Below are 49,134 nucleotides of genomic sequence, written 5' to 3' on the forward strand. Positions count from 1 at the left end.
GCTGGCGCGCGGCCCCGGAGCTGGCAGAGGCCGGCGTGGAGCTGCAGACGGTCCGCCAGGACGTGGCGCTCGTGGCAAGCACGCCGCTGACGGATGAGCTCTGGCAGCCCTTGGGCGAAGGCGATCTGATCGCCCTTGCCGGCGGCGTCTGCTTCGACGCGAAGGGCCGGCTGGCGGCACCGGAGCAGGTCTCCGGGGTGGCGCCCACGCCGCTGCCGGCGGCAGCCTTCGGCCCCTTGTGCTAGCCCCCGGGTGTCGAGTCCGCGACGGCCGCCGTCGCGATCAGGTCGGCAACGGCGGCGAGCAAGCGCTTGGGGTCCACCGGCTTGGTCAGCACCGCGGCGCCGCCCGCGGCCCGGCAGAGGGTCGTGACCTTGTCGTCGGCGCTGCCGGTGACGAAGAGCACGGGCGTGTGCTCCAGGCCCGGCTGCGACTTGATGCGCCGGCACACATCGGGGCCGTCCAGGTCCGGCATCATCACGTCCAGCAGCACCGCCTTCGGCTGATCCCGCACCGCGATCTCGACGGCCCGCAGGCCGCTGCGGGTGGCCTTGACGTGGTAGTGCGGCCGGAGGATGTTGTTCAGCACGTGTAGGTTGGTGATGCTGTCATCGGCGATCAGGACCACCGGTTGCTCTTCCGTCATTGCTCGTCTCCTGGACTGCCGGGGTCGAGTCGTGGAGCCCGCGTTCTGCGCGCATGCGCGCCTTGAGCGCCACGAGGGCCGCCTGAGCCGCAGTGTAGTCGAACTCATCGACCGATTGTGCCAGCCGCTGCGCCAGCCCGTGTAGGTGCCGGTTGTGCCCCAAGACCGCGGCGAGCTGTGCGGCCGTCTCCACCGCGTCGGCGTCGTCCGCGTCGAGCAGCGCGTGCAGCCGCTCCACCAAGGCCTCGGCGCCGACCGTTGGGGTTGCGTCGCCGCCCGTGCCCAGGCGGCCGAGTGGCGCTGCCAATTCCGCCAGCGCCGCTGCCGCGGCGGTGAGCTCGAACATCTGCACCCGGCGACTCAGCGCCGCCGTGCGGCGGCCGAGGTCGCTGTCGTCCCCGACCGCGGCGGCGAGCGCAGCGGCGACGGACAGGGCCTCGGCATCGCCGTTGCGCAGCAATTCGCCCAACTGCGCGGCTAGGTTGCGGCAGCGGTCGGCCTGTTCCGGCGTCAGCCGCGGCAGGTCGCGACAAGGGGCAGGCGGCTCGATGGTCGCTGGCGCGAGCCGGCGCAACGACTCGGCGAGACGCTCGACCCCTTGCTCGATGACGCGGGCATGGGCGTCGAGCGCCTCGCCCTCCGCGCCGGACCGGATGGCGTCTTCCAACCGCGCGGCGTCCGCGGCGAGCTCGGCGAGCCGCAGGTTGCCGGCCACCCCCTTCAGCGTGTGCACGAGCCGCCGAGCGGCGTCTTGGCGCGGTGCCGCGCAGGCGGCCGCGAGCTTGCTGCCAAAGTCCCGGTACTCTTCGCACAAGCGCCCGAGCATCGAACGGCGCAGCGGCGTCGGCGCGGCGGCTCGTCCGGCCTCCGTCGCCGCTGCCGACGCGGCGGCCGACGGCATCGGCAGGGCCGGTTTGCGCGCCCACTGGGCGAGCGTTGCGAACAGCTCATGCACGTCCACAGGTTTGGTCAGGTGATCGTCCATGCCCGCGGCGAGCGCCCGGCTGCGATCCGCCGGTCGCGCGTCGGCGCTCATCGCGATGATCGGGAGCCGGGCACGGCCGGGCTCGGCGCGGATCAGGCGCGTCGCCGCATAGCCGTCCAGCTCGGGCATCTCGATATCCATCAGCACCGCGGCATACTCGCCCGTGAGCGCCTTGTCGACGGCTTCCCGGCCATTGGTCGCGATGTCCACCTGGAGTCCGGCCGCGGTCAGGATCTCCACCGCGAGCTCGCGGTTGATGGCATGGTCCTCGGCGAGCAGCACACGCGCGTTCCGGAGCTGCTCCAGGTCCCGAGGGTCGCCGAGCCGTCGCCGCTGCGGCACCGGCAAGGCGGACCCGTCGGCGGGCTCCAGCATGGCCACCTCGTAGATGGCGGCGGCGCTCACCGGCTTGGCGAGGCAGGCGAGGACGTCGACGTCGCGGACGGCGGCGGCGAGGTCCTGCTCGCCGTAGGCGGTGACGAAGACCAGGCGCGGTTTCGGCAGCAACTGCTGCTCCGCGGCGATGGCCCGCGCGACGTCCGGCCCGTCGCGGCCCGGCATGCGCCAGTCGAGGAAGACGAGGTCGTAGGGGTCGGCTTTGGTACAGGCCTCGCGCAATGCCTCAAGGGCGGTGTCGCCGTCCACGGCAGTGCCGACGCGAAGCCCAAAGGACTCCACCATCATCGCCAGGATGCCGCGCGCCGTGGCGTTGTCGTCCACGACGAGCACGCGCCGGTCCCGTGGCAGCGCGCGGCGCTCAGGCCCGGCCTGCTGCTGGCGGCCGAAGCGCGCGGTGCAATGGAAGGTGCTGCCGACGCCGGGCTCGCTCTCCACCCAGATGCGCCCGCCCATCATATCGGTGAGCCGTTTGCAGATGGCGAGCCCGAGGCCGGTGCCGCCGAAGCGGCGGGACTTGGAGCTGTCCGCCTGATAGAAGGCATCGAACAACTGTGCCTGCTCTGCCGCTGATAGCCCGATGCCGGTGTCGCTGACGGAGAAGCGCAGCATTAATTGATCGGTGCCGTGCTCGGCGGTACGCACGCGCAGGATCACCTCCCCCTGCTCCGTAAACTTGACCGCGTTGTTGCCGAGGTTGATTAGGATCTGGGAAAGCCGGAGCGCGTCCCCCACCAGCGCCATCGGCAGGTCCGCCGGCGCGTCCAGCAGCAGCTCCAGGCCCTTGCGCTGGGCCTGCGGCGCGATGCTGCCGACCACGGCCTGGAGCACGTCCTCCAGCCGAAAGGGCGCGCTGTCGAGCTCCAGCTCCCCGGACTCCAGGCGCGCGTAGTTCAGGATGTCGTTGATGCTGCCGAGCAGCTCGTGGGCGGCCGCGTGCGCGCGGTCGACGTAGTCGCGCTCGCGCTTGGGCAGCTCGCCCGCGAGCGCGAGATGGGTCATGCCGAGGATGGCGTTGATGGGCGTGCGGATCTCATGGCCCATGTTGGCAAGAAACGCCGTCTTCGCTCGACTCGCCGCCTGCGCGCGGTCGCGGGCGCGCCGCAGCGCCGCCTCACTCTGCTTGCGGTCGGTGACGTCGTGGGCGATGCCGCACAGCCCGTAGGGCCGGCCCTGCGCGTCCAGCAGCGGGAACTTGTAGGTGTCGAGCACGATTTCGTGGCCGTGCACGATGCGGGCATCCTCGTAGTGGCGCGGCTCGTTCTGGTCGAGCACGACCTCATCCTCGCGCGCCATCTCGGCGGCCACCTCGGGCGCAAACAGCGCATCGTCGCCGAAGCCCAGGACATCGGCCTCGGACAGGCGCGCGAGCTCGCACCAGCGGTCGTTCACCAGCTTGTAGCGACCCTGGCGGTCCTTGACGTGGATCAGCATGGGCGAGTTGTCGAGGATCGCCTTGAGCTCCTCGCGCGAGCGCCGCAGCGCCTCGGTGCGCTCACGGACCTGCTGCTCCAGGTGCAGCCCGTGCTGTTCCATCTCGGCGCGGGCGTGGGCCAGATCCTCGGCGAGGCTCAGCGCCGCGGCCCGGCCCGCGTGCAGTTGCTCTGCGCGCGCCTGGCTCGCCGCCCGCGCGGCGCTCGCGCGATGGTGCTCCAGCGCCTGCGCGGCGAGCCCCTCGACGAGCCCACCGAGGAACCGCAGCAGCGTGCCGAGGCGCTCGTGGGTCAAGCAGGTGCCGAGGGCCGCGGCCCGCCCGGCGGGGTCCGCTGCGGCGAGCCGGAAACCGGCGATGCAGAGACTGGCGACGTGCTGTTGATGCACGCGCAGCGCCATGGCGGCGGTGGAGCGGCCGTCGTTGCAGGGCAGCAGCGCATAGTCGCCGGTGGCGCCGCCGGCGCAGAGCCGCTCCAGCACCGCGGGCACGCAATCGCGCGCGTCGGGGTCGCGGCGCTTGGCGGCGGCGCGCGCGAGCTCGCGGCCGTGCGCGTCCAGCACCAGCGCCGTGAGGCCGGTGCCGGCGCAAAAGTCCCGCAGCAGGGGCTCCAGTGCGGCGGCGCGCAGGAGCTCGCCCGGCGCCGGGTCCGTCGTGCCGGCAGCGTCGTGGTCGGCGGCGAGGGCCGACGGCGGCTCCGGCGCTGCGTCCGCCGCAGGGTGGGGCGGCGGCATGCCCGCCGCTGCGGCGAGGCGGTTCGCCTCCTGCTTGAGCTCCACGATGCGCTGCTCGCGGTCCACCGCGAGCCGCTCCAGCCGCTCCGCCTCTTCGATGCGCCGTTGCAGCAGCGCGCGCTCGCGGATGGCCTGCTCGGCCCGTTCGCGCTCGCGCAGGTCGCGCATGACGGCGATGGCGTAGGCGCGGCCATGGCGCTCGAAGCGGCCGAGCCGGATCTCCACCGGGATCGACTCGCCGGTCTTGGTCAGCGCGTGCAGGTAGCGCCCGGCGGCGGCCATGTTGCGCGGGTGCTGGGCCGTCATGAAGCCACGGCGCTGATGCTGGTGGGGGGCGTGCAGCACCGCCGGCAGCAGCACCTCCACGGGCTGGCGCAGCAGCTCGCGGCGGGCGTAGCCGAGCAGGGTGCACGCCTCCTGGTTGATCAGGACGATGCGCCCGGCCATGTTGACGAGCAGGATCGCGTCCGGAGCGGCGTCGAAGATCGCGCGCAACTGCGCGTCTTGCGTGCGTTGGGGCGGGGTCAGCGGCATGGCCACGGGGCGGCGCGGCGGCCGGCTCCTACGGGGGCGGCGCGGGTGGTTGAGATCAGGCGCCGCATGTGGGGGCCTGTCTGGGCTTGAGGTGGATTGTCATCGTGGGCGGCTACCCGATCGGGCTTGCCCAGGGAGGCTCGCAGCCCGCGAGCGGCGCGCTGTCGAGCCTTCCGTGGCTATGCACCGTGCGGTGTGCCGGATCAGTGCAGGCCTTCTTCCTCGACATAAACGAGCTCGGGGTAAAAGGTCTTGTCCGGCTCCTGCGCGGCGAGCGCCTCGGCCTTCGCGAGCGCCTCGCCATAGGTCATCTCGCCATCGAAATGACCCTTCTCGAACTTGGCCTTGCTGCGCCAGCCGACCCGGTAGCCCGGATCTGCGGCGCGCTTGGACAGGGAATCACCTTTACTTTTCAACAACGTCGCCATTGGCGTCTTGCTCCAAGTCGATACTTCGTGTCGTCTTCGTGGTGCCGGACGCGGGCGTCCGGCACTGTCTTGGGGGTGCGGCACAGGATCGCTGCGCGCGCGCCCCGAAAGTCTCCCGGGCGGGCAGCCGGCAAAAAGACGCCGCCCGCGCATGCACTCATACGCAGCCCGTCGGCTTCGGCAGGCCGCCCCATTTGCAGATGAGCTTCATCGGGCCCTTCTTGAAGATGCCGTAGAGGTCCTTGGTGCTGACGCCCTGTTTCTTGGCGAAGATCCGAATCGGCGGTACGACACCGTCATTGTCGTACATGCTGCGGGCCTCGCGGATGAAATCCATGACCTGCGAGGTCATCTCGAACTCGTCCTCGCGCGCGAGCTCCGCGGCCAATTCTTCGCTCCAGTCGTCGCGGTTGACGAGGAAGCCCTCGCCGTCTACGGGTACGCTCACTGCCATGTCGTGTCCTCTCTTGTCAGGTTGTCTGCCCGGGATTTTCCCGGTTATGAATTGCCTGACCGTGAATATGGTTGCTGCGCGCGGATTCCACCCTTTGGTCGGTGTGGGATCAGGCGGGCTCGGCGCCGAAAGGTCGCCGCCCTGCGCCCTCAATGCAGTGTCGCAGCGACGCCGCGTCGGCAATCGGCGCGTCTGCATCGATCCGCCGCAGCCGCTCGCCGCAGCGCAGCGTGATGCCGAGGCGGTCGATGCCGGCAGGTACGACGGCCGCGCAATCCGCTCCAGCCAAAGCGGCAAGCCGGTCTGCATGGGCGTCCTCCAGCAGGCGGGTGAGCGCCTGCTCGGTGGCCGCAGCATGCGCGATGCCGGCGCGCAGCCGGTCCGTGCCAAGCCAGCGTGCCTGCGCAAAGCCGCCATTGTAGTGGCAGCGCAGCGGCTCGAAGCGATGTAGCTGAAAATTGAGCTGCTCGGCATAGACGCGCCCGCTCGGGTAGTGCCGACACCAGCGCGCGAGCGCCTCGGCGTCGGCGCTCGGCAGACAGCGGCCGACGCAGGTGAGCCGTCGCCCCTGCTGAATGTCGCCGTCCACGGCATCGAAGAGCGTCAGCGCCGCGCGCGGGTCGACCGCGAGGTTTCGGCTGTGCTGCGCCAGATGGCTCAGCAGCAGCAGCGGCTCACCAGCGTTGGACAGGCACAGCGGCACGACGGAGCCGAACGGATAGCCCGGCTCCGCCGCGGACTGCGTCGACAGCACGCCGTGGAAGCTGCCGCACCAGAGCGCACGCGCACCGGCGATGGCGTCCGGCGGGGCGGCGGCGGGTTCTTCTGCGGCGGCCATGCGGGCAGGCCCAGGCGCGCTCAGCCGCGGGCGGCGCGGATGGCGTCGCGCACGCCGTCCCAGAAGCGGATGCGCGCACAGATGGCCTCTTCGGCGGCGGTGGCGGCCTCCTCCAGGCGCTTGGGGTCGTCGCCGCACAGCGCGTCGAGCAGGCGCATGGACAGCGGACCATGGAAGTCCTCATCCAGGTGCACGTGGCGGTTCAGGTAGTGGTGAAAGGTCGGCGCCTGCGCCGGGTCGACGCCGGCCGCGGCGAGTAGGCGGCGGAACATGTCCGGGATGATGCGCTCGCGGCCCACCGCCAGCGCCGCGGCGGCGGCGTGGGGCTTGTCCTCGCGAATGAAGCAGAAGGTCGTCTCGCTGAAGTAGCGCGCGGGCAGCGGCGTGCTGTCGGCGTAGAGGGCCGCGTCGAGGCCGTCCTGCCGGACTCGGTCGAGAAAGCGTCGCGGCGCCTGCGCGTCGGCGCCGATCTCGGCCATGGCCTTGAGGTACAGCGCGAAATGGCTGCCGTATTCGACGCCGGCGGCGGTCTCGATGCTGTCCGACTCCTCTTCGAGCACCAACTGGTTGATGAAGTAGACCACGGCCGGGTCCGCCTGCGGCATCCAGGGCGTCGTGGTGGGCGCGACGGCCCGCTGCAGGTGCTTGATCAGCGACATGAAATCCCACACCGCGTAGACGTGGTGGGACATGAATACCCGCAGGTCCGCGAGGTCCGCGACCTCAGCGTAGACCGGATGCGCGTAAAGCTCGCGTTGCAGGTCTTCGATGGGGGTGAGGTCGGGGGTGGCCATACTGCTGTCCTCTCGTGATGCTGATGCGCGGGCCGTCGTCGGGGCCGGGCGGATGATGGTCAAGTCTCGTCATGGGCGTCGCCCATGGTGCGTCCCGACCGCGGGTCAATTCAAGCGAAAGACGATGGGCACGCGCACCGTCCACTGGCTGCGTGCGAGCACCGCGGGGATCGGCTCGAAGCGGCCGAGGCGGCGCACCCTGTGCTCGGCCGCGGCGTCGAGGGCGGCGACGCCGGTGCTTTGGCTCAGCCGGATGCCGCTGAACACACCGTTGGCGGCGATGGTGAACTGCACCCGCGCGGTGCCCTCCAGCCGGCGCTGCCGGGCGGCGGGTGGGTAGCTGCGCTGACGCTCCAACGCGCTGCGCAGCGCCGCGAGATAGCTGCGCTCGGCGCCATCGCGCGCGGCGGGGCCCGCCGCCTGCTGCCGCGCCGGTGCGACCGCGGGGGAGGCGTTGCTGCTGCGCCCCGGCTTGCGGTCGGGCATCGCCTTGGCGCCGGGCGCGTCGGCGCGCCGGCTTGCGGCGATGTCGGCGTCCAGCGCCGCGAGCCCGGAACGGTCTTTGCCTGCGCGCGGAGCAGGTTGGCGCTCGGCTTGGGGCGGCGGCTGCGGCGCCGGCGCGTCGGCGCGCGCCGGCTGGGTGCTGCCCGCGCGCTGCCGGCTCGCGGCGATCTCGGCGTCCAATGCCGCGAGGCCCGACCTGTCCTCATCGCGGCCGGGGGCGGCGGGCTCGGGTTTCGGGCGGGCGCTCTGCTCGGCCCGGCGGCGCATGGCGGCGATCTCGGCATCCAGGGCTGCGATGCCGGCTAGCTGGTCGGTGCGCGCCGGTGCTTCCGCTGCCGGCTCAATGGCGGCGCGCGGGGCCTCGGTTGGATGCTGCGTCGCGACCCGGCGCGGGGCACGGGGCACGGGCATTGGCGCTTGCTCCGCATCGGCTACGCGGCTCGGTTTTGGGCTCGGCTCCGGCGTCGGCTCGGGCGCGGGCGCGGGCAACCTGGCTGCGGGTTGCGGCGCGGTGGCGGCCTGCGGCGGCGGCTCTGCGGAGTGGTCCGTCGCGGTTGTGGTACCGGGGCTGTCGATGGGCTGCCGTGCTGCCGTGTTAGCGGGCGTCGGGGGCGCATCCGCGGGGACGTCCTGCGTTATCTGCCCCGGTTGCGCCCCCGGTGCCGGAGCGAGCTCGACCGGGGCGAGCTCGACCGGGGCGAGCTCGACTGGGGCTAGCTCGAATAGCGTGAAGCGCTGCGGCTCCGCAAGCCGGGCGGCAGGCGTCGGGGCGGCGCGCTGCACCGCGAGCATCATCAGGCCATGCAGGAGCACCGACGCCGCCAAGGCCAGCGCGAGCGCAGTGTCGCCGGCTCGGCGCGCAGGCCGGGCGCCGTCGGCGGCGGGGCTCTGCTTGGGGGCGTGCACGGAGTGGATCGGGCTGGGCTTGCGGTGGGTGCGGCGAGTGGGCGCTCGGCGCGCGGCACGAGGACCGCGTCCGGGCCGCGCGTCGGGTCGGATCGATTGGGGCGGCCAGTCTACAGCGGGCGCGGTCGGCTTGCGCGGCCCGCGGAGGAAGGGCGGAGGGGCAAGGGCCGAGGGGCAAGGGCCAAGGAAGGCCTGCTCGGCACTTAGCCCTTAGCCCTTAGCCCTTAGCCTTTAGCCCTTAGCCTTTAGCCCTCGGCCCTTCGGTTCGCTGCCGAAGCCTCTGGCACCGTGTTGGGCACGTCGGCCGGGGAAGGTGGCGAAGCAGCGCTCGGCATTTCCGAAGCGCGAAGAACCCGCGGCCAGCAGTGCCAGGACGCTGAACCCATTGAGCGCCAGCCCGACCAGCAGGAGCGGTGTGCGCAGCAGATAATCCCCGGCGAGCCAGTGCATGACGGAGGCGTGATATTCCAGCGTCGCCCAGATCGACGCGAACAAGAGCGCGACGGCGAGCAGCGAAAAGAGATCGGCGATGATCTCGTTGGCGCGCGTGAAGCGCTGCATGTCTCGACAGATACCCATGGGCTGTCTCCGGTTATTGGGGTGCCCGCTGATGTGAAGCTAGACAGGTGCAGCTAGACAGGTGCAGCTAGACAGCCGAACGCCGGCCGTCGGCGGGCGCTCCGATGGGCTTGGCGTGGCTGGAGTCGGTGGATCTCCATGAAAACCCCAGCCTCGATGGAGGGTATGCCGAATTCCGTTTCGGGTAAAGCGGTATTCTGCAGGCGCGGCCGCCGGCGGCTGATGGGACGCCGGCGTTCGGCTCGCGCGCGCGCGTTGCGGGGCGCACGAAGACCGCGTGTATAGTACGGCGCCGTAGGTCGCCATCGGGTTTGGCCGGGCGGCCTGTGGCGCCGACGCCCGCCTGGTCTCGCGGTGCCTTATCGCGGGTCCGTGCGGGTATCGGTGATTCAAAAGCAGGTCGCCGGTCTCGGCCGGCGGCCGCGATCTTCGTCAGCAGTTCGGGGGAGCAGGGTGTGGAGCAGATCTCTGAGGTAATAGGGTTAGTCAACGGCGCCGTCTGGGGACCGCCGATGCTGGTGCTGATTCTCGGCACCGGGCTTTTTCTCACCATCGGGCTCGGGGTCATGCCGCTGCGCAGAATCGGCTATGGCTTCCGTATGCTTTGGTCCGGGCGGCGCGGGCAGGGGGAGGGTGATATCACCCCCTTCAATGCGCTGATGACGTCGCTGTCGGCCACCATCGGCACCGGCAACATCGCCGGTGTCGCGACGGCCATCGCCATCGGCGGGCCCGGTGCGCTGTTCTGGATGTGGATGACGGCGCTCGTCGGCATGGCCACCAAGTACGCGGAGGCCGTGCTCGCGATGCGCTATCGCGAGGTCGACGAGAAGGGCAATCACGTCGGCGGGCCGATGTATTACATCAAGAACGGGCTCGGTAAGAACTGGGTCTGGCTCGCGACGCTGTTCGCGATCTTCGGCGCGCTCGCGGGATTCGGCATCGGCAACTCGGTGCAGGCCAACTCGGTGGCCGATGCGCTGTCGAGCCGGTTCGGCGTGCCGGAGTTCTGGACCGGCATCGTCATGGCCGTGCTGGTGGCGCTGGTGCTGATCGGCGGGATTCGATGGATCGCGCAAGTGTCGGGCAAGCTGGTGCCCTTCATGGCCGTCGCCTATGTGCTCGGCGGCCTCGTGATCCTGGTGCTGAACTACGCCGAGGTACCGGGGGCCTTCGCGTTGATCATCGGCGAGGCGTTCACGCCGTCGGCGGGCGTCGGCGGCTTTGCCGGTGCCGGCATCATGCTCGCGATTCAGATGGGCGTCGCCCGCGGCGTCTTCTCGAACGAGGCGGGCTTGGGCAGCGCGCCGATCGCGCACGCCGCCGCGGAGAGCGACAGCCCGGTGCAACAGGGCACCGTCGCGATGCTGGGCACCTTCATCGACACCATCATCGTCTGCACCATCACGGGGCTCGTCATCGTGGTGTCGGGCCAGTGGCAGGCGGTCAGCCCGGACTTCAGCGCCTGCGAGGCCCGCGGCGGCGTCATCGAGGAGCGTGTCGGCTCGGCCTGGGGCATCGAGCGGCCGAGCACGGTCTGCATCGACCCCGGCCAGGACGGCGCGACCCACGCCAAGCTTGTCTCCGGTGCGACGCTGTCGACGCAGGCCTTCGGCCATGAGCTGCCCGGCAGCGGCAAGTACATCGTGGCCCTCGGGCTCGTGCTGTTCGCGTTCACGACCATCCTCGGTTGGGCCGTTTATGGCGAGCGCTGCGTCGAGTACCTGTTCGGTGTGCACGCGATACTGCCGTTCCGGGTGCTGTGGGTCGCGGCGGTGCCCATCGGCGCGGTGGCGCATCTGGACTTCGCCTGGCTCGTCGCCGACACGCTGAACGCGATGATGGCCATCCCGAATCTTATTGCGCTCTTGTTGCTGAGCCCGGTGGTGTTCAAGCTGACGAAGGACTTTTTCGCCGCGGAGAAGGCGAGGCGCGAAGTCGGGCGCTGAGTGAAGCCCCGCGCCCGCCGGGCAGGCAGCTCGGCGGGCTCAATGCCGTGGTTTAACTTTCAGTTTTTTGGTTTTTAGGCGATTGCCGGAAAAAACGTACCGAATGGCGCAGGATTTTCGTCCGCCTTCAAGGAGCGGCAGCGGGTGCATAGTCGAACGATGCACCCGCTGCCGCGACGCAGAAGGCGGGCGAAAAGACAAGCCAGGCGGTATTTTTTTGAAAGAAATCGCCTTAGTGGCTTACCACGAAAGTCGCGCGCAGCGCGCGCCTTAGTCCCCCACTCCTCCTGGGAGAGGGCCGGGGTGAGGGAAGCGGCCATGGCGAGCAGCGCGTCTCATCCTCCGGGGTGGCGCTGGTCGCCATGGCCGTTAGCCTGCGGCTTACGAAAAGACGATATCAGGCCGACACCTTGGACCCACCCATGCATTGCGGCGATTGCGGTGCCGGGCCGCCGCCCTGCTCGAACCACTCCTCCGGCGTCCAGGCATGGATCGACAGCGCGTGCAGGCCGGCGTCGAGCTCGCCGCGCAGCAGCGCGTTGACGCGCCGATGGCGTCCGATCGGCTTGTCCTCGGTAAAGGCGTCGCTGACCACCAGCACCTTGAAGTGCGATTCCGCGCCCTCGGGGACGCTGTGCATGTAGCTCTCGTCCGTCACCTCTAGGTGCAGCGGCGCCAGGGCGACGGACAAGGTCTCTTCGATGCGGGCTTTTCTGGTCATGACGGGGCTCGTTGGCGCTAGCAGGCGGTTCAAATGCGGACAGGTGTGTGTTTGCGGTGTCGGCGTCAAGGGCGGCGTGCGCAGTGCGTTGAAAATGCGCAGTGCGTTGAACGTGCGTACTGCGAAGTGCGTTGACCCACCGCGCAGTGCACACCCCGCACCCGCACTGCGCACTGCGCACTGCGCACTGCGCACTGCGCACTACCCACTTCCCACTTCCCACTTCCCACTTCCCAGCTCGCTTCCCGCCCCCACCTTTCCGCGATAACAAGTCGCCCGCTCCGAGCCCGCTATGCCCCCGATGACCCTGTTCCCCTGCGTTTGCTGTGGCCATCTGGTGCATGACCAAGTGCCGGGCTCGCATCAGGTCTGCCCCATTTGCGGCTGGGAGGATGATCTCTCGCAGTTGCGCTTTCCGGAGATGCCTGGCAGCGCCAACACCGTGAGCCTCACCGAGGCCCAGCGCAACTTCGAGGCCTACGGGGCGTCCGAGCGTCGCAATCGCGGCCGGACTAGGTCGCCGGTGGACGGCGAGCCGCGGGAGCCCGCGTGGCGCCCCGTGGACGCGGCCCGGGACAACATTGAGCACCCCCAGCGTGGCATCGGCTACGCCGATTCCTACCCCTGGCCCGACACCACGGTGCTTTACTACTGGCGGAGCAGCTTCTGGCGCCGCTTCGCAAGTTGAAGTCAGGGCCCCATGCCTGATGCCCGCCTGACTCACCTGCCGAACCGATCGTGGGTTCGCGTTCCCCTTGATCCACGCCGCCGGCATCCGGTGATCCCCTGCTCGTGCCGCCGAACTTTGCTGCGGTTGCGAAATATCAATACCGAAGATTTACCTGATTGGCTTCTCAAATACTCCAACGGGCCTTAGTGTTCAGCACCAAGACCGAGCCCCTCGGTCAAGAAACGGCCGCTGCCACGCGTTCGCGCGGGCAGCAGGGCTCACGGCGTCGCGGAGGGCGAGCCGATGCTCGGCTCTCCTGGCCAGCATCGGCAAACCCGGCGGGAAGGCCCGCGGACTTCGGTGTCGCCGTACCCCATGGCAAAACCGCTATCACTGAGGATTCCGTCATGCAAAACACTCCGTCCCGACAAGAGCAGATCCGGGCCATTGAGCAGGACTGGGCCGAGAGCCCCCGCTGGACCGACGTCAAGCGCGGCTACAGCGCCGCCGACGTGGTGCGCCTGCGCGGCTCCGTGCAGCCCGAGCACACCTATGCGAAGTACGGTGCCGAGAAGCTCTGGAAACTGGTGCACGGTAGCGCCAAAAAGGGTTACGTCAACTGCATGGGCGCCATCACTGGCGGCCAGGCCATGCAGCAAGCAAAAGCCGGCGTCGAGGCGATTTACCTCTCCGGCTGGCAGGTGGCGGCCGACGGCAACACCTCCGAGACCATGTACCCAGACCAGTCGCTGTACGCCTACGACTCGGTGCCGACCATGGTTCGGCGCATCAACAACGCCTTCAAGCGTGCCGACGAGATCCAGTGGTCGAAGGAGATCGGCCCCGGCGACGACGGCTACATCGACTACTTCCTACCCATCGTCGCGGATGCGGAGGCCGGCTTCGGTGGCGTGCTGAACGCCTTCGAGCTGATGAAGAACATGATCAATGCCGGTGCCGCCGGCGTGCACTTCGAGGACCAGCTCGCTGCCGTGAAGAAGTGCGGCCACATGGGCGGCAAGGTGCTGGTGCCGAGCACCGAGGCGGTGCAGAAGCTCGTCGCCGCGCGCCTCGCGGCCGATGTGATGGGCGTGCCGACGCTGCTGCTCGCACGCACCGACGCCGAGGCCGCGAACCTGCTGACCTCCGACGTGGACCCCAACGACCAGCCGTTCCTGACCGGCGAGCGCACCGGCGAGGGCTTCTACCGGGTCAAGAACGGCTTGGAGCAGGCCATCAGCCGCGGCCTGGCCTACGCGCCTTATGCGGACTTGGTGTGGTGCGAGACGGCGACGCCGGATTTGGGCTTCGCGCGGGAGTTCGCGCAGGCGGTGCTGGCGCAGAACCCGAACAAGCTCTTGGCCTACAACTGCTCCCCGTCGTTCAACTGGAAGAAGAACCTGGACGACGTCACCATCGCGCGTTTCCAGGACGAGCTGTCGGACATGGGCTACAAGTACCAGTTCATCACGCTCGCCGGCATCCACAATATGTGGTTCAACATGTTCGACCTCGCCTACGACTACGCCCGCGGCGAGGGCATGCGCCACTACGTCGAGAAGGTGCAGCAGCCGGAGTTCGACGCCCGTGACAAGGGCTACACCTTCGTCAGCCATCAGCAGGAGGTGGGCGCCGGCTACTTCGATGACGTGACCACCACCATCCAGGGCGGCGCGTCGTCGGTCACGGCGCTGAGCGGCTCCACGGAGGAAGCGCAGTTCTGAGGATGCGTGCGGGGCGGACGCGCCGCCTCGCGCGCGGGCCGGTGCCGGCGCGCCATGGCGCCTTGGCGCGGTGGCAATCTGTCGTTGTGGATTGCCGACATGGACCGAAGCTGCCACAGTCCAAGGCCTCGCTGCGCCAAAACGGGGCGCTGCGCCGGTGGGCTGTTCGGCATCGGCACGGCGCCGGCCGCAACGCCGCCAATCCGCTTGTGCGGCGCAGTCCGAGTCGCAAATTGCGATGCAGGCCCGTTTTTCAGTTCGGATATATGCGTTTTCGGTGTCGTCGCGGTCGCGCATGAGGCCGCTCGCCGCCGCCGACGCGGAGCTTTGGGGCAGTTATGGTCCATTTCTTGCATCGCACAACGGGTCCTGCGGTGTCGTGCGGCCCCCGTCCGCGCCTGATCCGCGCTGCCGAAATGAACAAGATGATGCTGCCTCCTACTTCCGCCGACATGTACGACCGCTTCGGCGATGATCTGCGCGTCTGCGCACCGCTGTTTCGCGACTTCGGCGGTCGCACCGCGTTTGCCGGCGCCGCCGTGACCGTTAAGTGCTTCGAGGACAACTCGCGCATCAAAGAGGCTCTGGACGAGCCCGGCCACGGCCGCGTTCTGGTCGCCGACTGCGGCAGCTCGCTGCGCTGCGCGATGCTCGGGGACATGATTGCCGAGCGTGCGGTCGAGCAGGGCTGGGCCGGCGTCATCATCGACGGTTGCGTGCGCGACGTGCTGCGGCTTGCCGAGCTCGACCTGGGTATCAAGGCCATCGCGCCAACCCCGCGCAAGAGTACCCGCCGCGGCGAGGGCCAGCGCGACATCCCGGTGCAGATCGGCGGCGTGCCGATCCATCCGGGGGATGCCGTGCTGTGCGATCGCGACGGCATCCTGATTGCGTCGCCGACGCTGCTGCCGGCGCTGCTCGGGCAGGCCCCGACCAGCGATTTGGCCGGGCGCTGAGTCCGCGCGAAACCCCACCGAGATCACAGCCGAGGAGCTTTATGAGCACGCTCCGTGATGACCGCCATCCGCTGCGTTTGTGCATGCCGAACGGCAGTCCCTTGTCGTCGAGCCTAGCGCGTTGGCGGCGCGCCCTTCGCCCCGCGAGCTTAGGTCCTGCGCAGGCGTCGGGCGCGGACCGGTCCGGTGGCGATGAGCTGCCGGCAAGCGACTCGCCCAACCGGCCCTCCGCGGCAAGACGCAGTTAAATGGCCTGGCTCGAGGCCAAGCAGATCGCCGAGGCCATCCTCGACGGCTTCGATCGCCATTACCGGTTGTTCCGCGCCGTCACCGCGGACGCGCGGCTGCACTTCGAGCAGGCCGACTGGTCCGCCCTGCAACGTTGCGCGCGCGAGCGCATCGGCTTCTACGACTGTCGCGTCGGCGAGACCGTCGCCGTGCTGCGCCGAGAGTTTCGCCTGCGCAGCGCCGACGACAACCTGTGGCGGCGGGTCAAGGTGGAGTATTCGCGGCTGCTGCCGCAGCACCGCCAGCCGGAGCTGGCCGAGACCTTCTACAACTCCGTGTTCTGCCGGCTGTTCGACCGGCATTACTATAACAACGCCTACATCTTCGTCTGGCCGATGCTCTCCACCGAGCACCTGGAGGCGGAGGTGCCCATCTTCAGGCCCTACTACCCGGACCGGCACGGCTTCGAGTCGGTGATCGCGGACATCCTGAGCGATATGGACTTTGCGCTGCCGTTCCGGCACCGCCGCCGGGACGTGCGCAACCTCATGCACGCGATCCGGGCGCGCTTCCCGCGCAACCGCGCGCGCGCCCAGAACTTCCAGCTTGCGGTGCTGGTGACGCCGTTCTTCCGCAACAAGGCCGCCTACATCATCGGCAAGGCCATCAACGGCGCGCAGCAGATCCCGTTCGCGCTGCCGGTGCTGAACGACGAGCATGGCGGTCTGTATGTAGACGCCCTGCTGACGGGCGCGGACGAGCTCGCCGACGTGTTCAGCTTCTCGCGTGCCTACTTCATGGTCGACACGGCGGTGCCGGCAGCCATCGTGGACTTCCTGCGCCCGCTGATGCCGCACAAGACAAAGGCGGAGCTGTACACGTCGATCGGGCTGCAGAAGTTCGGCAAGGCGGAGTTCTACCGGGACTTCTTGAAGCACCTGCGCTACTCGTCGGACCAGTTCGTCGTCGCACCGGGCATCCGCGGCATGGTGATGTGCGTGTTCACGCTGCCGTCCTTCCCGTTCGTGTTCAAGGTCATCAAGGACCGCTTCACGCCGCCGAAGGAAATGACCCGGGCGCAGGTCATGGCCAAGTACCGGCTGGTGAAGCTGCACGACCGCGTCGGGCGCATGGCGGACTCTTGGGAGTATTCGCACGTCGCCTTCCCGCGGGTGCGCTTCTCAGATGAGCTGATCACGATGCTGCGGCAGGACTGCACCGGCAGCGTCACGATGGACGGCGACCAGGTGGTCGTGTCGCACCTGTACATCGAGCGCCGGCTCTCGCCGCTCAACCTGTACCTGGCGAGTGCGGACGACGACGACATCGTGCATGCAGCGCAGGAGTACGGCGATGCCATCAAGCAGCTCGCGGCGGCGAACATCTTTCCGGGGGACTTCCTGTTCAAGAACTTCGGCGTCACCCGCCAGGGCCGCGTCGTGTTCTACGACTACGACGAGCTCTGCTATCTCAGCGAATGCCGTTTCCGCGACATCCCGGAGCCGCCGTTCCCGGAAATGGAGATGGCGTCGGAGCCCTGGTACACGGCTGGGCCGGCCGATGTCTTTCCGGAGGAGTTTGAGACCTTCCTGCTCACCGAGTCGCGCTTCCGCAAGGCGTTTCGCGCCCGGCATGCAGACATCTTCGATCCGGCCTGGTGGCGGGCACGCCAGGCCGCGATCGAGGCCGGCCGGGTGGAGGACGTGTTTCCGTATCCGGAAGAGCGACGCTTCGGCCGGCCGGCTGCACCGAGCGCAGCGCCGTCGCTGATGGCTCGTGCTCCGGCCGAGCCCCTAGCCCCTAGCCCCTAGCCCCTTCTTCCAGCTCATTCGCAGGGCATGTCGAGCGCGATCAGCCCTTCCTCCAGGTGATCAGACCCCATTGGATGGGCCAGCACGTATTCCGCGGCGCGGATGCTGTAGTCGCCAAGGGCCTCGTCCACGGCATCTTCCCACTCATCCACGGTGTAATCGCCGCGGCCCAGCCACATCAGGGCCACCAGCTCCGCGCGCTGACGCTCGGAGAGCTCGTGGACGATGCTGCGGAACTCGCCGACGTTGTAGTCGTTGCCGTGGTGGGCGAGTATCTGGAGCGCCCAGTCCTCCGACGGGCTGTTTTCGTCCTGCGGGATGCAGACCTCTTCCTTCGCTTGGAACTCACGCGCGAGCGCGATGAGTCCGCAGAGTGTTTCGTGCCTAATGTGCATGCGCACGAGCGCCTCCTCAGAAGTTGTTATGCTGCGGCGCGGCCACGACCGGCGCTGGCATGTCGGCCGCGCACGAGGCCGCCGACGCGGATATTGACCCCTTCTGCGCCCGAGTCTACTACGAGGCTCGCGCGCCTCTGGCTGATCAAGAACAAGTCGCGCAGGAATCGCCGAGCCTCGGCGCTGTCCGATGTCCATTCTGCCAACCGACAGAGCCCCTGTTCAGCCCATGCTGCAAGCCGTGCTTTCCGTTGAACCCGGCGCTGACGAGGTGCTGTTCCTGCCGCTCGGCGGCACCGGCGAGATCGGCATGAACCTGAACCTGTACGGGCACGACGGCCGCTGGCTGATCGTCGACATCGGCATCACCTTCGGCGGCGACGACTTCCCGGAGCATGACGTGCTGATGGCGGACCCGGCGTTCATCGTCAGCCGCCGGCAGCGCCTCGCCGGCATCGTGCTGACGCACGCGCACGAGGACCACGTCGGCGCCGTCGCCTACCTGTGGAAGCGGCTCAAGTGCCCCGTCTACGCGACGCCCTTCACGGCCGCCGTCGCGCGCTGGAAGCTCGCCCGCGCCGGGCTCGACGCCGTGCCGGTGCACGAGGTGCCGCTCGGTGCCCGCTTCGAGGTCGGCCCCTTCGGCGTCGAGTACGTCGGCATGACCCACAGCATCCCGGAGCCGAACGCGCTCCTGCTCACCACGCCGGCCGGCGCCGTGTTCCACACCGGCGACTGGAAGCTCGATGAGCGCCCCGTGGTCGGCCGGAGCTACGACGCCGAGCGCCTGCGCGGGCTGCGCAGCGAGCCGCTGCTGGCTATGGTCTGCGATTCCACCAACGCCGTGGTGCCCGGCAGCACGGGCTCCGAGGGCTCGCTGTTCGCGCCGCTGCTGGAGCTGGTGCAGGCGGCCGGCGGGCGCGTGGTGGTGACGTCCTTTGCCAGCAACGTCGCGCGGCTGGTCACGCTGGCGCGGGTGGCGGAGGCGAGCGGCCGACGCTTCGGCGTCATCGGCCAGGCCATGGAACGCATGGTGGCCGTCGCCCGCGCCACCGGCTATTGGCCGGCGGACCTGCCGGCGCTGGTGGATGCCCGTCACCTGGGCTATCTGCCGCCCGTGGAGGTGCTCGCCGCCTGCACCGGCAGCCAGGGCGAGCCCAGCGCGGCGCTGACGCGCATGGCCGCCGACAGCCACCGCGACATCCTGCTGGACCCGACCGACACGGTAATCTTCTCGTCCAAGCTGATCCCCGGCAACGAGCGCCCGGTCGCGGCGGTGCACAGCCGGCTGCGGGCGCTCGGCGTCGAGGTCGTCACCGATGCGGACGCGCACGTGCACGTCTCGGGCCATCCGGCCGTCGAGGATTTGAAGCGCTTGTATGATTGGGTGCAGCCGCCGGCGGTGGTGCCCACCCACGGCACGCCGCGGCACCTGCGCGCCAATGCCGAGATCGCGCTCGGCTGCCATGTGCCGCGGGTCGCCGTCATCGGCAACGGCGACGTCTGTCGGCTTTCAGCGGCGGGGCCGGAGGTGCTCGGCCGTGTGCCCACCGGGCGGCTCGCGCTGGCACCGAGCGGGCAGCTCGCGCCGGTGTCGGCGCCGGTGCTCGCCGCGATGCGCGCCGCCGTCGGCTGAGCGGCGCCCTGGCGCATTGATTGCCCGAGGGCGCGTTGAGTGCCGGAGACGCGCCCTGTTACACGCGCCCTGTTGCAATTGCAGCGTATTGATTGCTTTCGGCGCATCGATTGCACTGTGACGCATTGATTGCACGCGTCAGCCCCGCATTTCCGAGCCGGCTGTGGGCATGGGGCCCGCGTCGGCGAACACCTGGAGGGACCAAGCATGTTCAAGCTCTTCACCGGCCGTGCCGCCCGCCTGGGTGCTGCCGCATTCGTCGCGCTGTTTGCACTGGCGAGCTGCGCGACGGCGCCCGAGACCGGCCGCCAGCAGTTCATCATGATCGACCCCGCGCAGGAGGCGCAGATGGGCTTCCAGGCCTTCAGCCAGCTAAAGCAGAAGAAGCCATTCATCACCACCGGCAAGGATGCGGAGACCGTCCGTCGCGTCGGCCAGCGCATCGCCCGGGTGGCGCCGGTGCCGCACGCCAAGTGGGAGTTCGTGCTGTTCAAGGACGATTCGCCCAACGCCTTCGCACTCCCCGGCGGCAAGGTCGGCATCAACTCCGGCATCCTCAAGATCGCAAAGAACGAGGCGGGGCTTGCCACCATCATGGGCCACGAGGTTGCGCACGTGGTGGCGCGCCACGGCGCCGAGCGTGCCTCGCAGACCATGGGGCTCCAGGTGCTCGGCGTCATCGCCGACGCGGCGCTGGCGCAAAAGGCCCCAGGCGCCCGCCAAGGCGTGATGCAGGCCTACGGGCTCGGCGCCCAGGTGGGCGTGCTGCTGCCGTACTCCCGCATCCATGAGCTGGAGGCGGATGAGCTCGGTATCCTCTACATGGCCCGGGCCGGCTATGACCCGGCAGAGGCCGTCGACTTCTGGCAGCGCTTTGCGGATTACAACCGCCAGCGCGGCGGCAAGCCGCCCGAGTTCTTGAGCACGCACCCGCTGGACGAGCGCCGCATCGCGCAGTTGCGGGCGATGCTGCCGCGGGCGCAGGCCGAATACGCGAAGGCGAGCAGGAGCTGACGCATGGACCTGTGCGGATGAGCGTAGGCGGTGCTGTTGTTCTTGCGGTTCCCCTGATGCGTCGCCTGCTGCCCTGGCTCGCCCTCGCGCTGCTCGCGCTCTCGGCCTGGTGGCTCTGGCCCAGCGGTGGCGGCGTGCCGCGCAGCGCGCTGGACCCGGTCGCCGTCGCCGCAGCGCTGCCGGCGCTCGACGCTGCCGACGGCTTTGCGGTGCTCGCCCCGGCCGGCCCGGACTGGTTGCCGCTGCCGGAGGATCTGGGGCCGCATCCCGACCAGCGCACCGAGCTGTGGGATCTGAGCGGGCAGTTGCGCGATGCCGCCGGCGAGCCGGTCGGCTTCCGGCTCACGCTGGTGCGGGTTGGGCTCCGGGCGGCGGTGGAGCGGCCCGCGACGCTCGCCGCCGATGCCGTCCTGTTCGGCCGCTTCGCGCTGGTGCCGAAGCGCGCCCCGCCCATCCAAAGCGAGCGCGCGAGCCGCATGGCCGCCGGGCTCGCCGGGGCCGGCGCTGCGCCGCCCGCGGTCTGGCTGGAGGACTGGCGGCTCGCGCTGCCTGCTCGCGGCACCGACGGCCGGCTGCGCGTCGCCGCTGGCGGCGTCGAGCTCGACCTGACCCTTCGCGCCGTCAAAGACCCCATCGCCCCGGCGGCGGCGCTGCTCGGGGCCGCCCCGCGCGCTGCTGGCGGCGAGGACGACGGCCCCGGTTTCCGCTGGTTCGCTGCACCACGACTAGCGGCCTCGGGGCAGTTGTTGCGCGGCGGGCAGGCGCTTCCGGTGAGCGGCACCGCCTGGCTCGACCGCGCCTGGGGCGGTGTTGCCGCGCTTGGCGCCGGCGGATTCGGCGCCAGCCGGGGCCAGCTCGCCCTGAATCGATTTTTGCTGCAACTGGACGACGGCAGCGAGCTTTTGTGCATCCAGTTCCGCCGGCGGCGCGGCGGTGGCACGCCGGTGCCGACCTGCGTCGCCGGCGCCCCGGACGGCGGCACGCGAGTGCTCCGCCGCCGCGAGCTGACGCTGGAGCCGACCGCGGGCGCCTGGCGCAGCCCGGCCAGCGGCGCCGTGTATCCGCTCAACTGGCGGCTCGCGGCGCCCGCGCTGGGGCTGGACCTGACCCTGGCGGCGCTGACACCGGCGCAGGAGCTTACGCTGGGCGAGCCCGTTTGGAGCGGTGCCGTGACGGCACAGGGCGAGCGCGACGGGCAGGCCGTGCGCGGCGGCGGGCGTATGGAGCTCGGCGGCTATGCGGCGCCGACCGGCGGTTGAGCGGCCGCCGGCCTTGGCCCGATGCCGGAACCTCCGTTGCTGGCGGCCTGTCTCCCCTGTATCGCATCGCCCCGGCACGCCCGGTCAACGGCCCAGCAAGCATCACCGCTGAGAGAATGCCATGCCTATCTCCACATCAGGTCGCGGCCGGCGCATCGTGCCGGCTTCGGCGGCCCTCGCCATCGGCCTCGCGCTGCTGCTCGGCGGCTGCGGCGAGGAGCCCGCGGTGATCATCGCCGAGCCCGGCGAGATCCCGCCCGCGAAGCAGCGCGTGGGCGACCCGCAGGTGGGGCGCCAAGCCCTGCTGAACCGCGCCGTCGTCACCTGCGGGCTGCCCTACAGCGCCTACGTCGCGACCACCGGCGCCCCTGCGCCCGAGTACGACCTGCCGGGCCGCGAGGGTCGCAACGCCGAGCTGCCCTACCAGCTCACCGTGTTCACCGCCGACAGCGGGGTCGAGCTGGTCACCAGCAACTGCCTGGGCTGCCACGCGGCGCCGCTGAACGGCGAGCTCGTCATCGGGCTCGGCAACGAGTTTCTGGACTTCACGCGCGACCCCGTGATGGCGGTGGAGGGCGCCGGCGCCTTCGTCGAGGGCGACGCGGAGGCGGCGGAGTGGCAAAAGTGGGCGGATCGCCTCGCCGCCATCGCCCCCTGGGCCATGACCGACACCGTCGGCGCCAATCCCGCCCAGGCCATCACGCTCGCGCTGATGGCGCACCGCGACCCGAAAACGCTGGCCTGGTCCGACATGCCGCTGATGGACCTGCCGCCGGCGGAGGTGCTGCCCGTCAGCGTGCCGCCTTGGTGGAATCTCGGCAAGAAGCACGCGGTGTTCTACAACGGCCAGGGCCGCGGCGACCATGTCGGCACCATGATCCTCGCCTCCACCACCTGCACCGACAGCGTCGCCGAGGCGCGCGAGATCGACCGCTGGTTCACCGATGTCGCCGCCTATCTCGCGACGCTGACGCCGCCGGCCTACCCATGGCCCATCGACCAGGCACTCGCCGCGGACGGCGAGCAGGTGTTCAACCGCGAATGCAAGGAATGCCACGGCCGCTACGGCCGCTACGGCCGCGACACGCGCCGTGAGACGCGCTATCCGAACCAGCTCGTCGCGCTGGACGAGGTGGGCACGGACCCGGCCATGGCAGAGCTTGCAGTGGATGGCGCCGAGGACTACATCCGCTGGTTCGAGCGCTCCTTTTACGGCCGCCGCGGCGATGCGGTGCCGGGCTTGGGCTACGTCGCCCCGCCGCTGGAGGGCGTCTGGGCCACGGCGCCCTACCTGCACAACGGCAGCGTGCCGAGCATCGCGGCGCTGCTCGACAGCAGCGCCCGGCCCACCTATTGGCGCCACGACGGCGCCGAGCCCGACTACGACCAGGCTGCGCTCGGCTGGCGCCATCGCGCGCTCACCGAGGGGCGCGAGCAGTTCGCGAGCCTGGAGGCGCAGAAATGGGTCTACGACACCACCCGCCGCGGCTACGGCAACCAGGGGCACGATTTCGGCGACGAGTTGACGGACGCGGAACGAACCGCACTGCTCGAATACCTGAAGACGCTCTAGTGAGGCTGCGCCTAAGACCGACAAGGGCAGGGCACGCCGCGTTAGTTCACTCGACCGTTGGCGCAGATGAACCGAGGGCCGAGGAGGGCGCCTTACCACGAAAGCCGCGCGCGGCGCGCTCCTGCAAAGCGGCAACGCCGGCGCTGCGCCGCGGTCGGCGCGATGTCCAGTCGCACGCCCGTTTCGATTCAACCCACCGCACCAGAGGAATCAGTCCATGCTCAAGCGACCTGCCGCGACACTCACCTTGCTCGCAGTCCTCGCCCTGGCCCTGCCGGCGACCGCCGGTGCAGGCGAGAGCGGCGAAGACCATGACTCGCCCTTCGCGGGCATGCATCTGCTGCTGCTCATGCACAACATGCAGTACTACACCCACAAGCTCGGGCTTGCCATCGACGCCCACAACGCCGCGCTGGAAGCCTTCTACATCCACGAGGTGGAAGCGGTCATCGAGGCCGTCGGCGAGATCGAGGACTACGAGGGCATACCCATCGCGGACAACCTCAAGAAGACCCTGCTGCCGAACTTCCAGACCTTGGAGGCTGCCATCGACAAGGGTGAGCGCGAGGCCGTCGATGCCGCCTACAAGGAGCTTCTCGTAGGCTGCAACGCCTGCCACGCGGCCTCCGAGCACGGCTACATCCACATCCGTCGCAGCTACGACAACCCCTATCCGCAGGACTTCTCGCCGCACGATTGACCCGCGGCCGGGGCGCATCGTCTGCCGGTCGCGCAGCCCGCGCCGGCGCCGGGCTGCGCGTGCGGAACGCAGCCCGGCTTGGCCGCGGTGGCACCCGTCGCGGCCGGGCGCGGATGCGAGCGCAAAAAAACTTCGCAATGGGGGTTGCCAGACCGGCGAAGCAGCGCTAGTATGAGCGGCTCAGTTGCGGGGTGGAGCAGTCAGGCAGCTCGTCGGGCTCATAACCCGAAGGTCGTAGGTTCAAATCCTGCCCCCGCTACCAACACAAGCAAGGGCTTGACGGTTTTCGTCAAGCCCTTTTTTGTTTGCGTCCGCGTTTGTTCATAAAGCGCTCTTGTAAGCAGGTTTCCGCAACAGTGCTGTCACCCCGTCGCGAACCTCCGACGGTCCGGCGTAGCACGCGCGCGCCGCGCAATCCAGGCCGGGCCCCGGTGCCGGCCCCAACCCGCTCAGTCCGCCGACCAGCCCAAGCCGGCAGTGCATCACCCGCGAGCCGATCGATGAACGAGTCACAGCTTATGGAGCTGATTCGCAACGGCGAAAGCTCCGGCGTTGAGTTCAAGCGCGACGATGTGCGTCCCGAGCGTTCGAGGGCATGCGATCCGCTCGCGAGGCCGGCCAGGACATTTTCACGTGGAATGGCCAGTCTGGAATGGCCAGTCTGTGCCCACTGACGAGGACACCCAAAGGGCCTGCGAAGGTATTGCACAGCCCGCCCGTCGCGTCCGACGGCGACCTGGCCGGGCTGGCGGCGGATACGCTTGGAAGCTGAGCGTCTGGAGCGAGCGGAAACCCATTCTTGCCATCGAGTCTGCCAAGCCGGCGGACATCTAAAGTCGATCTACGCTGGGCGGGCCAGCAGACGAATCGCGCGCGTCAAGCGAGTCCGCGGAGGACATGGTCAGCGGGCTCGGGTTGGCCTCCGCGAGGCCGAATCGACGCCCGCGTGATGGCGAGCCGCCGGCCGATGGCCCAACAACCGCGACGAATTGGCCAGGATGCCGACGGTGTGCACGATGTGGATCAGGCCGCCGACGGCGGGGCCGAGTAGGCCAGTGGCGCCGCCGACGATGCCGATGGCGTCGGTGCCGATGGCGAGCCAGTAGTTCTGATCCGCCGTGCGCAGCGTCGCGCGGCTGAGCGCCTTGAGCGCTGCGAGCTTGCGGATGTCGCTGTCGGCGATGGCGATGTCGGCGACCTCGACGGCGACCTCGGAGCCGCCGGCGCCCATGGCGATGCCGATGTCGGCCCCGGACAGGGCCAATGCGTCGTTGACGCCGTCGCCGACCATGACGACCTCGCCGTGCTCGGCCTGGAGCGCCGCCACCCTGTGCGCCTTCTCCTCAGGCAGCAGCTCGGCGTAGCAGGCATCGAGGTCCAGCTCCGCGGCCAGCGCCAGCGCGGGCGCCTCGGCATCGCCGGAGATCAGCACGATCTGCTCGACCCCATCGGCGCGCAGCCGGGCGAGCATCTCGCGCACGCCGGGGCGCAGTTGGTGGCGGATGCCGAGCAGGCCCTTGAGCCGCCCGTCCACCGCGACGTAGACCAGCGTCAGCCCGCGCGCGTGCAGGCGCTTTGCGTCGGCGCGGAAACGGCGCGTGCCGATGCCCTCGGCGTCCAGCAGACGGGCGTTGCCGAGCAGCACCGCGTGGCTGTCCACGGTCGCCTTCACGCCGTGGCCGAGGATGTGCTCGCTGGTGCAGTGCTGGCGCGGCGCGACGCCGAGCGCGGCGGCGTGGGCGACGATGGCATGGGCCAGCGCATGCGGGTTGTGCAACTCCGCCGACGCCGCCCAGCCGATGACGCCGGCCACGTCGTCGGCGATGACCTCGGCCACCTCCGGCTGCTCGGTGGTGAGCGTGCCGGTCTTGTCGAAGCACCAGACGCGCGCGCCGGCCAGGTGCTCCAGCGCGGTGCCGCCCTTGACCAGCATCTGCCGGCGGGCGGCGTTGTGGATGGCGGCGCTGACCGCGGTGGCGGCGGCGAGGATGGTGGAGCAGGGGCAGGACATGACCAGCATCACCGTAAACGCACGGGTGATGCTCTGGGTCAGCACCAGCGTCGCGACGGTCATCACCGTGCCGAGCTTGAGCAGCCGCGCGGCGAGCACGTCGGCGCGCTGCTCCAGCGGCGCCTTCTGATCCAGGGAGGCGTCCACCAGTGCGGCGACGCGGGCCAGATAGGTCGCGTCGCCGACGGATTCGGCGCGGATGACGAGCCGGCCCTGCTCCAGGTAGCTGCCGGCGAAGACATGCTCGCCGGGGGTCTTGTAGATGGGCTCGGCGCGACCGCTGATGACCGCCTCGCTGACCTCGCCCTCGCCGTCCTCGACCCGCCCGTCCACCGGGATCTTCTCGCCGGTGCGCACCACCACCCGTGCGCCGCGGGTCAGGTCCGCCACCGGCACCGCGACCTCGGCGCCGTCCACCAGCACCCAGGCGTCCTTGACCGCGAGCGCCAGCATGTCGCGGATGGCCCGGCGCGAGCGCTCGCTCACGTACTGCTCCAAGAGCCGCCCACCGCGCAGCACGTAGACGATCTCAAACGCCGTCATCGCCTCGCCGAAGCCGATGGCGAGCAGCAGTGAGAAGGCGAGGAACTGGTGGAGCGTGAAGCGCCGCTCGACGACGGTCTCGTGCCAGGCGTCGCGCAGCAGCGGCACGGCCGCCACCAGCGCGATGAGGCCGGTGGGGCCGAGCGCGCCGCTCGCCAGCGGGCGCTTGAGCACAAACTCGCGCACCAGTGCGAAGCCGAGCCAGCCGGTGAGCAGCACAAAGCTCAAGACCCGCACGGGCCAGGGGTTGCGCGGCGCGGCGTCGGCGGGCGTACCGGGCTCGGTGCGGCAGGCGCGGCAGGCGACTGTCGCGTCGTCCGCTGCGGGGGCTGCTCGCCGCCGCCGCGCGCCCTGCGTGTGCCTGCGCGGCAGCGGCTGCGCCAGCAGGGCCTCCAGCACCTGAGCGACGCGTTCATCGCCATCGGCATCCGCCTGTCGCCAGCCCACCAGCAGCGAGCCGCAGGCCGGGTTGATCCTGACCAGCACGACGCCGTCCATGCCCCCCAGCGCGGTGCGGATCGCGTCCGCGAGCTGTCGGTCCTGGCGCAATGCCGGTACGCCGAGGCGCAACCGCCCGGGGATGCTGTGTCGGACCTCGATCATGGCTGGCTGCACTCGGCTCCGCGGAACGCGAACGCGAATGATTGCCGATAAAGCGCGCCGCACGCATTGCGCGAGCGCAACCCCAGGCTTTCGCCGGGCACCGGCGCGGGCTCAGCCCTCGGCGCTGTCGGCGCTGCCTGCGCCGGCAGCGGGTGGCGGCAGCGGCGTGCCGAGGATGGCGCGGAGCCCTTCGCGATAGGTCGGATAGCGCAGTTGCACGCCAAGCGCCTGCTTGATCCGGTCGTTGCGGATGCGCCGGTTCTCCAGGTAGAAGTGGCGCGCGAAGTCCGATAGCGGGGCGCTGGCAAAGGGCCGTGGCGGCGGTGGCTGCATGCCGATCAAGCCGGCGGCATAGACCAGGACCTCGTCGGCGGCTGCGGGCTCGTCATCGCAGACGTTATAGAGGTGCGGACCGCGGCTCTGCGCCGGATCATCCCGTTGCATGGCGGCGAGCAGGGTCGCCACCAGATCGTCCACATGCACCCGATTGAACACCTGTCCGGGCTTGACGATGTGATGTGCGCGCCCGGTCCAGAGCGCATCGATGGGGTTGCGCCCATGCGGGCCGTAGATGCCCGGCAGCCGGAACACCGAGACGGGTCGCTTGAGCTGCACGCCGAGCGCGAGCCAGGCGCGCTCGACCGCGAGCCGCCGGCGGTTGTCGTCGGTGCCGGGGTTCGGCGGCCGGGTCTCGTCGATCCAGGCCCCGTCGCAGTCGCCGTAGACGCCGGTGCTGGACAAGAGCCCGAGCCAGTGCGGCGGCGGCGCCAGCGCGGCGATGTCGGCGATGTGCAGCCGCAGCACGGGGTCGGCGTCCAGATCCGCGTCCGGCGGCACGGAGCAGAGCAGATGCGTGGTGCCCGCCAGCGCGGCGGCGGGGTCCGCCAGGGGCTTGTCGCTGTCGAAGACGTAGGTGTCGATGCCTTCTGCGGAGAGCGCCGCCGCCTTGGACGCATCGCGGCAGGTGCCGGCGACGCGCCAGCCCTGCGTCTGTGCACTACGGGCCAGGCGCAGGCCGGTGTAGCCGAGGCCGAAGCAGAACAGGCGCGGTGTGTGCGGCACAGCGGTGCCCGGGCGATCGATGGCGTCGTCCATGTGCCTCAGACCGCGTGCTCGGTGGCGACGGCGGCTCCGCGCGGCACGGGGCGGTCGCCGCCGGGGAGCAGATCGCCCAGGATCGATGCGATCCACGCGTCGAGCCGATGCGGCGTCAGCTCCGCCTGGTTGTCTTGGTCGAGCACCAGGCCGCAGAAGGAGCCGTCGCCCAAGTCCGCCTGTGACGCCGAGTAGCTGTAGCCGGCCGTGGGCCAGGCGCCGACGATGCGGGCACCGCGCCGGAGCAGCTCCACGTAGAGCAGGCCCAAGGCGTCGGCGAGCTCGTCCGGATAACCGTACTGATCGCCGAGGCCGAACAGCGCCACCGTCTTGTGCGTGAAATCGACGTCGTCGAGCTCCGGCAGAAAGGCCTCCAGCACGCTCGGGTAGCCGTAGCCCATGGTCGAGGTGCCAAAGATCAGGCTGTCGTAGGCGGCAACCTGCGTCGCCTCGGCGACCTCGAGATCGTGCAGATCGGCCGCGCCGACGGGCAGGCAGCGCTGTTGGATCAGGCGCGCGATCTCGGCGGTGGCGCCGTTCTCGGAGGAGAAGAAGATACCGATGCTGGCCATTGGGCGCTCCGTGGGCAGGGCGGCGGGCACGTGCGGGCGTGCCGACGGGGTGGGTGAGGCAACGAAGCGTGGCCATTCTGCTGCGAGCAATTCGCATTAAGCAACTCGCTTCGTCCGGGTGCGGCCCCAGCAGGCCGGCAAGTGCCGCCGCATGCGCGCCCGCGCACACACCGAGCGCCGTCGCGGGAGCGGCCGGCTGCGGGTTGCCCGGCCCGACCGGGCTTCCCGCATCCGCTTGCACCGCGACATGCTGGATGCTGATGCGGGTGTTGCGCAAGCGCCCTGTTGGCCGGCGCTCGCGCGGGGCCTCAGAACGCGTAGCGTACACCCGCCTTGAGGTTTCGCCCGGGCGCCATGAGCACCGTCTGGTAGGGCGTGTAAGTGGCGTCGAAGAGGTTGTCTACGCCCAGATCCAGGTTCAGGCCCGCCAGACGCCCGCCGGGGCTCCAGGTGAGCCAGATGTCCTGCACATCGAAGCTCCTCGATGGCTCGATGCCCGCGGGCACGCGGTTCTGGGCGGCGACGAAGCGGCCGCGCCAGCCGAGGTCCACGCCCTGAGCGGGAAAGCGTAGTCCGGCCTGCGCGATCCACTCGTCCGGGGATACGCTCGCCAGCGGTGCGCCGGTGTTCTCGTCGTCGCCGCGGGTCTGGGCGTAGGCGAAGCCGGCGAACCAGCGCGGGGCGTCGTAGGCGGCCTCGATCTCGTAGCCTTCGAGGCGCGCATCGCGCACGTTGTCCGAGGTCGTGGTACCGCCGCGTCCGCGGTTGCCCGGCACCGGTCTAAACACGAAATCCACCCGTCGCTCGATGAAATCGCGCACATCGTTGCGGAAGAAGGTGGCGCGCAGGCGCCCGGCATCCCCCGACATCAGCAGGTCCTGCTTGAACAGGCGAAACCCGAGCTCCTTGTTGTGCGCCTTCTCGGGCTCGAGGTCGGGGTTGGGCACGAACAGGTTTTGACAGCCCCGGCCGCAGGTGAAGTGGACGCCGGACACGAAGAGCTCCGTGACGCTCGGGGCGCGGAAGGCCTCGTTGTAGCTCGCCTGCAACGACAGCCAGTCCGTGACGGCGAGGTTGGCGCCGATCTTGGCGGACCAGGCGCTATCCTCGTTGGTGTCGGTGCCGGGCTGGTTGGTGCTGGTCTTGAACTCGTCCCAGCGCACGCCGGGGATCAGGGTCAGGCGCTTCGCGATCAGGATCTCGTCCTGGAGGTAGACGCTGGTGACCTCGGTGCTGCCGTCCGGGAAGCTCTCGCGCGGGGCGCCGTCGCGCTTGGACTCGGCCTCGTCCTCGTAGTATTCGACGCCGTAGGTCAGGGTCTGCGCCAGGTTGTCGCCGAGCGCAAAGCGCATGCTGTTGCGCAGGTCGAAGCCGGTGGTGGTCAGCTTGGTGTCGTCCCGGCGTGGGTTCGCAACCAGCTTCTCGGTGATGTCCGTTGCGTTGCGGTACAGCACCAGGGACGGCGCGAAGAGGTTGTTGTCCGGGTTGTCGTAGCGGTAGCGCAGCACGAGGTTGTCCTGCCGGGTGCCGCGGTCCACCAGGTTCGAGCCATCGGCGGCGGCCCGCGTCTGCGGGTTGGACGGCACCTCGCCGTCCTCGTCGAAGCCCAGATAGCTGAGCCCCAGGCTGTTTGACCCGTCGATGTTCCAGGTGCCCTTGACCAGGCCGGAGACGCGCTCGAAGCCGGAGTTGTCCAGCCGCTCGCCGTCGCCCTGGCGGATGTCGCCGGCCTCGCGATAGGCGATGTCGAGCAGCCAGTCGAAGCGCTCGTCCACGCGACCGTATGCTGCTGCGGCGCCCATCCATTGGTCGTTCACGTCCTGGTAGCCGGTCTTGATCCGGCCGCCGATGTCCCGTCCGGGTGCCAGCAGGTCCGCGGCGTCCACCGTCTCCAACGCGACGACGCCGCCGATGGCGCCGCTGCCCCAGAGCGCCGAGGCCGGCCCGCGGATGACCTCCACCCGGCGCAGCAGCTCCGGCTCGACGAACAGGCGGGCGTTGTGGCCGCGGCTGAGGTTCTGCCTGGCCCCATCGAGCAGGAACAGGATGCGGTCGTCGCCGATGCCGCGGATCGTCACCGTCTGGCCGACGCCGCGCGGGCCGCCGCCCACATCCACATTGGGCAGGTCTTCGAGCACCTCGCCGAGCAGTTGCGGCTGGCGCTGGCGGAGCTCCTCGCGCTGCACGACGCTGACGGATTCGGGGATGACGTTGATGTCCTGCTCGGTCTTGGTGGCGGTGACGGTGATGAGGTCGAGCTCCACCGAGTCGCTCTGGGCTGCGGCGCCCGCGGCCCAGCACAGCAGCAGTGCGGTCGGCAGTGCGGCGAGCTGCCGGCGGCCCTTCGGCCGTGCGTCCCGGCTGCTCGCGGCGCCGATGTCCGGCCCGGGCCGTGCACGCTGCCACGGCTGGGTGAGGTCGAGGGAGGGGGTTGGTCGCGAGCTGGGCATGTGAAGCCTCCGAGAGGGCTGGGTTCACGCTGCTCGCTGGGTACAGGTCCGGCGGCTGCCGGTGGCGACCCTCGCTGGCTGTTCTTGGGGTTGAAAACTCGCGCGACGGCGCCGGAGTTCCGGACAAACCGGCTGTCGGCTTAGCGCATCGCAGTGTTATGTGTCGTTGTCTACCGTTCGTTGGGGATAGAAATCGAAAACAGCTAAAACGCCGCCAGCCGCTGCGCCATCCTGCTCTCGATCGAAATCGTCATCGCCCCCGCCCGAATCACCTGCCGCCTCGCATCAGCGCCTGATTCAACCACTCCAGCAGGTTCAGCGTGAGCTGCACCTGCCAGAAGCGCCCCGCCAGCGTCAGCTCCGCCCAGTCGCCGTCGCGGGTCAACAGGCCCGCCGCCTGCCATTGCGCCAGCAGCGGCTCGGCGAGCGCCTGCCAGTCCAGCCCGGCGTCGCGCCGCAGCGCGGCGGCCGCGACCGCCGTGTCGAGCCGGCCCTGCTCCAGCTCGCCCTTGATGCGGTTGAACAGCCGCCGGTGCGGGGATTGGCGCATCAGGCCGGCGACCACCGGTGCGCCGCTCGCGACGCGCCCCCGATACTCGTCCACCGCGGCGACGTTGCGAAAGCTGAAGCCCGCGTCCGCGCCGTTCATGGAGCCGCCGGCGCCGGCCCCAATGGCCAGGCAGTCGGCGCCGGACTTGACCAGCAGGTTGTAGAGGTTGCGCTCGCGGGTGGTGCGGCGCCAATGGGTGCAGGACAGGGCCTCCCAGCGCGCCCGGTGCAGGCGCTCGCTGCCGCTGCGGTACTGCTCGGCCTGGCTCGCCTGGCTCGGTGCCGGCAACCGGCCGTTGTCGACGGCCCGGGCGAGCGGCGAGCTTGGCACGGGTTTCAGCGCATAGAGGTCGATGCCGTCCAGCCCGAGTGCGACGGCCTGCTCCAGATCCGCTGCCCACACCGCGGCGTCCTGCCCCGGCAGGCCGAAGATCAGGTCGATGATGATGGCGCCCTGGTCGGCGTGCAGCAGTTGCTCCAGCGTGCTCACCAGCTCCCGCCGCGAGCAGAGCCGCCCCATGCGCCGCCGCACTGTCTCGTCGAAGGTCTGCACGCCGAGCGACAGCCGGTTCGCGCCCGCGCCGAAGGCCGCGTCGGCCTTGTCCGCGCCGAAGCCGTGGATGCGCCCCTCCACGGTGATCTCGCAGTCCCGGGCCAGCGGCAGATGCGTGCGCGCGGCCTCGATAAGGCGCGCGAGGTCCGCGGCGGCGAGCAGCGTCGGCGTGCCGCCGCCGAAGTACAGCGCGCGTATCGGCGGGCCGCTCGCGTGCATGGGCAGGTCGCGACCGCGGCGCAACTGCTCGATGAGGCTGTCCACATAGGCCGGCCCGTCCTCCGCGTGCCAGGCGTTTTGGTAGAAGCCGCAATACTGGCAGTGATTGAAGCAGAACGGGATGTGCACGTAGGCGACGGACGGGCGGCTGCGCGGCGTCGCCGAGAGCCGGCGCCAGATCTCCGTCGTCGCGTCCTCCGGCACTGGGCTCAGGCCGACGAAGGGGTGGACCGGGCGCCGGCCCGAGAAGGCACTGCGGAGCGGATCGGCGCCGATCTCGGCGAAGAAATCGCTCTGCGCGCGCGGGGCGGGCGGCGGACCCTGCGGGTGCTGCCGGCCCCTGGCGTGGGCCTCGCTATGCGGCGACCGACCTCCAGCAACTTGGGCAACCGCCGGGTGGGTCTTGCCGTCGGTGGTGGGGCTTGCAGTCTCGGCCATGGGCCGCTCGGCGTCGGATGCTGGTGAGCTTGCGTTCATCGGGGCAAGCTTAATCGCAATGCGAATAAGTCGCAATACGTACCTGTGCTCGAACCGGATGACCCCGGCCTGCCGGGTCTCGTTTTTCCCCGGGGCGCGGAGCGCCCGGAGACCCGTGACACCGCCGGAGCGGTGTCACGAGAACGAACGCTGAGGAGCCTTGACGGCCGGACCATCAGCCGGATCGAAATCGAAATCGAAATCGAAATCGGGATCGGGATCGGGATCGGGATCGAAATGCCGCCTTAACCGCATCAGGCTCAGGTGACAGTGCGATGTCGCTCACCGTCGATTTTCGAGAGCGATTTCGATAGCGATAGCGAGGGCCTAACGTCGGGTTGCGCCGCGCTGAACCGATTGGCGGGACCTGCATCGGCGCTCTCTGAGCTGCGGCAGCGGGATGCCTGTGCTAGGCTCTTTGGCACAGTTTCCAGCCGTTTTTGCCGCCATGACCCACAGTGCAGCGGCCGAGCCCGCGCCGGTCCGCACCCAGGCCTATCCCGCCGCCGACGATGCCGTGGAGCCCCGCTCCGAGGACGGCCGCCGCGTCTCGGAGGCCAGCTATTGGGCCGAGTACTACCACGCCGCGGACATCTGCTACGAATGGAACAACGGCCGGCTGGAGGAGAAGCCCGTGTCGAGCTGGGACACCATCGCCGTCTACAAGTGGCTCATGGGTCTGTTGGAGCACTTTCTTAAGGTCCACCCCATCGCCGACTGGGTGGTGCTGGAGATGGGCTTTCGCCTGGCGCTGGCTGAGAAGACCGTCATCCGCCGGCCGGACTTGGGTGTGGTGCGCCGGGACAATCCCGAGCCCTTGCGCTCCGGCATGGCCTCCTATCCGGGCGTGTTTGACCTCTGCATCGAGGCCTTGTCCGACCGGCGCCAGCGGGACATTCGCCGCGACACCGTCACCAAGCACGGCGAATACGCCGGCGGCGGCGTGCCCGAGTATTACATCCTCTCCCACCGCGACGAGCACCAGGCCTTTTACGCCCTGGACGCAGCCGGCCACTACGTGCCGCTGCCGGCAACCGACGGCATCATCCGCTCGCGGGTCCTGCCCGGCTTCCAGTTCCGCCAACGCGACCTCTGCGCGCAGCCGGACTGGGACAGCCTGCGCGCCGACCCGGTCTATGCCGACTTCGTGCTGCCCGGCTGGACCGCGGCCGAGCAGCGCGCCGCGGCCGAGGCCGCACGCGCCGAGCTCGCGCGCGAGCGCGCCGACACGCAGGCGCAGCGTGCAGACGCCGAGTCCCGCCGCGCCGACACCCAGGCCCGGCGCGCAGAGACCGAGGCCGCCGCGCGCCAACAGGCGGAGGCGGAGCTGGCGCGGTTGCGCGCAGAGATCGCCGCCTCGCAACAGTAGGCGCCGATTGGCACCACCCCGCGCTGTCGTTGCGGCGCTCGCCGCCATGCTGGCGGCGAGCACGGCTCGGGCGACCCTGGGCGCGGAGCGCCCGCAGAGGCGTGACACCGCCGAAGCGGTGTTACGAGGGCGCCGACCTTGCCGGTATCGATCAACTCCAGCGTCGTACTGCTCAGGCAGGCTGCGTCCTCGCGGCTGCTGACACCGATCGGAAAGCCAAGCTCGTTGGTCCGGTCGTCGACGTGCAGGCCCGCCCCTGGCCGCTTGTGCGACGCTCGGCTCACTCGTAGGTCAAGCGGTTCACCGCGTTCCATTGCGCCGGGGTCAGGATGGTGCGGACCTGGTTCAGGGCGTCGATGCGCAGGGCCATGGCGTCGCGCTTGATGCGGGCGATGTCATCGAGCAGGTCCTTGACCTCGGCCTTGGTCTTGCCTTCGGCAACGGCGCGCTGGAGCCGGCGCTGCAGCTCGAAGGCCTGCTGCATCTTCGGGTGGAACAGCGGCGGATAGATCGCTCGCATGGCCTGCATCTTCTGTTGCTGTTCCGGCGTCAGTTGAATGTCGCCGGTCTTGACCAGCCTGCCGGGGTGGGGCAGCAACGCCAGCTCATCGACGCGGAATCGGTTGCTCGCGCTCGCATCGGTGGGTTCGGCCGGCGTCTGCTGCTCGCGAAGCGCTTGCGCTTGCGCCTCGGTGATGCCGAGCTGTGCCTTGTTGCTCATGACCGCCGGGACCGGATGCGGGATCTGCATGAGCGCGTCCACATCGCCCGGGCCGTCGGCGGCGTGCAGGCTCGCTTGGCAGGTCAGCGAAAACAGGGTGACGGCAATGATGCGCCGCATGACGATGTCCTCTTGTGGCGGTGGGTTTGGTGGGTTGCGGAAGGATGGGCTGCGCCCTGGGCGCGGGGTTCGCGGCAACGCAGCGGACCCGGCGTCGCGCCCATCCCGAGTCGTTCGGGGCAGGCTGCTGCCGGGGTCGGGAGCGGCTGTTCCCGGCTCAGAACCGGTAGCGCACGCCGAGCAGGCCGTAGGGTCCGGGGTCGGAGCCCAGCGCGGTGTCCACCTCGGCGTCCAGCAGGTTGTCGATGCCGGCATAGAGCTCGAAGCCCGGCTGCGACGACGGCGTCCAGCTTGCCCGCAGGCTGACTGGTGTGTACGCGTCGGCGGTCTCTACCCCGGTGGTGCCCAGGTAGTCCTGCTCGCCGATGTGGCGGACCATGACCTGCAACAGCCAGTCGGCCGCGGGGGTGTAGTCGATGGCGACAGTCGCCAGGGTCTCCGGGGTGTTGAGCAGCCGCTCGCCGGTGTCGTCGTTCTCCGCACTGAAGCGGGTGAAGCTGGCGCGGGCGCGCAGCCGCGCACCGAAGGGCACGGAGCCCTCCGCCTCCAGGCCGCGGATGTGTGCCGCGCCGATGTTGCGGAAGCTGTTGTAGGGGAGCAGGTCGGTGCCCTCGCGCACCCGCTCGATGCGGTCCTCGATCCGGGTATCGAACAGGGTGATCGCGTAGCTCCAGTCGCGCTCGCCCGCGATGCCGATCTCCAGGGTCTCGCTGGTTTCCGGGTCCAGGCTGTGGGCCGTGGTCTTGCCCTGGTCCGGGGCGATGACCTCCGCGCCCAGCATCGGGAAGCCCTGCGGGTTCACCTGGTTCACGTACAGGCTGCGGTCGTCGGGCGCCTTGAAGCCCTGCGCCCAGTTCGCGCGCAGGCGCGCCAGCGGCGCCAGGGTCCAGACCGCGCCGGCCTGGAAGGAGGGCTGCGAGCCGCCCACCGAGTCGTCGTCCAGACGGGCGCCGTAGACGAGGTTGAGCGGGTCGAGCACCTGCCATTCATGCTGCAGAAACGCGGAGCTGAAGGTGCGCGGATCGGCATCGTAAGCGGTGGAATCGACCTCCTCGCGGCGATACTCCAGGCCGCCGACCAGGATCTGGCCCGGCGCCGGGCGCCACACCGAGGTCAGCTCATGAATGAGCTGCTCCAGTGTCGAGCGATTGACCGAGGTGACGGAGTCCGCGGCGCTGGCGTAGCCGAGCGCGGCATAGTCCACGGCATACACCGCTCGATCCTTCCGATACCGGCTCCAGCTCAGCCGATAGCCTAGATCGAGACTCGCCAGCGGCGACCAGCGCAGGCTGGCCGCCGTATCCAGTCGGTCGTTGTCGTCGTGCTGGGTGGCCGGGATATTCGCGGCCTGGATGGGCCTGCCGTTGGCGAGATAAGCGCTCGGGTAGCGGCTGGAGATGAAGCTGCCATCGCGCGTTTCTTGGAGATAGGCGGCATCGAGCTGCACCTCCAGCCCGGGCAGCAGGGTCCAGAGCAGGCTGCCGCCGACGTTGTCGACGTCGGCCTCGTCGCGGTAGTCCACATCCGCGCTGTAGCGCTCCGGCAGGCTCCGTCTGAGCCTTGGATTGGGATGGCGCGACGGGGGGATCTGCACGCCCTGCTGCGGCACGGTGACGTCCGCGATCTCGGTCTCGGCATAGGGGGCGCGGCGCAGCGCGGACGCGTACAGGCTGCCTTGCAGTTGCTCGCTGCCGCCGCGCAGGTCCAGCCCGACCACCCAGCGCGCACCCTCGCCCGCATCGTTGGCCCCGTACTGGACATCGAGCCCGATCTCCCGGCCGGCCTCGGGCGGGCGGGTGATGATGTTGACCACGCCGCCCAAGGCATCGGAGCCGTAGAGCATGCTGGCGGGGCCGCGCACGACCTCGACGCGCTTGATGGAGCCCGCGGCGATGCGCTCCAGCTCGAAGCTGTTGCTGAACTCGCCGTTGACGCGCCGGCCGTCCAGCAGATAGAGCGTGTCGGAGCCGCCGAGTCCGCGGATCTGCAAGGTGCCGCCGCTGGGGCTGACGTAGAGGTTCGGGGCGCGGTCGAGAATGCCGCGCAGCGTCGGCGCGCCGGAGATGGCAATGTCCGCTTGGTCGATCAGTTGCACCGGCGCCGGCGCGGTGCCGATCTCCTGCGGGGTGCGCGTGCCGGTGGTGACCAGCACCTCCGGCAGCACCACCTCTGCGTCCTCGGCGCCGGCCGCGACGGGCCAGGCGCCGGCGAGCGAGCCCGCCATCACGCCCGCCAGGATGCCCGTCGGCATGGCGCGCAGCCAGGCCTCGCGGGGCGTCGACCACTCTGGCTTGAGCCCGTGATGCTGTTTGTGCTGTCGATGGTTTTGCCCCGCCGCGGCGGAGGGGTTTGGAAATTCGGCTGGCCGCATCAAGCGCTCCTGTTCGGGTCCTGGTAAGGGTTCGTGCGGCTGCCGTACCCGGAACAGGCGACTCGGTGGCTTTGCTGATAGTAATGCGAGTGATTCGCAGAGGCGATTGACAATCGTCAATCGGGAGAAATCTTGTCCAAGCGTGAGGGCGCAGTAACCACCTGCGCCGGCCCGGAGGGGCGGTCAGGGTTGGAACGCGCTAGAGTATCGGGGCCGCGTATCCGTCCACAGTATTCGTTGAAGACTGCCGCCATGAGCGTCGAAGAGATCAAAGCCAAGCTGCAAGCCGAGCTGCCGGCGCTGCTGCAACAGGACGAGGGCTTCCGTGAATGGCTCGAAGCCCTGATTCGCCGCAATGCGGTCAGTGTCGAGAGCTTCGATGCGCGCTTTGACCGCGTGCTGCGGGAGCTCGCGGCCGATCGGGAGGAACAGGCACGCAAGTGGGACGAGCAGACCCGCAAGTGGGACGAGCAGACCAGCCGGTGGGACGAGCAGACCAGCGAGTGGCACGAGCAGCATCGGTTCAACCGGCAGTTGCTGGAGGAGCTGCGGCAGACCCGGGTGCGCCAGGAGCAGGCCATCGGCGCGCTCGGCGCGCGCTGGGGCTTGGCCTCCGAGGCCAGCTTCCGCGCCGCGCTGAAGGGCATTCTGGAGAAGTCCTTCGGCGTGGAGGTCATCAACGTCAACGAGTTTGATGACGAGGGGACGGTATTCGGCGTGCCGGATCAGATCGAGATCGACATCATCGTGCAGAACGGCGAGCTGATCCTCTGCGAGCTGAAATCATCGATGTCGAAGTCGGACATCTACACCTTCGAGCGCAAGGTGCAGTACTACCAGCGCCGCCACGGCCGCACCGCGACCCGCAAGATCGTCATCTCGCCGATGGTCCGCCCGGAGGCGCGCCCGGTGGCGGAGCGCTTGGGGATCGAGATCTTCGGCTCCGCCGACGAGGTATCCGCGCTGTAGGGGGCGGCGCGGTGTCTGTCGCGGTTGCGCGGCTTCGGCAACGGCCGCTGGTGCGGCGGGATGCGTCACGGCGCTGGACGGCGCTGGAGCGTCGGGACGATCAGAATTCCACCTCTGAATGTGTCCTCGCCGAGGGTATCGACCGCCGTGACCACCTGGCCGGCCAGCAGCCCAAACTGCGCGACCCGGCCAGGGCTGTAAGCCCTGTCCGCGGCTTCAGTCCCATAAGGCATCCAGCGCCACCAGACAGCGGGCGCTTGCCGCTGGGTCCGGCGAGCGGTGGATGGCGCCGCGCCCGGCATTGCCCTGCCACAGGCCGCCCTTGAGCAGCACCAGGTCGAAGGGCGCGGCTCGGCCGCTCGGCGGCGTCGTGCTTGGGATTCCGGCCGGATCGGCGCCGGGCGCCGCGGCGTCGTCCAGCCACTCGGTGCCGGGGCCGAGCCAGGTGCACAGCAGCCGAATGCCGTTACGGTCGCGGTGCCAGCGCGGGCACATGGGCCGATGCAGCAGCTCCAGGCGCAGGCCGATGCGCGGGCAGCCCAAGAGCTCGCCGAAGATCTCCACCAGCAAGCCGAGCTCCCGCGCGGCCCCGGCGGCATCGACCGCCGCCGGCAGCGGCAGCGCGGGCAGCGGTCGGTCGGCCTCCAGGACGCGCCGGAAGCCGGTCAGCGCCCCGGTCTCGGCCTGGCGGGCCAGGGCCGCTTGCAGGTGCACGAGCGGCGCGCGCCGGTAGAGGCACACCTGCACCGCGGGTGAGAAGATGGCCACGACATCCGCCAGTTCGTCCACGATCTGCACGCCAGTGGCGGCAGGCCCGTCGCCTGGGCCTGGAGCCGAGCCGCGGGCCGGGGCGAGTGTCGCGGCGGGCGCGTCCGCAAGGGGTGTTGCGTGCCGGCGCATGGGTCAGGCGTCCAGGCAGAACAGGAGTCGCGGCGGCTCGCCGTCGGCCACCGGCGGCGAGCGGTGCACCTGCCCGCGGCCGGCGTTGCCGGGATAGCGCTCGCCCTTGAAGATCCCCACCCAAAAGGGCGCGAGCTGCTGCACCCGCAGCGGGTCGGCAATCACGTCGTTGTTGCCGCCCGTGGCCAAGGCCTGCCGATTCACCGCCGCCGGCGGCAGCCACAGCGTGCCCGGCCCGCGGTAGCTGCAGAGCAGGCGCAGACGCGTCTGGTCCACGTGAAAGCGCGGGCAGGCGACCTCCGACAGCGCCTCCAGGCGCAGGGTGACGCCGACATCGCCGAGCCTCGCCGCCAGCAAGGCACCGAAGCGTTGCGCCAAGGCGGCCATGTCCGCCAGCCAGCACGGGTGTGTGTCCGGCGAGAGGCCCGCCTCGGCCAGCGGTGTCGCCAACGCGTCGACCGCGTTCAGGGCGAGGGCGGCGGCGGCAAGCTGGCGGCGCAGCGGCGTCGTCAGGCCCGGCTCCCGCCCGGCCAGCTCCCGCTCGACGCCCGCGACGGCGGCCCGGCGCCAGATGGCGAGGCTCACGTCGGCGTCGGCGATGCGATCGAGCGCGTCAGGACATGCGCCCTCGACGACGCCGGGCTCGGGCGCGCCCGGCGCTGTCCGGGCGCCGGCAGGCCGCGGCGATGCCGCCGGCGTCGGCTCGGCAAACAGCGTGGTCGTCATGGTTCCTCGTCGTGCGCCTCTGGCATTGTCGAGGCGGCGTTGATCTTGCCATGAGTAATACTATAACGTCCGTGTCGGACAACACCAACCGGAGACCGCACGCGGGTGGATGCGATGCAAGACAACGAGCCGGTGCGGCAAGCGCCAACCGCAGGGCCTTCCGACGCCGGGCCGCCCGCGGACGACGACTACATGGGGCCCGGCCAGTTGGCCTATTTCCGGCAGACGCTGCTCGGCTGGCGGTCCGCATTGCTCGCCGAGACGGACGCGAGCCTCGCGGAGCTGCGGCACGACAGCCACCACGAGGTCGGCGACGAGGTGGACCGCGCCAGTCGCGAGGCGGCCCAGGCCCTGGAGCTGCGCACGCACGAGCGCTGCCGCGAGCTCTTGGGCAAGATCGACGCCGCGCTTGCCCGCATCGATGACGGCAGCTACGGCTGGTGCGAGGAGACAGGCGAGCCCATCGGCCTGGCGCGGCTCCAAGCGCGCCCCGTGGCGACGCTCTGCGTGGAGGCCCAGGCGCGGCGCGAGCTGCGCGAGCGCCAAGCCGGTGCCGGCCGCTGAACGGCATCCCCGAACGCCCCGAACGCCCCGGTTCTTACCCAGCCCTCAGCGAGGACCAGAAATGCCCACGCCCCAAATACCCGTCACCCTGCTGACCGGCTTTCTCGGCAGCGGCAAGACCACGGTGCTGAATCACCTGGTGCAGCAACCGGCGCTCGCCCGGACCCTGGTCATCATCAATGAGTTCGGCGAGGTAGGGCTCGATCACCTGCTGATCAGCCGGGTCGCCGACGACACCGTGGTGGAGATGTCCAGCGGCTGCCTCTGCTGCACCGTGCGGGGCGACCTGGTCAGCACCCTCAAGGACGCGCACTGGCGGTTTGCGCGTGCGGGCGAGCGGCAGTTCGACCGGGTCGTCATCGAGACCACCGGGCTCGCCGACCCGGCGCCGATCATCCATACGCTGACGAGCGTCGACGTCATCGCCCGGCGCTATCGCCTGGACGGCGTCGTCACCACCCTGGACCTGACCAACGCCGACCAAACCCTGGACGCCCAGCCCGAGGCCTTGAAGCAGGCCGCGATGGCGGACTGCCTGCTGCTCACCAAGGCGGACCTCGCCGCGCCCGCCGCCGTCGCCGCGCTGGAGCGCCGTCTGCATGCCATCAATCCGGCGGCGCGGCGCCGGTATGCGACCAACGGCGTCGTCGCCGCGGACGCGCTGCTCGGGCTCGGCCTGTTCGACCCGAGCCGGAAGACCCCGGACGTCGCGAGCTGGCTGAACGAGGAGGCTTATCGGCATGGGTCGGACGCGCAGGCCGAGCACGCGCACGGCGACCACGACAACCAGGGGCAGGACCACGGACACGAACACGACCATCACGGCGATGCGCACGACCACGCGCACGACCTGAACCGCCACGACGACCGCATCCGCGCCTTCTGTCTGGTCATCGACCAGCCGCTTGCGGACAGCATGCTCGATGCCTGGCTCGACCTGCTCTTGTCCATGGCCGGCCCCGACATGCTGCGCATCAAAGGCATCCTGAGCTTGCGTGGACGCGCGGCGCCCGTGGTCATCCACGGCGTGCAGCACATCTTCCATCCGCCGCTGGAGCTGCCGGCCTGGCCCACCGACGACCGCCGGTCCAAGATGGTGTTCATCACGCGCGACATCGCGCGCGAGACCATCGAGGCGTCGCTGGCCGCGTTCATCGATGTGTGGCGGGAGCAGAGCGATAACGGCGGCACGCCGGCGCCCTAGTCGACGCTCCGCGCTGCGGCATCGAGCCCGCCCGAGCCCCCATCAGCCGCCTTGCAGCCCCTCGATGCGCCGCTCCAGCGCCTCGAGCGCCGCGTCCCGCTCCGCGCGCAGCGCGAGGCCAGAGCGCGGCCCGGGCGCCGAGCCGGCAAAGGCCTCTGCACGGCGGTGTGCCGTGATGTAGGCTTCAAGCGGGGACAAGGCCCGGCCGGGACGGCAGCGCCGCCGGGACGGCATGCCGGGGCGGAGCCTCGGCAGCAGCGGCAACCGCCGGCATCTTGACGGCACAACGAGACGAGGAAAGCAGAATGGTCGAAGCAGCCTTGGAGCGTCGGGTGGACACGCTCGAAGAGTACATGAAGGAGCTGAGCTACCAGTCCATGCGCACCGAGATGGAGCTGGCACGGCTCGCGCGGGAGATGCGGGAATTCAAGAACGAGATGCGCGAGTTCAAGAACGAGATGCGCGCCTTCAAGGACGAGGCCGAGCGGGACCGCAAGGCCATGGGCAAGCAGTGGGGCGAGCTCAGCAATCGCCTCGGCACCCTGGCGGAGGACATCGTGGCGCCGAACCTGCCGCGCATCGCGCGCGACCTGCTCGGCTGCGCGGAGACGCAACTGGTCGGCGTGCGGCTCACCCGACATGTGGACGCCCGCACCTACGAGCTGGATGCCCTGGTGGTGTGCCCGGGGCTGGTGCTGATCAACGAGACCAAGTCGACCCTGAAGGCCGAGCATCTGGACAACCTGGTGAAGAAGCTCGCGGCCTTTCCCGACTTCTATCCCGAATATCGTCGGGAGCGCACCCTCGGCGTCGCCGCAAGCCTGTACATGGACGCCTCGGTGATCCGCCGGGCGACCAAGCTCGGGCTGCTCGTCATGGGCATGAGCGATGAGACCATGGAGGTGCTGAACCCGGAGGTCGTGGAGCAGCCTCGGCATGCACTGCCGGACGCCTGAGCGGTTGGTTCGCCGGGCTGCGGGAGACGGGTGCGGCCTAGATTGCTTGACGGCGCCGAATGCTTGCAGATGAGTCAAGTTTCACGACGACAAGGCGCTTGCAGGTGAAAGGGCCGAGGGCCAAGGGAGCCCGCCTCGGCCCTTGGCCCTTGGCCCTTGGCCCTTGGCCCAATGCGCCGACGAGCGGGCTGCGCCAGACCGCGCTCCTTGTCGGTCTGAGGCTCTGCCTCCCTAGAATATGGTCTTCGCGAGCCTTTTCTTGCCGCATCGCAACGACATCATTATCGATGCCGAACCCGAGAAACGCGGCAAGGATATGGGCAAGTTGCGCGCGGCGATCGGTCTGCTGCTGAACGGGGGCTCCGCCCTCCCGAGTTTGGAGACCATCCGCTGAAGGGCGAGTGGCGACCGTGCCGCGGCTCAGCGCAGAAGACCCGTGGCGGGGCGCTCGCTCGCGGCAAGCCCGCCGCCGCGCCGCACCCGCGGCACAATCAGCGGGCAGTCCAGCTCCGGGTGCGGCAGCACGCTGACGGCGAGGCCGAAGGCCGCTTCGATGAGCCCGGGCGTGAGCACAGCGGCCGGCGTGCCGCTGATCAGGAGACGGCCTTCTTTCAGCACCGCGATGCGCTCGGCGTACTGCGCCGCCAGGTTCAGATCATGCAGCACCACCAGCACGCCCCGGCGTGCGGATGGGTCGGCGGCCCAGCGGCGCGCCAGCGCGAGCACGCCGTGCTGGTGGGCGAGGTCCAGGCTCGCCGTGGGCTCATCCAGCAGTAGCCACTGCGGCTCGCGGCCGGGCAGCGGCTCCCAGAGCTGGGCCAGCACCCGCGCCAGGTGCACGCGCTGGCGCTCGCCGCCCGAGAGCGTCGTGTAGCGCCGCTCCGCAAGATGCGCCACCTCGGTGGCGGCCAGCGCCGCCGCGGCGATGCCCAGGTCCGCGGTACCCGCGCTGCCCTGCAGGCCGCCGTGCGGGATGCGCCCCATCAGCACCACTTCCAGCGCCGTGAACGGGAAGCTGAGCGGACTCGCCTGCGGCAGCACGGCGCGGCGCCGGGCCGCATCCGCCGGGCGCCAGCGGCCGAGCGCGCGGCCGTTCAGCAGCACCTGCCCCTGCTCCGGCGTCATCTCCCCGGCCAGGCACTTGAGCAGCGTGGACTTGCCGGCGCCGTTGGCGCCGAGCAGCACCAGCACCTCGCCGGCGGCAAGGGTCAGATCCACGCCGTCGAGCAACCAGCGGCCCTGCCGACGCACGCCGAGGCCCGCGGCGGCGAGCGTCGCGGCCGGCGCCGCGCCGTCGCGGGCCTGGGCCGGCATCGGCGCGATGGCGGCCGGCGTGCTCACAGCGCCGTGCGCCGCCAGCGCAGCAAGAGCGCCAGGAAGAACGGCCCGCCGAGCAGCGCCGTCAGGATGCCGATGGGCAGCTCCGCCGGCGTCACCAGCGTGCGCGCCAACAGGTCCGCCAACAGCAGCAAGGCGCCGCCGAGCAGCGCCGAGCCCGGCAGCAGAAAGCCGTGATCCGGCCCGAGCGCCAGGCGCAGCAGGTGCGGCACCACCAGGCCGATGAAGCCGATGACGCCGCTCACGGCCACCGCAGCGCCCACGGCCAGCGCGGCCAGCGCGACGATGATGCGCTGCATCTGCTGCACGGCGATGCCTAAGTGCCCGGCCTCGGCCTCGCCGAGCAGCAGCGCGTTCAGCGTGCGCGCCAGGAACGGCAGTGCGAGCAAGGGCAGCGCGATGAGCAGCGCCGCGCTGCCCACCGCGGGCCAGGTCGCCCCACCCAGGCTGCCCATGCTCCAGAAGGTGAGCGTGCGCAGTTGCGCGTCGTCCGCCAGATAGGTCAGCAGGCCCGTGCCGGCGCCGCACAGGGCGTTGATTGCGATGCCGGCGAGCAGCAGCGTCGTCACCGAGGTGCGCCCGCCCGCGCTCGCGAGCCGGTACACCAGGAGCGTGGTCCCGAGCCCGCCGGCGAAGGCGGCGAGGGGCAGGCTGAAGGGGCCGAGCGCCTCCGTGACCACGGCGAGCCCGGTGCCGCCGAGCACGATGACGGACACCGCCGCCAGCGCCGCGCCGGCGGACACGCCGATGAGCCCCGGGTCCGCGAGCGGGTTGCGGAACAGCCCCTGCATCGCCGCCCCGGCCACGGCCAGCCCGGCACCGACCAAGAGCCCGAGCAGCGTGCGCGGCAAGCGAATGGACAGGATCACCGCCTCGTGCTGGGGCGCCACCTCGCCCACCGGCAGCCCGATCTGGGCCGCCAGGGTCCGGAGCACGTCCGCGAGCGGGATGTTCACCGGGCCGATGGCGATGGACAGCAGCGTCACGGCACAGACCAGCGCCAAGAGCGCCAGCAGGCCCAGCCGACGGTGTCGGTAGCGGTGCAGGATGTGCCCGTCGGCGGGCAGGGGTAGTGTGGTGGCGTGCATTGTCGTGGGCCTGCGGGTTCAGCGGGGCGTTGCCGCGGCGCTCGCGCCGGCCGTCCGAGCAGCGTTGCCGTCGGCCGCGACGGACGCGTCCCGCAGCGTGCCGAGCGCCTGCGCCAGCTCGGCGACGGCATCGCCGAGCCGCGGCCCGAAGGCGAGCAGCAGCGGGCCGTCCATGGCGACGACGCGGCCCGCCCGGGCGGCGGGGGTGCCGGCCAGTGACGGGCGCGCGAGCAGCGCGTCCTTGCCGCCCAGGCCGGTCAGGTTGCGCTCGCTGACGAGGATCACCGCCGGTGCCGCCGCCACCGCGGCCTCGGCGCTGAGCGGCTTGTAGCCCGCGAAGGCGTCGTGCAGCACGTTCGTGCCGCCGGCGAGCCGGATGACGGTATCGACGGCGGTGTCGCGCCCGCCGGCCAGCTCGTTGCCGCTGCCCGTGTGCAGCAGGAACAGCACGCGCGGGCGCTCGGCCTCGGCGAGGTCTGCCTGCACCGCTGCGAGCGCTTGGTCGATGCCCGCGCGCAGCTCCGCCGCCGCGGCTTCTTCCCCCAGGACCGTGGCGACGGCGTCGATCTTTTCATGCAGCCCCGCCACCGTCGGCGTGTCCGGGATCAGTTGCACGGCCAGGCCCGCCCGCTCGATCTGCTCCAGCACCTCCGGCGGGCCGGCGTCGTCGGTGGCGAGCAGCAGGTCCGGCGCGAGCCCCAGCAGCCCCTCGGCGGACAGGGCGCGCTTGTAGCCGACCTTCGCCAGCGCCTCGGTCTGCGGCGGATACAGGCTGGTGGTATCGACGCCCACCAGCCGGTCGGCGGCACCGAGGGCGTAGACGATCTCGGTCAGCGCGCCGTCCACCGACACGATGCGCGCGGGCGGCTCGCCGTCGGCCGCCGCCGCGGCGCCCGTGCCCAGCACCAAGGCGCAGCCGATGCACAGTGCCATGCGCGCGTTCATGCGCCCACCTCCCCGACGTCCTCGACGCCGGTGGCCAGACCGACCAGCTCGCGCCAGTGGGGCGACTCCGAGCCGTCGTCCTGGCGCTTGCCGAAGCACTGCAGCAGCATCTCGCCGGCGTCGTCGTAGCACTCCAGGCTTGTGACCGTGCCGCGTTCCGTCGGCTTGCGCACCAGCCAGGCGTCCGTGACCGCGGGCTGCCAAAGATGCAGGTTGAAGTCCGGGTCCAGCACGTTGAACCACTGCCCGACGGTCTCGACCCGGTGCACCGGCCCGGTATGGATCTGCACGCAGCCGTGGTTGCCGACGAAGAGCATGATCGGCAGGCCGCTGTCGCGCGCGAGCTCCAGCACCGGCCGGTAGCTGTTCGCCGCCACTTGCTGCGCCAGGTCCGCCCCGGCGAGCCGCAGCGCCTGGCGCCGCTCCACGCCGAAGCGCCGCAGCAGCCCGAAGAAGTCATGGGTGCTGGACATGCCGAGCCAGGCGGCGCGCAGCCCCGCGGTGTCGATGTCGGCATCCGGCGTTGGCGCGGTCGGCGGCTCCGGCGCCGGGATCTCGATGGCCGAGGGCGCTGCCGCGTGGGTGTCCATCAGCGCGGCCCAGCCGGCCGGGTTCGTCGCCTTCACGCAATGGACCTTGTGCACGGCCACACCCGCCGCGTCGAACACCTGCAGGCTCTCGCGCCGGCCGCTCGGGGTCGCATCGCTGACCGCGTAGCCGTGGACCCAATGCCGCAGAAAGAGCCGCAGGTCGACGTGCTCGCCCACCACCTGGCCCATCTGGTGCTCGGGATAGATGTCCACGTCCTCCACCGGACCGGTCTTCTCGATGACGACGCCGTGGTTGCGCGTCAGCGCCAGCACCGGACCGACCTCGCGCAGCCCCGCGATGACGGCACCCCAGTCGCCGTCGAGCCGGTGGCTGCCCGGATTGCAGGCGACCAGCTCCAGCTCGCTGACACCGAGCCGCGCCGCGGCATCGCGGGCGTGCAGGTGCGGGTGCTCCGCGCGCAGCGCCTGCCAGCGCTGCCAGAGCGGGTCGTCGGACGTCGGCGCGGTGGCTGCCGCGCCGTCGGGGGCGATGTGCGTGAGGCTGTCATGCGGCATCGGCGCGCTCCTCCAGCACGACGTCGAAGCCCTCGAACACCGGCGGGCCGGCGTAGGTGCCTTCCGGCGCCTTGGCCTGCGCGTGGGCCTTGTGGAAGGCCTCCGACGTGCGCCAGGCGTCGAAATGCTCGCGCGACGCCCACTCGGTGTGCGAGGCGTAGAGCCGGCAGCCCGCGTCCTCGGGGCCGCGCAGCAGGGAAAAGCGGACGAAACCGTCGAGCTCGGCGAGGTGCGACTCGCGCTCCCGCCACATCTGCTCGAAGCCGGCCTCGAAGCCCTGGTTGATGCGGAAGCGGTTCATGGCGATGAACATTAGGGGCAGTCTCCTCATGCGGGTGGCGTGGTGGGATCGTGTCGATCGCGTGGGCGCCTGCGCGTCGTAGCGCGCAGGGCGGGGGCTAAGGGCCGAGGGTCAAGGGGCGAAGGGCCAAGGATGGGTTTACCTTGCCGCAACAATAAGGCGAATGCGAATAAGACGCAATTGTTGAAAATGTGGATACCTCGCTGTCCCACCCGGGGCGACTGTCGGCGCTCAATGGCGAGCCTTCTCGGCGACGAGACCGCGCCCCCGTGCCGCGCGGGCAGCGTCGTCCTCACCGTGGTCCGGCGTCTGCCGCGCCGGTTTGCCAACGCGAACGCGTCGCATTAAGCTCTTGGCGCTTGGGCTCGGGCTCGGGCTCGGGCTCGGTCGCCAAAGGGCCGGCGCCTGTCGCCGTCGTCTTCGGCGCCGTGCACAGATCGACAGCCAGAACGAAAGCCCTTCGTGGCAAGGACCAACCGTGCCCAACACTCACGCACGCTCGACGTCAATTCACTCAGCCGCAGGAGAGAACAACATGCAAGCCCTGATGATGGCAGCAGCCCCGGGGATCACGGCCGGACCGCTGGGGCTGCTCGGCCTTGGCCCGCAGCAGACCGGTTGGATTCACTATCTGGTCGTCGGCGGTGTCAGCTTCATTGCCGCTTATCTCGCGTTCGGCGCCTGGCTCGACCGCGGCGCTCCCGGCGGCAGTGGCGGCAAGCGCCGTCGCAGCGGGCGCCCCGCGGATGACCGAGGGGGCAGTCCTGCAGGCCTCAGGGCCACACAACCGCTCACCGTCGCCGCCGTCGCGCTGCTGCTCGCCGGCACCTCCGCGGTGGCGGCCGAGCCCGCCGCGCACGCACACCCCACCGGCAACCCGGACGCCGTGCTGTACCACGCCAACCCCCTGCCCAACTTCATGCGGCTCATCGCCATGCACGGCGACACGCTAACGCTAACGCAGGCACAACAGGGCGCCCTCGCGGCTTGGCGCGAGCAGAACCATGCGCGCGTGCAGGACCTTCTCCGCGCAGTCGGGCAAGCCGAGGCCGAGCTCCGCGACCTCGCCCTCGGGCAGGCGGACACAGGCGCGCTCAAGGCGCAGTACACCGAGATCGAGCAGCTCCGCCGGCAGATCGCCGAGACCAAGATCGCCTGTCGCGCGAACCTCCAGCGCATCCTGTCGCCGGAGCAATTCGCGCGCGTCACCGCGCTCTACGGGGAACATCTGCTCGCACAGCACGTCCCCTGACATGAAAGCCCCGGCCAAGTAAGACCTCCTCGGCCCTCGGCCCTCGGCCCTCGGCCCTTGGCCCTTGGCCCTTGGCCCTTCGGTGCACTTGCGCCAACGAGCGCGCCGCGCAAGCCGACGCTCCGTGCCCTGGAACCCGCGCGGTGTTGCGGCCTTGACTGGAGTGTTGACCTCCAGGTCAACACGGCGACAGACCGGGATGCTGTCGCGCGTGCGGAGCCGACCGGCAAGTCGGCTCCCCGGCCCGGCGCTGGCTCGCGCTTAGC

General features: G+C 70.2%; 44 protein-coding genes and 1 tRNA gene (1 of these 45 only partly in view). 20 read left to right on the forward strand and 25 right to left on the reverse strand.

The window, feature by feature from the left end:
• Positions 1 to 245 carry the 3' portion of a class II glutamine amidotransferase gene (locus ML01_RS09295; RefSeq protein ID WP_082674097.1) on the forward strand. The gene continues 640 nt to the left of window position 1, outside the view, so the window shows 245 of its 885 coding nt (coding positions 641–885); its start codon lies off the left edge, out of view; its stop codon occupies positions 243 to 245.
• On the opposite strand, the gene ML01_RS09300 is transcribed toward ML01_RS09295, so the two are convergent.
• The 8 genes from ML01_RS09300 to ML01_RS09335 form a co-directional block, all read right to left on the reverse strand.
• Positions 242 to 646 (reverse strand): PleD family two-component system response regulator, encoded by a 405-nt coding sequence (locus ML01_RS09300; RefSeq protein ID WP_058555115.1) that lies wholly within the window; start codon positions 644 to 646, stop codon positions 242 to 244. The genes ML01_RS09295 and ML01_RS09300 overlap by 4 nt on opposite strands.
• Complete coding sequence (locus tag ML01_RS09305; RefSeq protein WP_058555116.1) at positions 609 to 4,727, reverse strand: response regulator; 4,119 nt, start codon at positions 4,725 to 4,727, stop codon at positions 609 to 611. The genes ML01_RS09300 and ML01_RS09305 overlap by 38 nt, the downstream gene beginning before the upstream one ends.
• 203 nt (positions 4,728 to 4,930) lie before the next feature.
• A complete protein-coding gene (locus ML01_RS09310) occupies positions 4,931 to 5,155 on the reverse strand; it encodes a hypothetical protein (RefSeq protein WP_058555117.1) in 225 nt (74 codons plus the stop codon).
• 157 nt (positions 5,156 to 5,312) lie between these two features.
• Positions 5,313 to 5,609, reverse strand: a complete 297-nt coding sequence (locus ML01_RS09315; RefSeq protein ID WP_058555118.1) for a TusE/DsrC/DsvC family sulfur relay protein — start codon at positions 5,607 to 5,609, stop codon at positions 5,313 to 5,315.
• 109 nt (positions 5,610 to 5,718) lie between these two features.
• Complete coding sequence (locus tag ML01_RS09320; protein ID WP_058555119.1) at positions 5,719 to 6,447, reverse strand: HugZ family protein; 729 nt, start codon at positions 6,445 to 6,447, stop codon at positions 5,719 to 5,721.
• A gap of 20 nt (positions 6,448 to 6,467) precedes the next feature.
• Complete coding sequence (locus ML01_RS09325) at positions 6,468 to 7,241, reverse strand: DUF3050 domain-containing protein (protein WP_058555120.1); 774 nt, start codon at positions 7,239 to 7,241, stop codon at positions 6,468 to 6,470.
• 105 nt (positions 7,242 to 7,346) lie between these two features.
• Positions 7,347 to 8,651, reverse strand: coding sequence for an energy transducer TonB (locus tag ML01_RS09330; RefSeq protein WP_058555121.1), 1,305 nt, complete (start codon positions 8,649 to 8,651; stop codon positions 7,347 to 7,349).
• Between the two features lie 231 nt (positions 8,652 to 8,882).
• Positions 8,883 to 9,230, reverse strand: a complete 348-nt coding sequence (locus ML01_RS09335) for a cell division protein BolA (protein ID WP_156427625.1) — start codon at positions 9,228 to 9,230, stop codon at positions 8,883 to 8,885.
• A gap of 512 nt (positions 9,231 to 9,742) precedes the next feature.
• Between ML01_RS09335 and ML01_RS09340 the strand changes: the two genes are divergently transcribed.
• Positions 9,743 to 11,179: a sodium:alanine symporter family protein gene (locus ML01_RS09340; RefSeq protein WP_162267988.1), complete on the forward strand. Its 1,437-nt coding sequence runs from the start codon at positions 9,743 to 9,745 to the stop codon at positions 11,177 to 11,179.
• A gap of 397 nt (positions 11,180 to 11,576) precedes the next feature.
• Here ML01_RS09340 and ML01_RS09345 read toward each other — a convergent pair whose 3' ends face one another.
• The gene (locus ML01_RS09345; protein ID WP_058555124.1) at positions 11,577 to 11,900 is read right to left on the reverse strand and encodes a BolA family transcriptional regulator; all 324 of its coding nucleotides are present in this window, start codon (positions 11,898 to 11,900) and stop codon (positions 11,577 to 11,579) included.
• Between the two features lie 292 nt (positions 11,901 to 12,192).
• Here ML01_RS09345 and ML01_RS09350 point away from each other — a divergent pair, with 292 nt between their 5' ends.
• The 4 genes from ML01_RS09350 (at position 12,193) to aceK (ending at position 17,289) form a co-directional block, all read left to right on the forward strand.
• Positions 12,193 to 12,588, forward strand: coding sequence for a CPCC family cysteine-rich protein (locus tag ML01_RS09350; protein WP_082674099.1), 396 nt, complete (start codon positions 12,193 to 12,195; stop codon positions 12,586 to 12,588).
• A gap of 389 nt (positions 12,589 to 12,977) precedes the next feature.
• The gene (aceA, locus tag ML01_RS09355) at positions 12,978 to 14,294 is read left to right on the forward strand and encodes an isocitrate lyase (RefSeq protein WP_058555126.1); all 1,317 of its coding nucleotides are present in this window, start codon (positions 12,978 to 12,980) and stop codon (positions 14,292 to 14,294) included.
• A 425-nt stretch (positions 14,295 to 14,719) separates the two neighbouring features.
• A complete protein-coding gene (rraA, locus tag ML01_RS09360; protein ID WP_058555163.1) occupies positions 14,720 to 15,250 on the forward strand; it encodes a ribonuclease E activity regulator RraA in 531 nt (176 codons plus the stop codon).
• Positions 15,251 to 15,498: 248 nt separating this feature from the next.
• Positions 15,499 to 17,289: a bifunctional isocitrate dehydrogenase kinase/phosphatase gene (gene aceK, locus ML01_RS09365; protein WP_058555127.1), complete on the forward strand. Its 1,791-nt coding sequence runs from the start codon at positions 15,499 to 15,501 to the stop codon at positions 17,287 to 17,289.
• A 14-nt stretch (positions 17,290 to 17,303) separates the two neighbouring features.
• On the opposite strand, the gene ML01_RS09370 is transcribed toward aceK, so the two are convergent.
• Positions 17,304 to 17,684, reverse strand: a complete 381-nt coding sequence (locus ML01_RS09370) for a DUF3775 domain-containing protein (RefSeq protein ID WP_058555128.1) — start codon at positions 17,682 to 17,684, stop codon at positions 17,304 to 17,306.
• 190 nt (positions 17,685 to 17,874) lie between these two features.
• Between ML01_RS09370 and ML01_RS09375 the strand changes: the two genes are divergently transcribed.
• From ML01_RS09375 to ML01_RS09400, 6 genes are all read left to right on the forward strand, one after another.
• Complete coding sequence (locus tag ML01_RS09375; RefSeq protein ID WP_216819148.1) at positions 17,875 to 19,320, forward strand: ribonuclease J; 1,446 nt, start codon at positions 17,875 to 17,877, stop codon at positions 19,318 to 19,320.
• A 207-nt stretch (positions 19,321 to 19,527) separates the two neighbouring features.
• The gene (locus ML01_RS09380) at positions 19,528 to 20,334 is read left to right on the forward strand and encodes a M48 family metallopeptidase (RefSeq protein WP_058555130.1); all 807 of its coding nucleotides are present in this window, start codon (positions 19,528 to 19,530) and stop codon (positions 20,332 to 20,334) included.
• Between the two features lie 56 nt (positions 20,335 to 20,390).
• Entirely contained in the window at positions 20,391 to 21,593 is a 1,203-nt protein-coding gene (locus ML01_RS09385; protein WP_058555131.1) for a lipocalin-like domain-containing protein, read from the forward strand.
• A 121-nt stretch (positions 21,594 to 21,714) separates the two neighbouring features.
• Positions 21,715 to 23,166, forward strand: coding sequence for a hypothetical protein (locus ML01_RS09390; protein ID WP_058555132.1), 1,452 nt, complete (start codon positions 21,715 to 21,717; stop codon positions 23,164 to 23,166).
• Positions 23,167 to 23,383: 217 nt separating this feature from the next.
• On the forward strand, positions 23,384 to 23,866 hold the full coding sequence (locus tag ML01_RS09395; RefSeq protein WP_058555133.1) for a hypothetical protein: 483 nt from the start codon (positions 23,384 to 23,386) through the stop codon (positions 23,864 to 23,866).
• A gap of 185 nt (positions 23,867 to 24,051) precedes the next feature.
• Positions 24,052 to 24,128, forward strand: a tRNA-Met gene (locus ML01_RS09400).
• Positions 24,129 to 24,767: 639 nt separating this feature from the next.
• Here the strand turns inward: ML01_RS09400 and ML01_RS09405 are convergent.
• From ML01_RS09405 to hutW, 5 genes are all read right to left on the reverse strand, one after another.
• Positions 24,768 to 27,023: a cation-translocating P-type ATPase gene (locus ML01_RS09405; protein WP_058555134.1), complete on the reverse strand. Its 2,256-nt coding sequence runs from the start codon at positions 27,021 to 27,023 to the stop codon at positions 24,768 to 24,770.
• Between the two features lie 111 nt (positions 27,024 to 27,134).
• The gene (locus ML01_RS09410; protein ID WP_058555135.1) at positions 27,135 to 28,118 is read right to left on the reverse strand and encodes an SDR family oxidoreductase; all 984 of its coding nucleotides are present in this window, start codon (positions 28,116 to 28,118) and stop codon (positions 27,135 to 27,137) included.
• 5 nt (positions 28,119 to 28,123) lie between these two features.
• On the reverse strand, positions 28,124 to 28,690 hold the full coding sequence (locus ML01_RS09415; protein ID WP_058555136.1) for a flavodoxin: 567 nt from the start codon (positions 28,688 to 28,690) through the stop codon (positions 28,124 to 28,126).
• 308 nt (positions 28,691 to 28,998) lie between these two features.
• Complete coding sequence (locus tag ML01_RS09420; protein WP_082674101.1) at positions 28,999 to 31,140, reverse strand: TonB-dependent hemoglobin/transferrin/lactoferrin family receptor; 2,142 nt, start codon at positions 31,138 to 31,140, stop codon at positions 28,999 to 29,001.
• A gap of 268 nt (positions 31,141 to 31,408) precedes the next feature.
• Positions 31,409 to 32,899 (reverse strand): heme anaerobic degradation radical SAM methyltransferase ChuW/HutW, encoded by a 1,491-nt coding sequence (gene hutW, locus ML01_RS09425; protein ID WP_082674102.1) that lies wholly within the window; start codon positions 32,897 to 32,899, stop codon positions 31,409 to 31,411.
• An 84-nt stretch (positions 32,900 to 32,983) separates the two neighbouring features.
• Between hutW and ML01_RS29560 the strand changes: the two genes are divergently transcribed.
• A complete protein-coding gene (locus ML01_RS29560; protein ID WP_058555137.1) occupies positions 32,984 to 33,187 on the forward strand; it encodes a hypothetical protein in 204 nt (67 codons plus the stop codon).
• 199 nt (positions 33,188 to 33,386) lie between these two features.
• The gene (locus ML01_RS09435; protein WP_058555138.1) at positions 33,387 to 34,307 is read left to right on the forward strand and encodes a Uma2 family endonuclease; all 921 of its coding nucleotides are present in this window, start codon (positions 33,387 to 33,389) and stop codon (positions 34,305 to 34,307) included.
• A gap of 280 nt (positions 34,308 to 34,587) precedes the next feature.
• On the opposite strand, the gene ML01_RS09440 is transcribed toward ML01_RS09435, so the two are convergent.
• The gene (locus ML01_RS09440; RefSeq protein WP_058555139.1) at positions 34,588 to 35,148 is read right to left on the reverse strand and encodes a Spy/CpxP family protein refolding chaperone; all 561 of its coding nucleotides are present in this window, start codon (positions 35,146 to 35,148) and stop codon (positions 34,588 to 34,590) included.
• Between the two features lie 157 nt (positions 35,149 to 35,305).
• Positions 35,306 to 37,519 (reverse strand): TonB-dependent siderophore receptor, encoded by a 2,214-nt coding sequence (locus tag ML01_RS09445; protein WP_254045188.1) that lies wholly within the window; start codon positions 37,517 to 37,519, stop codon positions 35,306 to 35,308.
• A gap of 252 nt (positions 37,520 to 37,771) precedes the next feature.
• Between ML01_RS09445 and ML01_RS09450 the strand changes: the two genes are divergently transcribed.
• Positions 37,772 to 38,488, forward strand: a complete 717-nt coding sequence (locus ML01_RS09450) for a PD-(D/E)XK nuclease family protein (protein WP_058555140.1) — start codon at positions 37,772 to 37,774, stop codon at positions 38,486 to 38,488.
• A gap of 216 nt (positions 38,489 to 38,704) precedes the next feature.
• On the opposite strand, the gene ML01_RS09455 is transcribed toward ML01_RS09450, so the two are convergent.
• Both ML01_RS09455 and ML01_RS09460 read right to left on the reverse strand, forming a co-directional pair.
• Positions 38,705 to 39,388, reverse strand: a complete 684-nt coding sequence (locus tag ML01_RS09455) for a DUF1826 domain-containing protein (protein WP_082674103.1) — start codon at positions 39,386 to 39,388, stop codon at positions 38,705 to 38,707.
• A 3-nt stretch (positions 39,389 to 39,391) separates the two neighbouring features.
• Complete coding sequence (locus ML01_RS09460) at positions 39,392 to 40,114, reverse strand: DUF1826 domain-containing protein (RefSeq protein ID WP_058555142.1); 723 nt, start codon at positions 40,112 to 40,114, stop codon at positions 39,392 to 39,394.
• 114 nt (positions 40,115 to 40,228) lie between these two features.
• On the opposite strand from ML01_RS09460, the gene dksA reads away from it, so the two are divergent.
• Both dksA and ML01_RS31170 read left to right on the forward strand, forming a co-directional pair.
• Positions 40,229 to 40,678: an RNA polymerase-binding protein DksA gene (gene dksA, locus ML01_RS09465; protein WP_082674104.1), complete on the forward strand. Its 450-nt coding sequence runs from the start codon at positions 40,229 to 40,231 to the stop codon at positions 40,676 to 40,678.
• Positions 40,679 to 40,739: 61 nt separating this feature from the next.
• Complete coding sequence (locus ML01_RS31170) at positions 40,740 to 41,882, forward strand: GTP-binding protein (RefSeq protein ID WP_058555143.1); 1,143 nt, start codon at positions 40,740 to 40,742, stop codon at positions 41,880 to 41,882.
• Between the two features lie 42 nt (positions 41,883 to 41,924).
• Here ML01_RS31170 and ML01_RS28530 read toward each other — a convergent pair whose 3' ends face one another.
• A complete protein-coding gene (locus tag ML01_RS28530) occupies positions 41,925 to 42,080 on the reverse strand; it encodes a hypothetical protein (RefSeq protein ID WP_156427627.1) in 156 nt (51 codons plus the stop codon).
• A gap of 107 nt (positions 42,081 to 42,187) precedes the next feature.
• Here ML01_RS28530 and ML01_RS09475 point away from each other — a divergent pair, with 107 nt between their 5' ends.
• Together ML01_RS09475 and ML01_RS31035 are read left to right on the forward strand one after the other, a co-directional pair.
• Entirely contained in the window at positions 42,188 to 42,838 is a 651-nt protein-coding gene (locus ML01_RS09475) for a hypothetical protein (RefSeq protein WP_058555144.1), read from the forward strand.
• A gap of 259 nt (positions 42,839 to 43,097) precedes the next feature.
• Positions 43,098 to 43,232: a hypothetical protein gene (locus ML01_RS31035; protein ID WP_256363633.1), complete on the forward strand. Its 135-nt coding sequence runs from the start codon at positions 43,098 to 43,100 to the stop codon at positions 43,230 to 43,232.
• 26 nt (positions 43,233 to 43,258) lie between these two features.
• Here the strand turns inward: ML01_RS31035 and ML01_RS09480 are convergent, their stop codons facing one another.
• Genes ML01_RS09480 through ML01_RS09500 form a run of 5 tightly spaced genes read right to left on the reverse strand, consistent with a single transcriptional unit; the run spans position 43,259 to position 47,646 of the window.
• Positions 43,259 to 44,179, reverse strand: a complete 921-nt coding sequence (locus tag ML01_RS09480) for a heme ABC transporter ATP-binding protein (RefSeq protein WP_254045189.1) — start codon at positions 44,177 to 44,179, stop codon at positions 43,259 to 43,261.
• Positions 44,176 to 45,264, reverse strand: a complete 1,089-nt coding sequence (locus tag ML01_RS09485) for an iron ABC transporter permease (protein ID WP_058555145.1) — start codon at positions 45,262 to 45,264, stop codon at positions 44,176 to 44,178. Before ML01_RS09485 ends, ML01_RS09480 begins: the two co-directional genes overlap by 4 nt.
• An 18-nt stretch (positions 45,265 to 45,282) precedes the next feature.
• A complete protein-coding gene (locus tag ML01_RS09490) occupies positions 45,283 to 46,209 on the reverse strand; it encodes a hemin ABC transporter substrate-binding protein (protein WP_058555146.1) in 927 nt (308 codons plus the stop codon).
• Positions 46,206 to 47,315, reverse strand: coding sequence for a hemin-degrading factor (locus tag ML01_RS09495; protein WP_058555147.1), 1,110 nt, complete (start codon positions 47,313 to 47,315; stop codon positions 46,206 to 46,208). Before ML01_RS09495 ends, ML01_RS09490 begins: the two co-directional genes overlap by 4 nt.
• Complete coding sequence (locus tag ML01_RS09500) at positions 47,305 to 47,646, reverse strand: antibiotic biosynthesis monooxygenase (protein WP_254045190.1); 342 nt, start codon at positions 47,644 to 47,646, stop codon at positions 47,305 to 47,307. The genes ML01_RS09495 and ML01_RS09500 overlap by 11 nt, the downstream gene beginning before the upstream one ends.
• Before the next feature lie 505 nt (positions 47,647 to 48,151).
• On the opposite strand from ML01_RS09500, the gene ML01_RS09505 reads away from it, so the two are divergent.
• On the forward strand, positions 48,152 to 48,868 hold the full coding sequence (locus ML01_RS09505) for a Spy/CpxP family protein refolding chaperone (RefSeq protein ID WP_058555149.1): 717 nt from the start codon (positions 48,152 to 48,154) through the stop codon (positions 48,866 to 48,868).
• Positions 48,869 to 49,134 lie beyond the last annotated feature (266 nt).

It is taken from the genome of Thiohalocapsa sp. ML1, from assembly GCF_001469165.1.
Classification (GTDB): domain Bacteria; phylum Pseudomonadota; class Gammaproteobacteria; order Chromatiales; family Chromatiaceae; genus Thiohalocapsa.

Bases quoted from the DNA above. Each gene is read 5' to 3' on its own strand.
- ML01_RS09300 (WP_058555115.1), bottom strand. From the start codon at position 646: ATGACGGAAGAGCAACCGGTGGTCCTGATCGCCGATGACAGCATCACC.
- ML01_RS09305 (WP_058555116.1), bottom strand. From the start codon at position 4,727: ATGCCGCTGACCCCGCCCCAACGCACGCAAGACGCGCAGTTGCGCGCG.
- ML01_RS09310 (WP_058555117.1), bottom strand. From the start codon at position 5,155: ATGGCGACGTTGTTGAAAAGTAAAGGTGATTCCCTGTCCAAGCGCGCC.
- ML01_RS09315 (WP_058555118.1), bottom strand. From the start codon at position 5,609: ATGGCAGTGAGCGTACCCGTAGACGGCGAGGGCTTCCTCGTCAACCGC.
- ML01_RS09320 (WP_058555119.1), bottom strand. From the start codon at position 6,447: ATGGCCGCCGCAGAAGAACCCGCCGCCGCCCCGCCGGACGCCATCGCC.
- ML01_RS09325 (WP_058555120.1), bottom strand. From the start codon at position 7,241: ATGGCCACCCCCGACCTCACCCCCATCGAAGACCTGCAACGCGAGCTT.
- ML01_RS09335 (WP_156427625.1), bottom strand. From the start codon at position 9,230: ATGGGTATCTGTCGAGACATGCAGCGCTTCACGCGCGCCAACGAGATC.
- ML01_RS09340 (WP_162267988.1), top strand. From the start codon at position 9,743: ATGCTGGTGCTGATTCTCGGCACCGGGCTTTTTCTCACCATCGGGCTC.
- ML01_RS09345 (WP_058555124.1), bottom strand. From the start codon at position 11,900: ATGACCAGAAAAGCCCGCATCGAAGAGACCTTGTCCGTCGCCCTGGCG.
- ML01_RS09350 (WP_082674099.1), top strand. From the start codon at position 12,193: ATGCCCCCGATGACCCTGTTCCCCTGCGTTTGCTGTGGCCATCTGGTG.
- aceA (WP_058555126.1), top strand. From the start codon at position 12,978: ATGCAAAACACTCCGTCCCGACAAGAGCAGATCCGGGCCATTGAGCAG.
- rraA (WP_058555163.1), top strand. From the start codon at position 14,720: ATGATGCTGCCTCCTACTTCCGCCGACATGTACGACCGCTTCGGCGAT.
- aceK (WP_058555127.1), top strand. From the start codon at position 15,499: ATGGCCTGGCTCGAGGCCAAGCAGATCGCCGAGGCCATCCTCGACGGC.
- ML01_RS09370 (WP_058555128.1), bottom strand. From the start codon at position 17,684: ATGCACATTAGGCACGAAACACTCTGCGGACTCATCGCGCTCGCGCGT.
- ML01_RS09375 (WP_216819148.1), top strand. From the start codon at position 17,875: ATGTCCATTCTGCCAACCGACAGAGCCCCTGTTCAGCCCATGCTGCAA.
- ML01_RS09380 (WP_058555130.1), top strand. From the start codon at position 19,528: ATGTTCAAGCTCTTCACCGGCCGTGCCGCCCGCCTGGGTGCTGCCGCA.
- ML01_RS09385 (WP_058555131.1), top strand. From the start codon at position 20,391: ATGCGTCGCCTGCTGCCCTGGCTCGCCCTCGCGCTGCTCGCGCTCTCG.
- ML01_RS09390 (WP_058555132.1), top strand. From the start codon at position 21,715: ATGCCTATCTCCACATCAGGTCGCGGCCGGCGCATCGTGCCGGCTTCG.
- ML01_RS09395 (WP_058555133.1), top strand. From the start codon at position 23,384: ATGCTCAAGCGACCTGCCGCGACACTCACCTTGCTCGCAGTCCTCGCC.
- ML01_RS09405 (WP_058555134.1), bottom strand. From the start codon at position 27,023: ATGATCGAGGTCCGACACAGCATCCCCGGGCGGTTGCGCCTCGGCGTA.
- ML01_RS09410 (WP_058555135.1), bottom strand. From the start codon at position 28,118: ATGGACGACGCCATCGATCGCCCGGGCACCGCTGTGCCGCACACACCG.
- ML01_RS09415 (WP_058555136.1), bottom strand. From the start codon at position 28,690: ATGGCCAGCATCGGTATCTTCTTCTCCTCCGAGAACGGCGCCACCGCC.
- ML01_RS09420 (WP_082674101.1), bottom strand. From the start codon at position 31,140: ATGCCCAGCTCGCGACCAACCCCCTCCCTCGACCTCACCCAGCCGTGG.
- hutW (WP_082674102.1), bottom strand. From the start codon at position 32,899: ATGGCCGAGACTGCAAGCCCCACCACCGACGGCAAGACCCACCCGGCG.
- ML01_RS09435 (WP_058555138.1), top strand. From the start codon at position 33,387: ATGACCCACAGTGCAGCGGCCGAGCCCGCGCCGGTCCGCACCCAGGCC.
- ML01_RS09440 (WP_058555139.1), bottom strand. From the start codon at position 35,148: ATGCGGCGCATCATTGCCGTCACCCTGTTTTCGCTGACCTGCCAAGCG.
- ML01_RS09445 (WP_254045188.1), bottom strand. From the start codon at position 37,519: ATGCGGCCAGCCGAATTTCCAAACCCCTCCGCCGCGGCGGGGCAAAAC.
- ML01_RS09450 (WP_058555140.1), top strand. From the start codon at position 37,772: ATGAGCGTCGAAGAGATCAAAGCCAAGCTGCAAGCCGAGCTGCCGGCG.
- ML01_RS09455 (WP_082674103.1), bottom strand. From the start codon at position 39,388: ATGCGCCGGCACGCAACACCCCTTGCGGACGCGCCCGCCGCGACACTC.
- ML01_RS09460 (WP_058555142.1), bottom strand. From the start codon at position 40,114: ATGACGACCACGCTGTTTGCCGAGCCGACGCCGGCGGCATCGCCGCGG.
- dksA (WP_082674104.1), top strand. From the start codon at position 40,229: ATGCAAGACAACGAGCCGGTGCGGCAAGCGCCAACCGCAGGGCCTTCC.
- ML01_RS31170 (WP_058555143.1), top strand. From the start codon at position 40,740: ATGCCCACGCCCCAAATACCCGTCACCCTGCTGACCGGCTTTCTCGGC.
- ML01_RS09475 (WP_058555144.1), top strand. From the start codon at position 42,188: ATGGTCGAAGCAGCCTTGGAGCGTCGGGTGGACACGCTCGAAGAGTAC.
- ML01_RS09485 (WP_058555145.1), bottom strand. From the start codon at position 45,264: ATGCACGCCACCACACTACCCCTGCCCGCCGACGGGCACATCCTGCAC.
- ML01_RS09490 (WP_058555146.1), bottom strand. From the start codon at position 46,209: ATGAACGCGCGCATGGCACTGTGCATCGGCTGCGCCTTGGTGCTGGGC.
- ML01_RS09495 (WP_058555147.1), bottom strand. From the start codon at position 47,315: ATGCCGCATGACAGCCTCACGCACATCGCCCCCGACGGCGCGGCAGCC.
- ML01_RS09500 (WP_254045190.1), bottom strand. From the start codon at position 47,646: ATGAGGAGACTGCCCCTAATGTTCATCGCCATGAACCGCTTCCGCATC.
- ML01_RS09505 (WP_058555149.1), top strand. From the start codon at position 48,152: ATGCAAGCCCTGATGATGGCAGCAGCCCCGGGGATCACGGCCGGACCG.